This is a genomic window from Streptomyces sp. NBC_01717, assembly GCF_036248255.1.
Taxonomy (GTDB): Bacteria; Actinomycetota; Actinomycetes; order Streptomycetales; family Streptomycetaceae; genus Streptomyces.
The window spans coordinates 690,686-748,356 of sequence record NZ_CP109179.1; the positions used below are offsets into that span (position 1 = coordinate 690,686).

General features: G+C 67.1%; 25 protein-coding genes and 7 pseudogenes. 14 read left to right on the plus strand and 18 right to left on the minus strand.

Going from position 1 to position 57,671, the window contains the following annotated elements; translation table 11 throughout:
* Positions 1 to 168 precede the first annotated feature (168 nt).
* The 4 genes from OHB49_RS44895 to OHB49_RS44910 all read left to right on the plus strand — a co-directional run bounded on the left by OHB49_RS44895 (position 169) and on the right by OHB49_RS44910 (position 5,002).
* Positions 169 to 474, plus strand: a complete 306-nt coding sequence (locus OHB49_RS44895) for an LppU/SCO3897 family protein (protein WP_329167390.1) — start codon at positions 169 to 171, stop codon at positions 472 to 474.
* Between the two features lie 884 nt (positions 475 to 1,358).
* A complete protein-coding gene (locus tag OHB49_RS44900) occupies positions 1,359 to 1,520 on the plus strand; it encodes a hypothetical protein (protein ID WP_329167392.1) in 162 nt (53 codons plus the stop codon).
* Between the two features lie 1,250 nt (positions 1,521 to 2,770).
* Positions 2,771 to 3,664 (plus strand): PAS domain-containing protein, encoded by an 894-nt coding sequence (locus tag OHB49_RS44905; RefSeq protein WP_329167394.1) that lies wholly within the window; start codon positions 2,771 to 2,773, stop codon positions 3,662 to 3,664.
* Positions 3,665 to 3,682: 18 nt separating this feature from the next.
* On the plus strand, positions 3,683 to 5,002 hold the full coding sequence (locus tag OHB49_RS44910; RefSeq protein ID WP_443079738.1) for an IS256 family transposase: 1,320 nt from the start codon (positions 3,683 to 3,685) through the stop codon (positions 5,000 to 5,002).
* A gap of 140 nt (positions 5,003 to 5,142) precedes the next feature.
* On the opposite strand, the gene OHB49_RS44915 is transcribed toward OHB49_RS44910, so the two are convergent.
* Both OHB49_RS44915 and OHB49_RS44920 read right to left on the minus strand, forming a co-directional pair.
* On the minus strand, positions 5,143 to 5,547 hold the full coding sequence (locus tag OHB49_RS44915; protein ID WP_329167395.1) for a hypothetical protein: 405 nt from the start codon (positions 5,545 to 5,547) through the stop codon (positions 5,143 to 5,145).
* The gene (locus OHB49_RS44920; protein ID WP_329167397.1) at positions 5,544 to 6,392 is read right to left on the minus strand and encodes an IS5 family transposase; all 849 of its coding nucleotides are present in this window, start codon (positions 6,390 to 6,392) and stop codon (positions 5,544 to 5,546) included. The genes OHB49_RS44915 and OHB49_RS44920 overlap by 4 nt, the downstream gene beginning before the upstream one ends.
* Positions 6,393 to 6,507: 115 nt before the next feature.
* Here OHB49_RS44920 and OHB49_RS44925 point away from each other — a divergent pair, with 115 nt between their 5' ends.
* On the plus strand, positions 6,508 to 7,752 hold the full coding sequence (locus tag OHB49_RS44925; RefSeq protein ID WP_329167398.1) for an ATP-binding SpoIIE family protein phosphatase: 1,245 nt from the start codon (positions 6,508 to 6,510) through the stop codon (positions 7,750 to 7,752).
* 916 nt (positions 7,753 to 8,668) lie between these two features.
* On the opposite strand, the gene OHB49_RS44930 is transcribed toward OHB49_RS44925, so the two are convergent.
* The 5 genes and pseudogenes from OHB49_RS44930 to OHB49_RS44950 form a co-directional block, all read right to left on the minus strand.
* Positions 8,669 to 8,857 (minus strand): hypothetical protein, encoded by a 189-nt coding sequence (locus tag OHB49_RS44930; RefSeq protein ID WP_329167399.1) that lies wholly within the window; start codon positions 8,855 to 8,857, stop codon positions 8,669 to 8,671.
* 297 nt (positions 8,858 to 9,154) lie between these two features.
* A complete protein-coding gene (locus OHB49_RS44935; RefSeq protein WP_329167400.1) occupies positions 9,155 to 10,003 on the minus strand; it encodes a type VII secretion system-associated protein in 849 nt (282 codons plus the stop codon).
* Positions 10,004 to 10,130: 127 nt separating this feature from the next.
* Positions 10,131 to 34,769 (minus strand): lonely Cys domain-containing protein, encoded by a 24,639-nt coding sequence (locus tag OHB49_RS44940; protein WP_329167401.1) that lies wholly within the window; start codon positions 34,767 to 34,769, stop codon positions 10,131 to 10,133.
* Positions 34,735 to 37,515 (minus strand): hypothetical protein, encoded by a 2,781-nt coding sequence (locus OHB49_RS44945; RefSeq protein ID WP_329167403.1) that lies wholly within the window; start codon positions 37,513 to 37,515, stop codon positions 34,735 to 34,737. The genes OHB49_RS44940 and OHB49_RS44945 overlap by 35 nt, the downstream gene beginning before the upstream one ends.
* 761 nt (positions 37,516 to 38,276) lie before the next feature.
* Positions 38,277 to 38,480: pseudogene (locus OHB49_RS44950) on the minus strand (transposase); the annotation flags it as partial.
* A 239-nt stretch (positions 38,481 to 38,719) separates the two neighbouring features.
* Between OHB49_RS44950 and OHB49_RS44955 the strand changes: the two are divergent.
* Positions 38,720 to 38,985, plus strand: a pseudogene (locus OHB49_RS44955) (NF041680 family putative transposase); the annotation flags it as partial.
* A 137-nt stretch (positions 38,986 to 39,122) separates the two neighbouring features.
* On the opposite strand, the pseudogene OHB49_RS44960 reads toward OHB49_RS44955, so the two are convergent.
* From OHB49_RS44960 to OHB49_RS44975, 4 genes and pseudogenes are all read right to left on the minus strand, one after another.
* Positions 39,123 to 40,768, minus strand: a pseudogene (locus OHB49_RS44960) (IS1182 family transposase).
* 173 nt (positions 40,769 to 40,941) lie between these two features.
* The gene (locus OHB49_RS44965; protein WP_329167406.1) at positions 40,942 to 41,118 is read right to left on the minus strand and encodes a hypothetical protein; all 177 of its coding nucleotides are present in this window, start codon (positions 41,116 to 41,118) and stop codon (positions 40,942 to 40,944) included.
* 4 nt (positions 41,119 to 41,122) lie between these two features.
* Positions 41,123 to 41,338, minus strand: a complete 216-nt coding sequence (locus tag OHB49_RS44970; protein WP_329167408.1) for a hypothetical protein — start codon at positions 41,336 to 41,338, stop codon at positions 41,123 to 41,125.
* 41 nt (positions 41,339 to 41,379) lie between these two features.
* A complete protein-coding gene (locus OHB49_RS44975; RefSeq protein WP_329167410.1) occupies positions 41,380 to 41,787 on the minus strand; it encodes a DUF6221 family protein in 408 nt (135 codons plus the stop codon).
* A 1,106-nt stretch (positions 41,788 to 42,893) separates the two neighbouring features.
* On the opposite strand from OHB49_RS44975, the gene OHB49_RS44980 reads away from it, so the two are divergent.
* On the plus strand, positions 42,894 to 43,034 hold the full coding sequence (locus OHB49_RS44980; protein WP_329167412.1) for a hypothetical protein: 141 nt from the start codon (positions 42,894 to 42,896) through the stop codon (positions 43,032 to 43,034).
* A gap of 1,692 nt (positions 43,035 to 44,726) precedes the next feature.
* Positions 44,727 to 45,037: pseudogene (locus OHB49_RS44985) on the plus strand (lamin tail domain-containing protein); the annotation flags it as partial.
* Between the two features lie 55 nt (positions 45,038 to 45,092).
* On the opposite strand, the pseudogene OHB49_RS44990 reads toward OHB49_RS44985, so the two are convergent.
* Positions 45,093 to 45,305 (minus strand): annotated as a pseudogene (locus tag OHB49_RS44990) (nucleotidyltransferase domain-containing protein); the annotation flags it as partial.
* Between the two features lie 57 nt (positions 45,306 to 45,362).
* On the opposite strand from OHB49_RS44990, the pseudogene OHB49_RS44995 reads away from it, so the two are divergent.
* The 4 genes and pseudogenes from OHB49_RS44995 to OHB49_RS45015 all read left to right on the plus strand — a co-directional run.
* A pseudogene (locus tag OHB49_RS44995) lies at positions 45,363 to 45,892 on the plus strand (helix-turn-helix domain-containing protein); the annotation flags it as partial.
* 1,417 nt (positions 45,893 to 47,309) lie between these two features.
* On the plus strand, positions 47,310 to 47,918 hold the full coding sequence (locus tag OHB49_RS45005; protein WP_329167415.1) for a carbonic anhydrase: 609 nt from the start codon (positions 47,310 to 47,312) through the stop codon (positions 47,916 to 47,918).
* An 8-nt stretch (positions 47,919 to 47,926) separates the two neighbouring features.
* Entirely contained in the window at positions 47,927 to 49,396 is a 1,470-nt protein-coding gene (locus OHB49_RS45010; RefSeq protein WP_329167416.1) for a SulP family inorganic anion transporter, read from the plus strand.
* A 664-nt stretch (positions 49,397 to 50,060) separates the two neighbouring features.
* Positions 50,061 to 50,378 carry a YaaC family protein gene (locus OHB49_RS45015; protein ID WP_329167417.1) on the plus strand — a complete coding sequence of 106 codons (318 nt, stop codon included), beginning with the start codon at positions 50,061 to 50,063 and terminating at the stop codon, positions 50,376 to 50,378.
* Positions 50,379 to 50,421: 43 nt separating this feature from the next.
* Here the strand turns inward: OHB49_RS45015 and OHB49_RS45020 are convergent, their stop codons facing one another.
* Both OHB49_RS45020 and OHB49_RS46125 read right to left on the minus strand, forming a co-directional pair.
* Positions 50,422 to 51,669 carry a hypothetical protein gene (locus OHB49_RS45020; protein ID WP_329167419.1) on the minus strand — a complete coding sequence of 416 codons (1,248 nt, stop codon included), beginning with the start codon at positions 51,667 to 51,669 and terminating at the stop codon, positions 50,422 to 50,424.
* A 403-nt stretch (positions 51,670 to 52,072) separates the two neighbouring features.
* Positions 52,073 to 52,315, minus strand: a complete 243-nt coding sequence (locus OHB49_RS46125) for a DUF6233 domain-containing protein (RefSeq protein WP_443079739.1) — start codon at positions 52,313 to 52,315, stop codon at positions 52,073 to 52,075.
* A gap of 698 nt (positions 52,316 to 53,013) precedes the next feature.
* On the opposite strand from OHB49_RS46125, the gene OHB49_RS45025 reads away from it, so the two are divergent.
* Entirely contained in the window at positions 53,014 to 53,538 is a 525-nt protein-coding gene (locus OHB49_RS45025; RefSeq protein WP_329167421.1) for a hypothetical protein, read from the plus strand.
* A 109-nt stretch (positions 53,539 to 53,647) separates the two neighbouring features.
* Here OHB49_RS45025 and OHB49_RS45030 read toward each other — a convergent pair whose 3' ends face one another.
* From OHB49_RS45030 to OHB49_RS45040, 3 genes and pseudogenes are all read right to left on the minus strand, one after another.
* Positions 53,648 to 53,788 (minus strand): hypothetical protein, encoded by a 141-nt coding sequence (locus OHB49_RS45030; protein WP_329167422.1) that lies wholly within the window; start codon positions 53,786 to 53,788, stop codon positions 53,648 to 53,650.
* Positions 53,789 to 53,870: 82 nt separating this feature from the next.
* On the minus strand, positions 53,871 to 54,431 hold the full coding sequence (locus OHB49_RS45035) for a GNAT family N-acetyltransferase (protein WP_329167423.1): 561 nt from the start codon (positions 54,429 to 54,431) through the stop codon (positions 53,871 to 53,873).
* Between the two features lie 70 nt (positions 54,432 to 54,501).
* A pseudogene (locus OHB49_RS45040) lies at positions 54,502 to 54,824 on the minus strand (transposase); the annotation flags it as partial.
* 17 nt (positions 54,825 to 54,841) lie between these two features.
* Between OHB49_RS45040 and OHB49_RS45045 the strand changes: the two are divergent.
* The gene (locus OHB49_RS45045) at positions 54,842 to 55,528 is read left to right on the plus strand and encodes a hypothetical protein (protein ID WP_329167424.1); all 687 of its coding nucleotides are present in this window, start codon (positions 54,842 to 54,844) and stop codon (positions 55,526 to 55,528) included.
* Positions 55,529 to 56,144: 616 nt separating this feature from the next.
* On the opposite strand, the gene OHB49_RS45050 is transcribed toward OHB49_RS45045, so the two are convergent.
* Complete coding sequence (locus OHB49_RS45050; RefSeq protein WP_329167425.1) at positions 56,145 to 56,717, minus strand: hypothetical protein; 573 nt, start codon at positions 56,715 to 56,717, stop codon at positions 56,145 to 56,147.
* Positions 56,718 to 57,671 lie beyond the last annotated feature (954 nt).

Consider the following 57,671-nt stretch of genomic DNA (forward strand, 5'->3'; position numbering starts at 1 on the left):
GGTTCCACGGTGACTACTCCGCCGCCTGGCCGTGATCCGTACGGTCGGCCGTTCGACGCTTCCTACGGCCCTCAGGGCGGTAACCCGTATAGCGGTCCTGCCGGCGGTAGCCCGTACAGCGGTCCTGCTGGCCCGGTTCCGGGCCGGCGTTTGGGTCTGAAGGGGATTGTGAGGGGGGTTGTCGGTGTTGTCGTGGCCGGTGTTGTTGTCTTCGGTCTCTACGAGACGTGGTTTGCGGGTGCTGCGACCGCTGAGGCGGGTGATTGCCTGAACGCGGCGAACTGGACGGCTACCAGTGTGGTCAGTGTCGGTGATCCTGAGTTCGAGATCGTGGACTGCGGTGACGCCAGGGCCGAGTTCAAGGTGATGAGCAGGGAGTCCGGTACGGACGGATCCTGCGATACCCGGTACAGAAGATATACGCAGGGTGGTTCCGGCCGGGACTTCACGCTGTGCCTGGATCCCGTGAAGTGAGCGGTCGCATGGTGGGGTGAGGTTCGCGGCGTTCGATGGTTTGTTCGCTTCGTGCCGTGGTGACCGGAGTGCCCTGCCCTGATGGCCGACAGCGGGCCGAAGCGCTCGGGTGGGGCGATTGCGGCCGGAACGACGGGACCGGGCCGGGGAATCGGGGCTGGGTGCAGCAGTGCGCTGATGCCGTCATCGCGTCCGCCCGCATGCCGTCGGCGTCCGGGCGTCAGGTTCTTTGCGTGAGTGGCAGCGGGGCCGCCTCGTTGGTCACCGCGGCCCCGGCCGCCAGCAAGGCCGAGGTCGATTACTTGGAGTGACTGGAAGTCCGGCGGCTGCCGGAGCAGTTTGACCAGCACGAGGCCGCTGCCGCCTGAGCCCAGCGCCTTGTGACGCTCCGTCATGTATAAGTCGAAAGTGCGCGCCACCAGGAAGTCTATCGCAGGGCGAACGCCCTGCGGGACTTTGAGTGCGCCTGGTTCGAGTGCTCCCGGCGCGTGATAAGCGCCGGTTTAACTCGTAGTGCTCCGGAAAGTGATCAAGCTGGTGATGGCCACTGCGAGTAGTCGGAGTGCCGCTGTCGTATCGCCTTGTTCGTGCTCGGCGAAGTTTCTGGGAAGGAGCGCTCACGTGACACACACCATGGTCGTCGGCAGCGGGGGCTGTCCTGCGTGACACCACCTCTGACCGTGTCTTCGAGCGCTTCGGTGTCCAGGGGCTGTTCGCTGTGGGTGGGTGTCACACGTACGACGGCCGCTATTTCATTGAGCTGGTGAGGAGGCAATGGTCCGCGCGAGGGTCGCCGCGGTGGTGAACATAGCGAGCCCATGAACGGGCTCGGTTGCTTGCTCGACGTGAACAACGTCTCTTGTCGGTGGCGTCAGCGTGACTTGATGTCGTGGAAGGTCTCGGAGATCGGTCGTCTCACCGGTCACTGGGGCGTTCACCCCTGCGGTCTCGTGTCCAGGCTGCCGAGCGAGGCCGTCGCCGGGCTGGAACCCAGGCGGGTCGCCGTACCGCGCCGCGCCAAGGGCCTGCCCGGTCTGGCGGTCTGACGCGCAAGTGGCCCAGGCTCCTCGGACCCCGGGCCCATACAAAACCGCTGCTCGCTCCCCTCGCCCAAGGGCTGCGAGCGGTTTGACGAGCTGTGACGCCGGTGGGCTGCGTCCCATCACCTATGGCAGGGGCCGGTGCGGTCCTTGTCTTGGAACGGCGGAGCAGCCCAGCGCGGGAGGCCGAATCGCGCTCCGGCCGGGAGGTGCAGCGCACATTCAGGGGAAGGAAACGATCCGTTGTACCGGATGACCCACGCCAGGACCGGCCAGGCCCGGCCATTCCCCCTCAGAGATGCCCCGGTGAGAACGGGCCGACGCAACCCGCCGACGGTAGGGGTGCCCCGGTGAATATGAACGATCCGGCTGAGCGCGCGAAGGCGGGTGCCGGCGGTGCATGCCACCCGCGCGTTGATCTCGTCGCGGTTGGGCGTGTCCCGGATGGCAGAGGTCGCGAACGCGAACACTTCCCGCCCGCGCAGACACGGGTCAGCGGCGACGGCCTCGGCCCTACCCGTGCGCCGCTCTTCATGCTGGCCTTGTCCAGCCGTCCCTCGCGGTCGAGGTTCTCGTGCAGTGTCAGCCGCATCTTGCGGGAGAACACCGGCTCCAGCACAATCCCCGGGCGCCGTTGCACCACCGTCAGAAACGCACTGTGGCACCGGTATCGAGCACATCTGCCTGCCGCATCCCATCGTCCTCCCTGGTGCCGTGGGCTGCTCCAGGAGAACAGGGACAGGACTCTGATTTGGTGTTACTCAATTTGAGTGAATGGTTGTGGTGGGGAGAAGGGGGACTGAGCGGTCTTGGCTGTGGGTGGTGTCGAGGCGCCTGGGGGTGTCTGACCGGGGGCATGCGTGCGCCCTGGGCATGGTCGGTTCGGTTGCTCAAGGCGCATCGACGCTGCGCACTTTCGTGGGTCCGCCAGACCCGGGTGTTCGGCGGGTAAGCGGTCGTTGTCGGGTCTGTGCGGTGGGGTGGGGTGTGGGTGGTGGCCACCGCTGATGCCTGATCGGCGGTGTGGGGAACCGGTGCTGCTCTGCGGGTGCCGGCGGGGGCGCGGCGGTGGGAGTACCGGCTGCCTCGGTGGCCCGCGGTGGTACTGAAGGTTCGGGTAGCCGATGTGGCGTGGCGGTCCATCGGTAGCTGCGTCGGGCAGTCTGGGGGCGGAGGTGATCTTTGTGGTGGATGGGGACCCGGTGCGCCGGACGCTGGCGGGTGGGGAGACGGGGGACTGGATGGGAGGGGCGATCTTGGATGCCCTGTTCACTCAGTCGCCCGTTGGGCTGCATGTTCTGGATACGCAGCTGCGGGTCGTGCGGGTCAACACCGCCGCGTCGGGCATGCGCGGTGTGCCGGTCGAAGACGTGCTCGGGAAGCATTTCGCCGAGGCGTATGCCGACGTGTCCGCGCCCGATGAGGTGGAGGCGATGCTCCGTGGCGTGCTGGAGAGCGGCGTGCCCGTGCGCGAGTACCTGGTCCGCACGCGGCTGGCAGCCGAACAGGGGCGGGAAAAGATCCGGTCGGTGTCGGTGTTCCGCCTGCAGGACCCGCAGGGGGCGGTCCTGGGAGTGGCTGTCACGGTGGTCGACGTCACGGAACAGGAACAGGCGCGTGCACGGTTGGGTTTCCTGAACACCGTGCGCGAGCGTGTGGGACGGACCCTGGACGTGATCGCCACCTGCCAGGAGCTGGTGGAGGCCTTGGTGCCCGGCTTCGCCGATGCCGCCGTGGTGGACGTCGTGGACGCGGTGGTTCGCGGCGAGGAGTCCCCGACAGGGGAGCTGGCTCAGGACGTTGCTCTGCGCCGTGCCGCCATCCGCGCCCGCGACGGCCTGCAGGTACAGGCCCATCCGGTGCGCGACGTGCGGACCCTCAACTTGCTGCCCCCTTACGCGCAGGCCCTGAGCGATTTCCGTCCTCGTCTGGTGGCTCTGAGTCCCGACAGCCCATGGCTCGATGCCCCCAGGGTCAAGGCGGTGCGTGCAGCCGGGGCGCATACACTCATCGTGGCGCCGCTGGCTTTGCGCGGAACGGCTCTGGGAGTATTGAGCTTTTTCCGCACTGGCGGAGGGTGTTCACTTCTCTGTGTAAGGGGTGATCTTGCTGGGTTCCTGGTTGGGCCCCGTCTGACACCAGGAATGTGACACACAGTGAGTGACTTGATGAACGAGATCGTCCCGAGCGCCGTGCCCCGTGAGGGCCGGGATGCCGCCGCGCGGCGTGTGACGGGCGCGTTGTCGCCGGCCGCGATCGACAGGCTGCTGGCCGATGCCGAGGACGCCGGGGTCGGCATTGACGGCGAGGGAGGTCTGCTGCAGCAGATGATGAAGGCGGTCCTGGAGCGGGCCCTGCAGGTCGAAATGGCCGACCATCTCGGCTACGAGGCCGGTGACCCGGCGGGACGCGGCTCGGGCAACTCGCGCAACGGGCGGTATCCCAAGACCGTGACCACCACGGCGGGTCCGGTCACGGTGGACGTGCCCCGGGACCGCACGGGTGCCTTCGAGCCGGTCATCGTCCCCAAGGGCAAGCGGCGCCTGGCTCAGGTCGACGACATGATCCTGTCCTTGTACGCGCGGGGCATGACCACCCGCGACATCACCGCCCACCTGAAAGAGGTCTACGGCACCGACGCCTCACCGGCCCTGATCTCCCGGATCACCGACGTCGTCTCCGATGAGATAACTGCCTGGCAGAACAGGCCCGTTGACGAGGTCTACCCGATCCTCTACATCGACGCGTTGCGGGTGAAGGTCCGTGACGGCGGCATGGTCACCAGCAAGGCCGCTCACCTCGTGATCGGCGTCGATGTCGACGGCATCAAGAACGTTCTGGGCATCTGGCTGCAGGACAACGAGGGCGCGAAGTTCTGGCTGAACGTGCTCACCCAGCTGAAGAACCGGGGCCTCAAAGACGCCCTGATCGTGTGCTGTGACGGGCTGACGGGGCTGCCGGAGGCCATCAGCACGGTCTGGGACAAGGCCATCATCCAGACCTGTGTGACCCATCTGATCCGCTCGTCGATGAAGTACGTCACCTACACCGACCGCAAGAAGGTCGCTGCCGCCCTCAAGCCGATCTACGGTGCGGCCACCGAGTCCGAGGCGCTGAGCGCCCTGGACCAGCTCCGGGACGAGTACGGCAAGAACTACCCGGGTCTGATTGCCAGTTGGGAACGCGCGTGGGAGGAGTTCATCCCCTTCCTCGCCTTCGACCGCGAGATACGCCGGGTGATCTACACCACCAACGCGATCGAGTCCCTGAACTACCAGCTGAGGAAAATCACCAAGAATCGCGGCCACTTCCCCAGCGACGACGCCGCTATCAAGCTTCTCTACCTCGGCATCCGCCGCATCGAAGGCCGCCACATCGACGGCGACGGACCCATCCCCAAGGGCCGCACCCGCGGCACCGGCACCCTCGGCTGGAAACGCGCCATGAACCACTTCATGCTCGCCTTCCCCGACCGCCTCCCCCTCTGACCCCACAAGATCACCAAAAGTAACCACCAACGGCAGCCCGACCAGCAAACCCACACCACGACTTAGAGGGCGGTTCGTGAGGTGATGTCCGTTTCCCGGTGAGGTTGGTGCAGGGCTGCTGATCGTGGGGTTTCGGGTGGCTACTGCTTCCTGGTGAAGCTGCCGGCATCGGCCTCGGTGAGGACGTCGAGTTTGACGAGGCGTTTCAGCTTGGCGCGGGTGCCTTCGATGTTCTTCGGCAGTTGTTCGTGGCCGAGGGCTTCGCAGACTTCACGGGCCCGGAGGGGGCGGGTGGCCTCGTTGAAGACGGTGAGGATGCGGGGGTAGTCCGGGTGCTCGGGCCGGTCGGCCGTGGAGGTCTGGGCAGGGAGCCGGTCAGCGAGAGCGGTGACGGTCTTCCTGGTGATCGCGAGGTGTTCGAGATGAGTCTCGGCCTCCCGCAGCCGGCTCTGCAGTTCCTCGATTTGCGTGCGGAGGTCGTCGGCCAGGGTCCGGGCGGCGTCCTCTTGGACGTCGAGCGCTTCGAGCAGGGGCTGGATGCTCACGCACTCACTGCCTGCCGGCCGCGCCAGGTGGGAGTGTTCGCGCCGGTGAGGCGGCGGATCATGACGTGGGTCATCGCCCAGTAGACGCGGGAGGCGGACGAGGAGGGATGGTGCTCGTAGTCGCGGACCATGCGCCGGTGCAGTATCAGGATCCCGTAAGTCTGCTCGACCCTCCACCGCTTCGGCTGGGGCACGAAGCCCTTGTCCTGCGGGTTGCGTTCGACGATCTCGACATCGATGCCCAGGTCGGCGCCGTGCACGACGACCTGCTTCTTGAAGCCCTGGTCGACCAGTGCCTTCTCGACGGTTTCGCCGGCGTGCTCGGCAACCTGGTCCAGCAGGGCGATGCCCGCGGCGTTGTCGTGCGTGTTCGCGGCGAGGACGACCACCGCGATGACCAGGCCCAGGACGTCCACGGCCAGTCCGCGCTTGCGGCCGGGCACCCGCTTGGCCGGATCGAGGCCGGTCGTGGCGGCAGGGACCCCGGCGGCCGCATGGACACTCTGCGTGTCCAGCACCACCAGGGTCGGGTCCTCTAATCGGCGGGAGCGCTCACGGACCTGGCAGCGCAAAAGTTCGTGGATGACCTGGTCGGTCCCGTCGTCCCGCCAGACCGCGAAGTAGTAGTACGTCGCGCTCTTCTGCGGAAGGTCGTGCGGGAGATAGGCCCACTGACAGCCGGTCCGCCCCTGATAGAGGATTGCGTTCACGATCTCCCGCATGTCGTAGGCGCCCTGGTGGCCGCTGACCGAGCGGTGCCGGTCCTTCCACGCGGTGATAACCGGCTCGATCAACGACCACTGCTCGTCCGATAAGTCGCTCGGGTACGGCTTGCGTTCACTCACCCCGCCACCCCAACAGACCACGGGCAGCGGACCAGCAGATTCCGTCCTCGCTCACACCATCAGGCGACCACGGAACCACTCAAAGAGTCACGAACCGCCCTCTTACACAAAGGAATTGACAACCTCCACTGGCGGGTCCGATCCCTACAACGAGGACGATGTCGGCCTTGCTGCCGATCTGGCCTCCCACACCGCCCTGTGTATCGACAACGCCTGCCGATTCACCCGCGAGTACACCATCGCCGCGACGGTCCAGCGTCACCAGCTCCCCCGTCATCCCGCCTCGGACAGCACTGTCGAGACCGCCCATCTGTACGTGCCCGGCTTCGGTGGTGGGGGAGGCTGGTTCGACACGATCCCCTTGTCCGGCGCCCGCACGGCTCTGGTCGTCGGCGAGGTCGCCGGCCGCGGCATCCAAGCCGCCACCACCATGGGACAACTCCGCACCGTCATCCACTCCCTGGCCGCACTGGACCTACAACCCGACGAGCTCCTCGCGCGCCTCAACGACACCGCCGTCTTCCTGGCAGCAGAGCGCGCGGCTCTGCCCCCCGGCGACCCCCTGCACCGGCAACCGTTCTCGGCGAGCTGCGTCTACGCGGTCTACGACCCGGTCACCCGCACGTGCACCTTCGCACGGGCCGGACACACCGCCCCCGTGATCATCCGCCCCGACAGCAGCACCGAGGTCCCGGACGGCAACCCAGGGCCACTTTTGGGCAGCCCGGAAGGTCCGCCCTTCGCCGCCACCACCACCGACCTCCCCCACGGCAGCACCCTCGCCCTCTACACCCCCGCGACCCTGCCCACACCCCCCGCCGAATCCGACAGTGCCCCCGCACTCCTGCGCGACGCCCTTACCCAACCCTGCCGGTCCCTCAAGGACCTGTGCGACGACACCCTCCACACCCTCCGCAGCACGGACTGTCCCGGCGACACCGTGCTCCTCCTCGCCCGCACCCGGCCCTTCCCCGCCCACTGTCTGGCCACCTGGTTCCTCGACCACGACCCCACAGCAGCAGCCACCGCCCGCAAACACACCCGCCGGACACTCGCAGACTGGAACGTGGACGAAGACACCGCCTACGCAGCCGAACTGATCGTCAGCGAACTCATCACTAACGCGATCCGCTACGGCGCCCCGCCCATGCAACTACGCCTCATCAAGAACCGCACCCTCACCTGCGAAGTCCACGACGACAGTGCTACCTCCCCCCAACTGCGCCACGCCCGCACAGTCGACGAAGGGGGACGCGGCCTGTTCATCGTCGCTCAACTCGCCCAACGATGGGGCACCCGCTACACCACCGAAGGCAAGACCGTCTGGAGCGAACAGACTCTCCCTCACTCCGGAACGTGACCTGCACGGATCGCACGTCACCGGACCCCGGCGTGCGCCACGGCCTCCAAGACGTCGCCGGTCAGAGGGCTGGTGTGCCGGTCTGTCGGGGTGCTCACACCGGTCGCGGGCGGCGGTCTGCGCCGAAGATCGTCTGACGGAGCGGTCAGTACGCCGATTCCTGCTCGCTGCGGCCGGGCGAATTCTACGATCCTGTACGTGCTGGATCCCCGGTTGCTGAAACGGATCACCGTGCGGTGTGCCGAACTGGACAAACTCGAAGAACAGTTGGCCAAGCAGCTGGCGGAAATACGGGGTTGAGCGGGACGAGTTCGCCGTCGCCGAACCGGTCCTTGAGCGGGTGAGCGAGCAGATTGCCGACGAGTGCGCCTCGGCTGCGCCGGCAGCCAGGCAGACGTCTGGAAGGGCGGTGATGCTGATCCCGAACCGTGCGCCGGACGTGGAGGAAGTCAGGCTCTCGCCGGACTACCGCGCATCCTCGCCGTCGTGCGACAGGCTGCCGAACCGGTCATGTCCCGGGCAGGTCCACGAGCAACTGGGGGTGGATATCAGCGTGCGGGCCAAGCTGGAACCGCTACGCGGAAAGCTGGTGGCTTCCTCAAACTCACCACATAGTCCACTGTCTACGACGTGGCCGCGTGTCACCTGCGAGGTCCGATCAGCACGGGCCGATTGTTACTGAAGAGCGACGCGGTGTACTCGGTTCGGGACCTGTGCGGGCGGATACCCACTGGTCGCCGAACGCTTGAGCGAGACGCAGACGCTGACTCTCTTCCGTGCGTTGCCGGTTTCGTTCCAGGGCCGCTTTCAGGCGTGCGTGCAGTGAGGCATCGGAGGAGCGCTCAGCTGCCGGAAGCTGCGGCGAGGGAGCCCCGCCCGCTCATCACCTTCTCTGGCCTCACGGTCGTAGCCTTCTCTACATCAGCACTCTCGCCAGGACCAGCAAGAACCTCGGCCAGAACCTCCCAGCCATCACGAACCGCTCCCAGAACGGCTCCGCGTCACGCAACTCGGCAAGTACCCGGTCCGCCGCTTCCCGCAGCACCTCCACCCGCTGCCGAGCTCCTTGATCCGTCCCCACCAGCAGACCGACCACCGACGGCATCGCGCACCTCCACCACCGCAACGACATAACGTGTCCTGCATGCCACGCAACCCACGACACCATGCCTGACCAGCGGAAAGTCAGCGATCAAGTATGGAAAGACAACAGCTTCTTACCCGGAAACTCGTACGCGGGTTTGCAGCCGTGCGGAAGAGGACCCGTGCGGGGCAGGCACCTTGCTGGGCGGCCTACCCAGCCACCCGCTCGAAGCAGTGGCGCGGCATCGCCGCCCGCTACGACAAGAACCGGGACCGTCTACTTGGTCGGCACGAGACGCACTTGCTGACTACGCCCTTACTATTTCTGTGCCACCGAGGCATCTTGACGGGCCGCGACGAGGCGCTCGACTTCCAAGGTTACGGCCGCTGGCGACGACAGGCCGAGGTAGTGCAGTCGTTCCGCTTTGTCAGGCAGGAGCGCGAGGAGTTCCGTCACGGACATCACCTGGTGGTGCTGTACGTCCATGCGGATGTCCATGGCACCGTTCCTGAGGGTGGGGCTGAAGATGGCGAGTGCGGGGAGGCCTTCGGGCGTGGCCGCGATCCACGGTTCGCCGTCCTCGTCGAGCGCCACTGCCACATGCTCGGCCTCGGCGAGCGCACGGACCAGGTCCTCCTGAGGGCCATAGCCGGTGGCGGCTCGCTGGAGCGCGGCTTCCACGGCGTCGGCGGGGTCGGGCCAGCCAAGCGCCTCGGGGGAGGGCCGGTACTCGTCGTTGTCCTGCCACTCTACGATCTGGCCGTAGGCGTTGCTGCGCCAGCGGCCGAGTACGGCCCAGGTGGGGGGGATGCCCTCGCCCTCCCAGTTGGGGTCGGGTAGGTAGAGCCAGTTTCCTGGGGCCTGCCGCGCCGCGTCGAGCACCCACTGCGGTGGGACGGGCATGTCCTCCCCTCGTGAGATGGAGCGTCGCGGCTGGGTGATGCCGGGGTCCCAGATGCCGGTCGTGTACAGGTCGTCGTCCGCGTCTTGAACGTCCGTCCCTGCCACGGGGACGGGGAGGAGGAGGGGCGGTGGTTCTTCCGTCTCCGGAGGATCGGCGGCTTCGAGATTCTCGGCGTCGTCGGATTCGTATCTGTCGTCGGGTACGTCAGTGTCCATTGCCTGTTCGGTCTCTGTCGGCGTCGGGTCGAGGGGTTCGGTGGGCATGGGGTTCCTCGCCTGTCTGGATCATGACGTCCTCGTATGTCACGGGCGGGGAGGAGGGGCGGGCGACGTCTGTTACGTGTCCTCCTGAGGGTGAGCATCGCATCGGAGGCTTGACATGAGGTGTGGGTCAGAGCGGTGGCCGCAGTCTTACAGGGGTCTGGTACTCGCCCAGCCACATGGTCGGGCGCTCGCCTTCGGTGGCAGGGGTGTCGAAGTCCAGCAACGCGGCGGCCGCGGCGGGCAACCGCACGTTGTGCTCTCCGTCCCGATCGACGCGACGGAGAGTTACCGTGGTTGCCCTCGCGGCCAGTTCGGGCCGTTCCGCGATGAACGCGAGGGTCGCTTCCCACAGCAGGTCCCGTTGCGGATGCCCGTACAGTGCCCAGTCGGCCGACGTCAGGTGAAGGTCGCCGTCGCGGTTGTACAGGTCGCGTACCAGGGACTGGATGAACAGCTGTGCCGTGCGCAGCGTCTCGGGGCGTCCTGGCACAGGGGCGTCTTGCGGCGCGGGCGCCGGCTTGTCGAGCCAGGTCAGGGTGTTCCCGGCGATCACTCCGGGCAGGCTCGGGAAGTCCGCTGGGTCGATCCCGAGCCGTAGCGCCACGCTGTTGAGGACCGCGGGTCCGGTCCGCTCCATGACGGAGTTCCGGCGGACCATGCCCTCGGGAGTGGCGAGGTATCCGCTGTCCGCGGAGAGTATGTCCGGGGGCATCAGGTCGCGCTGGCTCTTGCTATAGCGCTTTTTGATCTCGTCGAGGTAGACCGCGGCGAAGGGATGGTTCATGGTCATCGCCAGCGTAGAGTTGCCTATGGTGCGGGTGTTTTTGTCGTGGTCGATGGCGTATCCCTCGCGGGAGTACAGCACCTCGGTCAGAGACGATGGATCCACAAACGCGTTGTCGCCGTCGAGGTATATGCCGCCGAAGCGGCGCGTGACCTCCAAACGGAGGATGTCGCTGGCCGCCGCGTATCCGGGGCCGGCCTGTTTCGCGCTCTCAGCCCTGTAGAACTCGTGTAGGAGCATGGGGGATTCCGCGTTGAATACCTCGTCGACGTTGACAACGACGATATTCCGCTGAGTCGCCCAGCGCAGCATGTCGCCCACGTCGGCGAGACCGGGGCTGTCCCAGGCTTGCTGAAATGCTTTGGCGCGGTCGAAGGCAGCGCGCGGCATGTCGGTCCACAGGACCAACTGCAGGTCCTTGTAGGTGTTGGCCGTCCACTCCAGACCCGCACGGAACATCTCCGTCTTCCCCGCTCCCTTCAGGGGGCCGCCCAGCCAGATGGAGTGCAGGAGGGCGGGGGTTTCCGCTGTGGCAGGCAGGGGCGGCAGGTCGTCGCTGCCCGCCCAGGCCCTCAGCTCGGGGCTAGACCTCTCGGTCGCCCACACCCTTTCGTCCTCCGGCAGCCTCGCCGGGGCCATCTCCGCGTGCGTCGGCGCCTCCAGCGCCACGTCCAGCCGCCGGAGGAACGTGATGGCCTGTCCCCCCGTCAGCGACGTGAAGTCGTGTCCGGCCAGGAAGCCGGGGGGCGGTGTTGGCCGGCGTGTGCCGAACAGGTCCGGGCCAAGGAGATAGGTGTCCTCTCCCGGCCGCCGCACACGGGTCGGAGTGATCACTGACGCGTGCAGGTCCGCCAGCAGCTCGTCCGCTCTCGCGTACGGGGCGACCTGGCCGCCCGCGACCCGGCTTCCCCCTCCTGCCGTGACATGAGGCGAGGGGAGGTGGCTCGCGTTACTCCGTGCCGCGCCGGGGTGGTCGATGGCGGGCGGGCTGTCGGCCTCCGATACGAGCCGCGACGCTTCCGAGAAAGCGGATGCGGACGTCAACGCAAAAACTGATTCCGGGGTCTGCGGTGCCCCGCCGCGCAGACCGGCCGGCCGGCCGGTGAGCAGGACCTGCGCGATCGCCTCACCACGTTGGCGAAGCGTGCCTGTCCGCAGGTGGGAAGGCAGCTCGTCGTGTAGCCGCTCCACCGTCCCGGCATCCACGGGGCCGTGGCCCGGGTCCAACGCCCGCATTTCTCGGGCCACCTCCGTGTGGAGCAGCGCGAGGTCCTGGGAGAGAGCCGACTCCGGTCGGGCCCCTTCGGACGACGTCGGCTCGAACCCCTGGGCGGACGGTGCATCGACCTCATCGACCTGTTCGGAAAGACCTGTTCCGCCTGTTCCGGGCCGTGGAGCGCGCGGTTGCGGGGCGACGTAGTGGTCCTCACCTTCATGGATGACGACGGCGAGCGGCAACTCGGGTTCCTCCCGTCGGGCGGCACCGGTGATCTGGCCATCACCTGTCGGCCTGTCACCGACGGCCTCGCCGGTTTCGTCGTCGCCGTCGTGGTCGCCGCCGATGAATTCGACTTCTTCGTTCGAATTCACCAGCGCTATCCGGACGCCCAGTTCTCGGGCTGCCACGGCGGACAGGACGCGGGCCGTCAGCTCCCTGACGGTCTCCTCTTCGCCGTCTGCGTACGTTGGGTCAAGGAGCAGGAGCCGGAACCGGTGGACGAGACTCAGGGCGACATCGGCGAGGGCTAACCTGCCGCCCCCCAGAGCACCCTGCACCAGCTGTCCCGGCGAGTGCGGCACACCGGCGCCGCGCAGCAAGTCCAGCGGCACCAGGGCCCCGCCGTCCAGGGGCGGCAGCGCGTGGCCGGGGACGTCGGCGTCGGTGACGCGAAGCGAAAGCCAGGCGGAGAACGCTTCGGCTGTGCCGGCATCAGCTGCCGCGAGGATCTCAAGCGCAGCAGGTGCCACGTGACGCAGAGCGAGCAGTAGCGAGCCGGTGAAGCCTTGATCTGTTTGCGGGGGCTCGCTTGGAGCCAACGTCAACGCCGCCCCGTCCAGTTCGGCAGAGTTTGGCCCAGTGCGGCGGTAGACGCCTCGTCGAGGCGACGCGGTGGCGGAATACGGCTCAGTCGATTCCTCGTCGCGGTTGGGGTACTGCTTGTCTGGCGAAGCCAACCGTAGGGCTGGTGCGGTGGTCTTGGCTTCGGAGTGCGGGGAGTCCGCGCTTTCGGGGAGGGGTGGGGGCGGTAGGAAGTGCGGGCGGTGCGGACACACCTCCCGCCACGTGTCGGGTGAGGCGGTCAGGTGGACCTGGGAGATGCCGTCGGCGTCGGGGTCGGACACGGGCAGACCATCGCGGCTGGTGTGGTGGAGTACGCGTCGGCCGGTTTGGTCCGCGATCGCGTGTGCCAGGGCCTCCCGCCCGGCGAGATCCCCCGAGACCTGGAGCATGATGGGGACGTCCAGGTCGGGGAGTTGCGGGTCTGCGGTCAGAAGCTCGGCGATCTGATCGAACGGCACCGGGTGCCGGGCCCCGTTCGGCTCGACCGCTTCAACGTGGCGGGGGCCGACCTCGGCGACCAGGAAATAATGCTCTGCCAGCTCCATGTCCAGGTCCAGTTTTTTGATCGGTCTGCTGGTGAAGTTGCGGCCTCGGATGCCGGTTTGGGTGCTTTGGGTGAGGGTGTCGGGGGAGAGGAGTTGGGTGGTGGTATGGAGGTGGTGGGCTGCCCAGGCGGCGGGTCCGGTTCCGGTGCGGCCTGCGGCGATCGCGTGCGCTATCAGAACCAGGACGGTGTCTTTGTGTTCCTGGGTGACTGGTTGGGTTATGTCCAGGTGGAGGATGTTTCGCGTGAGGTTGTCCGTGGGGCCGCCGTAGGCGTTGATGGCGACTTGGGCGCGTACCAGTGACCAGAAGGCCAGGGCGCGCTGGTCGCCGTCGGTGACTGGTCCGATCACGGGACCGTTCACCGGCTTGGCGAAGTCCACGTTGTCCAGGATGGCACGTGTGGCGTATTCGCTGTCGCGGGTCCATGCATCGTGGGGGGCTTGGACTGCGGGGAGGGGTAGGTGTGCGGTGAGCTGGAAGGGTCGCGAGGTGTCTTGGGCCCACTGCCGGGCGTGTGTGAGCAGTGCGCGGTGTGCGTCGGCGTCGGTGTCGGCGGTGGGTGTCGGTTGGTCGGTGGTTTGGTGGAGTTGTTGTGCGGCGTGTTGGAAGAAGGCGAGGGTGAAGGGGCCGGTTCCGATGAAGGCGGGGTCTGCTTGGCGGAGTCGTTCCAGGGCTCCGATGCCGGCCACGAGGTGTGGGTCGTGTTCGGCGGTGGGGCCGAAGACCTGTCGCAGGGCCCGCACCAGGCGGGCTGCCTGGCCGACAATGTGCTGTGGCAGCGGGCCTGGGCCGGCGGTCAGGCCCATGTCGCGTGCCAGCTGCTCCATCGCATCGCCTTCCGGATCCGGCCGGAACTCCTTCCACTCACCGAACCCGCCCCGACTGTCGGCCTCGATCCCCAGATCGTGGCTGTTTGCGTCTTGGCCCACGCCGTGGGTGGGTGCGTAGAGGGGGGCGCTGGTTTCGGTGGCCAGGATCTGGGCGGATTCGGCGGTGGTCAGCGGGTCCACGGCTCCTTGCGGCACGGTGGCCGCATAGCACGTTGAGACGAGGATGGGCACGGGGTGGCCTTGGGCTGTTTGGCGCAGTCTGTTCAGGCTGGGGCGTCGTTTGAGGTAGCCGCCCGCGGACCGCGGCGTCCCCCACAGCTTCCTGACTTCTCCGTTGATCCGTGCCCGCCACCAGAAGCGGCCGTGCCCGTCGCCGTGACCGTCGAAGACATACATCTGCAGGGCCGGGTCCGCGTCCGCCCACGGCGTGGGCGTTGTCCCCACCGGGACCAACTTCGGGTGAGCCGGATCTACGTGGTAGACGGACTGTGCGGATCGCAGCCGGGAATGGTAGTCGGCTGCCTCGGCGGTAGCCTGGTCGGCTTCGCTGATGGTGGAGCGGCCGATGGACTGGTGTGTTTCGGGGTCGATGAGGGCGTGGGTGATGAGGTCCCGGTCGGGCACCCAGTAGCGTTTGTTGCCCTTCCTGGTGTAGAGCCACTGGCCGCTGCTCGACGGTTCCGTCCCTGGCGGGGGCAGCAGTCCGGGCGGGCTGACCACCCACTGTCCCATCGGCTGCTCTCCCGGGTCTTCGTCGATCCGGACCGGGTAAGTCGTGCCAGTTTCCTCGTCGTTCCACGTTCCGGCGTGGCCGGTGGACGTCCACACGTTTTTGCCGGTGGTGTTGGCCACGGTCCGTGCCAGGTCGAGTGCCAGGTCGATTCTGTGCGGGGTGAGCAGGAGGATCGGGGCGCCGAACGGCCGGGCGGGATCGTTGGCGATCAGCTCGGCTAACACGTCCTCGGTGACCGGCCGGATGCCCTTTAGGGTCTGGATCCGGAACCGGCGCGATTGAAGTTCGCTCTCATCCTCATCCTTGACGGTGGTGTAGAGGAAGGTGTTGTCCGGCCAGGGGGCGTTGGTGAGACTGCCCTCGTCCAACTCGAAGTCGTCGTCGGTTGCCTTCAGCAGGCCGACGGTGCCGAGATTGAGGTTTTCTGGCGATTCGTCGTTCCAGTCGCGACCCTGGTTCTGGCCCTGGGGGGTCGTGACAAGCCATCTGTCGGAGAGGGCCCCCTCGGTCTGGAGGTGGTGGGCTTCCAGGGCTGCCAGGCTGTGGGCCCGTCCCTCACGCCGTGCCGCATTCACCGCCTGGACGGCCCGGCGGCGCCGGTCGGCCGGGTCTGTCACGTGTCGAAGGTGCAGCCTCTGGACGGCGAACCGGTCGAGGTCCGCCAGCGTCAAGGGAGCAAGGTCCGGGTTGTCAGGGAGAAGGCCGGCCAGGGTCTCGAGCGCCGTTTGTAGGTCGTCCTCCTCATCATCCATGACATCGCTGGTGTCGAGGTAGAGCGGGTTGAGTTCATCGGCCTGATTCGTGCTGCTCGTGCCGTCCACTGGGGCCGGGTCGCCGACCTCGCCGCTGTGAGTGGGCGTCGAGTTCCAGCCCTGGGTGGGGAAATGTTCCGCCCGCAGGCGGTCGGCGAGCTCCTGGCGACTGCCCGCACCCGGCTTGCCGCTGAGAGAGGGGAGAGTGAGTGGTTGGGTTTTGTCTCCGGGTGCGGGGGCGGGCCGGTCGGGGTGGATCGCGACGAGTCGGGCGTGGCCCTTCGCGAAGGTGCTCTCCCGGCCGAAGAACTGGTAGCCGGACTCGATGAGCTGGAGGATCTCGTGCCCCAGCAACGCCGGGGGGCCTCCCTCGTCGGGCGACTTGTTGCTGTCCCAGAGGGCGCCGTTGCCCAGGTTCTCGATCTCCTGCCAGAAGTTTCCCGCGTTCAGCTGCCCGCCGATCAGCATGCCTTCGATCCGCGGACCGAGACTGGTGACGATTTTGAACACGGCGCGCTCCGCGATGCCGCCGTCCACGAAGGCGTAGTTGGCGGTAACGGACCAGTTGGTGATGTTCAGCAGCCGGCCTATACGCGCGTCCTCGGACAGCTGGTCCCCGACCTGCCGCTTGCCCTGCTGGTACGCGGCCCACCGACTGGTGTCGCGGATGCGGCCGAGGACGAGCTTGCGCTTCGCACCGAGCGCCGCCGCCCGGTAGTTCGCCATCGTCTTCGACGCGGTGGCGGTCAGGTCGGCACGGATGCTCGACTCCAGGGCTGCCACCAGCTCGCCCCTGCCCCGCCCCTGGGGCGGACCCACCAGCTTATTCAGGTACTCGATGCTGTTGTTAGGCCCTCCGTTGAGTATGCCCCATTTCGAGCTTTTGTGATTCGCCTGCCAGGTGTCGTACTCGGCGAGGTACCTGTCGATTCCGCCCTCCGCCTTGGCGACCAGCCTGGGCACCTCACCATCGATCTTGCCCGGGTAGTGCAAGCGAGGATCGACGCCAGCGGTGAGGACCTGTTCGACCGCGTCAGACATGTGGCTGACCCCCTCGAACCGCTCCTGACCGCTGCTGCCCGAGCCCGGGGAAGAGGCAATGGCTGCGGAGCTGCCGCTGTTCCAGCCGTCGGACGGGAAGACGGCCGTCGTGTCAGGGGTGGTTCCGCGCGCGCCAAGCGGGGTGTTGCCGTTCCAGCCATCAACCCGGAACGGCGTGTCAGGCTGCAGTTCCTCGGAAAGCTCGCGCCATTCCCGCCAGTCCATGGCCTCGACGGGCATGCCGTCGGCTGAGGAATACTCCTGGATCGTCGGCACAACCGGAGTCGAGCCCGTCGGCTCGTCATCCGCAACGTCTGATTGTCCTGGCGTCGAGTTCCAGCCTCCGGTGGGGGATTGTGCTGCTGTCACAGGCGTGTGATCGGGTGTGTCCTGGTCCGTGGTCCCGGTTGGGGGCCGGCGTGTGGGAGAAGGGAGCGGGGTCGCCTCGTTGACGGTCACGTCCAGGTAAGCCGAACCCGCTGGGCCCTCGACGACGCGCCTGTCGACCACGGTGAATTTCATGCCCGGCGGGAAGAGGACCAGCTTCTTGTCCGGCCGGTCGGAGAAGGGGGTGACATCGCGGCCTGTGGAGTCGCGCACACGCAAGACGGCCAGATGCTGCGGCTCGTTGATGTCCGGTTCCGGCAGGAGTTCGAGCGCCTCCCTGGGATCCGTCGTGGCTTTGTGGACCGCATCGAAACTTGCGTCGCTCCCAGGCCAGAGAGTGCTCGCGTCGACGGTCCCTTCCATCCATCGAGGCAGGAAGACGTCCTTGTCTATGCCCGGCAGTACTTCCAACGCCTCTTTCACCGTGTACCCGTGGACGGGCAGGAAGCGCAGGGTGGCTTCGGCGATCTGGTCCAGGCGCCGTGTGACGGCACGGACGGAATGTCCGGGCCAGTCGGCTGTGTTTCGGGTGACGACCTGGTCCAGGTCCTCCGCGGTCTTTCTGAATTGCGGGTTCTGGACGAGAAGCCGTGGCAGCAGCTCGGCGTCGCCGCTGTACGGGCCCAGGGCACGCGCGTTCACCCGCGCAGCCGCAAGGTTCGTCCACACGTCGAGCCAGTTGGTGAGCAGGTGGCCGGTGGCGACGTTGAAGTGAGAGGTGAACTTCTTGAAAGCGTCTTCGGGCTGTTCGGTCGTGGCGTGCAGTTGCAGGGCGGCTATGTGCGCCTGTTGCAGGTGGACGGAGCCCTGCTGCCGGTGGTCGGCCTTCCACCGCTCGACGGCGGCAGCCACGCTGAGGGTCTGACTCGTCAGCGCGCCCGGCCACTGGTTGTCGGGGGATGCGAACACCTGCTGGAGGTCGTCAGGTGCGGGCGCTTGCGCCTCCCGCCTGGTCGCCTGGCTCATCAGCCTGTAGAAACGCAGGTGGGGCAGAGTCAGTCCCGCCCGGAGCTCTTCAGGGGCGGGCTCGGGTAGCACGGAGGCGACCGTCTCGTCGGCCCACTGGTACATGCCAAGCGCGTCGCCTGAGAGGATCTCGGCAAAATCCTCCAAGGGGTGCACCGCCTGCATGGCGTGGAACACCTCGATCATCGAGGCCGTACCGGTTTCCAGCGAGTGGCCCATCACCGCCAAAAAGAAGGGGCCCGGGATGCCGGCCACGCTCACCTGGTCGTACGCGGCCAGCAGCCACTTCTCGCTGTCGGCCGGTCCGGCCGACAGGGGGAATCCCCGCAGGGTCAGGCTCTGCCGCTGGTCGGCGGAGTAGGGCGAGTCGGCCGGCGGGCGTGCGGTGAGGCTGGCCGGCCTCAGTTCGGGCTTGCTCTCCCAGAGGTCGGCGAGGGTGTTCGGCTGTTCGTCGGTATTGGCGTAGGCGGCACGCCGGAACGCGTCCATCAGGTCGGTCAGGGTCGCCTCGCCGCTCTCGTCGAGCAGGTGGTCGAAGGCCTGCGCCACTTCGGCGGCGTTGCGCGGCTCGGCGTCCAGGAACACCCGGGATGCCGTTTCCACGCCGTAATGGCTCGCCAACAGCGCATGCAGATCGGAGACCGCCCGCCGGGCCTCTTCGATCACCGCGGGGCTGGCAGCAAGCGCCCGACCGACCATGTCTTCATACTGCAGACTCTGCGAGTTCCAGGCGGGATCGTCGTACGCCGCGTCGAAGGGCGACACCAACTCTTGCGATGCGGACCGCCAAGGGTCAGCGATTATCCGCTCGGCTTCCTCACGTATCTCCTTGGTGCGTGCGGTGACCTGGGCCCGCTTGTCCGCCCGTTCCTTGAGTAGCCGCTCGGCAACCTTCCGGCGGCTGCCCGCAGCGTCAGACAGGAATTCCACGAGCCTGTCGAACACCTTGTCGTCGGCTCTCTCCCAATAACTCATAGTGAGCTCTAGAATGACCCGGAAATACTTGACTTTCTCCCGCAGTACGTCGTCCTTGTCCGTCCTCGATGACGCCTGGAGTTCCGTGACTTCCTTCTGGAAGCGGGTCCAAAGCGGCTCCAGTCCGAGCGCCAGTTGGTCCGCTTTGCGGGTGGCCTTGGTCGCCACCATGGCCAGTGGGTCGATGGTGCCGTCGGGCAGATAGCGGCCGTCGCCGTCCGGGTTGTGCACGCCGATGGGCCGCGGCCATCCGGTCGGCTGCTGTGTGAGCCCGCGGTCGATCGGCAGCCCTGAGGCGAACTTCGCCTCCGGCCGGTACAAACGCGAGACCAGCTTGCCAAGACCCTCCTCGTCGAGGCCGAACGCATGCCGGGGGAAGTCCCCGCCGATCCGCGCCACCTCGCGCAGCACGGACAAGGCGATGCCCTCACGCACGTCCGCACCGTGGAAGACCTCCTCCTCGAAGGAGACCAGAACCCGCCGCCGGCCGGCCGGCGCATCCGGGTAGGTGTTCACCCACTGGGTGTGGAGGCCAACCACGAGCCGCGAGGAGCGAAGAGGCAGGTCACGGTCCGGCATTCGCAGCTCGCGCATGCTGGCCCGCTCCAGCGGGGCCCCCTGGTCGTGCAGGGACACCCAGCCGCCCAGCCGCTCCAGCTCCTCGATGCCGAAGACCAGCGTGGTGGGACCGTACCGGGTCTGCATCGGGGCGTCCCCGGACTCCACCCGGAAGAACGCGAAGTCCCCGTTGCCCAATAGCGCCGTGTCCATCGTGCTCATGCCCGAGGCGAGGAAGGCCTCTCCCTGCCGTTCCAGCGCCGACAGGGAGACCAGCACACCGCTGTTGGCGATGGCATGGAAGGCGGGCGTGGCGTGCTTGAGCCTCAGCGGAAGGCTCCGCAGCCGCTCATACAGGTCCTGCCACTGCCTGTCGCCCAGCAGGTCACCCACGTCCGACCGCAGCGCCGCGACGTTGCCGCGCGACAACTCCCGCACGAACTCCGCCCTATCCGCACGCGTCATCTTCTCGAGATCCGGCATGACGAGACGCCACAGGACCCCATCCGGGAGGCTGGCATATGCCTTGCGCCCGCGGTAGGCCCGCACATGTTCGGCGAGCACCTCCAACGTGCTCGGGGCCACAGGCCGCAAGCCGTCCAGGGTCAGGTCGCTGACACCGCCGCTCGCCGCCGCGCGCTGCACCGCGTCCGCCAGGTTCCGGGCCGCCGCCACCGTCGGCACAAAACTGTTCCTCAGGTAGTACTGGCCGCCGAAACGGGCAGCGTCCACCATGAAACCGTTCAACGCCTGCGCCACCACATCGGCGAAACGCCGCACCTCGCCCGCACGCTCGAGTACGCGGTGGACAGCGGCCCCTGAATCGCCACCTTTTCGATGGAGCATCCGGTTCCATCGGTGGACCAACCGGTCAATCGCGGTGAGGGCGTTGTAGGAGTCCCCGTCGCTCAGCAGTCGTTCCAGGCCGTCCAGTGACGCCTTCAGCTCCTGGAAGCGAGCTTGGACCTCCGCACCACTCCACAGGACCTGGCTGCCGTCCCCGCCGCCTGCGGCACGAACCGCACGGTCCAGACGGGAAGCGAAGTCCCGAACCTCGCGAGCCCACCTGGACTCGTCCAGCCCGGCGAACCGATCCACCAACTCGTGCAGCTCCCGCTGGGACAGAACCCTGGTATCGATCAGCGCACTCGTCCGAAGCCGCTCGTCGAAATCCAGAGCCCGCCACTCCCGCCAGGGCATGGCGCCCCGCGCGCGAGCATCGCGCAACGAGCTCAGGGAAGTCACCGCCTCGCCGTCGAACAGGAGGTAGAGCGGCTTGAGTTTCTTGGCTTGGCTCGCTGGCGAGTTCCAGCCGTCGGGCGGGAATTGCGTTGTCGTGTCGGGGGTGGCTGCGGATGTCATGTTGCCGTCCTCAGCCGCGGACGAGGCTCCGGGGTGGAAGGTGCGCCAGGCGGTGGCGTTGCCGTCGGCGTCGTATTTCAGGTTGACGCGTGGGGCTTCGCCTTCGGGCTGGCTGAAGTTCACCTCGCCGACGGGTGCGTTGACCGTCCACCCGGAAACGTCCGCGACGATCTGCGCGTCGCTCTGCGCGCGGTCCGGGGTCGTGGACTCCGCGCCTGCGGTGCAGGAGAACAGAGTGATCTGCTTGAAGCCGGACAGTTCCTTCTTACGCGCGCGCAGTTCCCGGCCGACCTCCTCCGCACTCCAGACCCGGCTGCGGCCGTCCGGCCCCACGACGTGGAACCCCTGCTCGTTATGGTGAAGCGCCAGGAAGAACGACTCCCCGAACTTGTGCGGAAGGTCCCGCCATTCACTGCCCGGGGTGTTCTGGTCGTCCAGACGCCACTGCAGATAACTCTTCTGCTCGGCGAGCTTGCCGTAAGCGTCCTTGCGCTTCCCGGCATCCTGGGCGTTGAAGGACATCACGCCGATACGCCGGTCGCTGGAGTCGGTGATCTCCTGCGCCACCGCATCAGGAGCCTGCCACCGGGACTCCGCCCGCTGGGAGAGCGTCTGTCCACCATCCCGGAACGGCGTGTCATGCTGCAGTTCCTCGGAAATCTCGCGCCATTCCCGCCAGTCCATGGCCTCGACGGGCATGCCGTCGGCTGAGGAATACTCTTGGATCCCGTTCTGGTGACTGTAGAGGTAAAGCGTCGGCACAACCGGAGTCGAGCCCGTCGGCTCGTTATCCATGACGTCTGATTGTCCTGGCGCCGAGTTCCAGCCTTCCTTGGGGAATTGTGCTTCCGTCAGAGGTGTCTGGTCGGGTGTGTTCTGGGTCGCGGTGCCGGTCGGGGGCTGCGGTGTGGGGGAGGGGAGCGGGGTCGCCTCGTCGACGGTCACTCGTAGGTAAGTCGGACCCGCTTTGCCCTTGACGAAGCGCTTGTCGACCACGGTGAATTTCGTGTCCGGCGGGAAGAGGACCCGGTTCGTGTCCGGCCGGTCGGAGAAGGGCGTGACATCGCGGCCCGTGGAGTTATGCACACGGAGGACGACCAGATACTGCGGCCCGTCGCTGTTCGGTTTGGGCAGGGGCTGGAGCGCCTCCTTTAGGACCGTCGTGGCTCTCTGGACCATCCCGACACGTATCCGGCCCCCAAGCAGGAGATCGTCGGCGGTCCCTTCCATCCATGTCGGCAGGAAGACTTCACTGCCCACAGGCGGCAGTGCTGTCAACGCCTCTTTCACCGTGTACGCGTGGACGGGCAGGAAGCGCAGCGCGGTTTCGGCGATCTTGTCCAGGCGCCGTGTGACGGCACGGACGGAATGTCCGGGCCAGTCGGCCGTGTTTCGGGTGACGACCTGGTCCAGCTCCTCCGCGGTCTTTCTGAATTGCGGGCTCTGGACGAGAAGCCGCGGCAGCAGCTCGGCGTCACCGCTGTACGAGCCCAGGGCACGCGCTTCCACCCGCGCAGCCGCAAGGTCCTTCCACACGTCGAGCCAGGTGGCGAGCAGTTTGCGGGTGGCGACGTCGAAACGAGAGGTGAACTTCTTAAAAGCGTCTTCGGGCTGTTCGGTCATGGCGTGCAATTGCAGGGCGGCTATGTGCGCCTGCTGCAGGTGCACGGAGCCCTGCTGCCGGTGATCGGCCTTCCACCGCTCGACGGCGATACCCACGCTTCTGGCCTGACTCGTCAGCGCGCCCGGCCACTGGTTATCGGGCGACGCGAACACCTGCTGGAGGTCATCGGGCCCCACCGACCAGGCCTCCCGGCTGACAGCCTGACTCATCAGCCTGTAGAAGCCCAAGTGAGGCAGAGCCAACGCCTCACGGAGCCCTTCAGGGGCGGGCTCGGGCAGCACGGCGGCGACCACGACCTCGAACGCCTGGTACATGCCCAGCGCGTCGCCTGAGATAATCTCGCCAATATCCCAGCCGGAATACGCCGCCTGTATGGCTTGGAGCACCTCGATCATCGAGGCCGTACCGGTTTCCAGCGAGTGGCTCATCACCGCCAGAGGGAAGGGGCTCGGGTTGCCGGCCACGCTCAACTGGTCATACGCGGCCAGCAGCCACTGCTCGCTGGTGGCCGGACCGGCCGACAGCGGGAATCCCCGCAGGCTCAGGCTCTGCCGCTCGTCGGCGGAGTAGGACAAGTCGGCCGGCGGGCGTGCGGGCAGACCCGCCGGCCTCAGCTCGGGCTTGCTCTCCCACAGGTCGGCGAGGGTGTTCGGCTGTTCCTCGGTATTGGCGTAGGCGGCACGCCGGAACGCGTCCATCAGGTCGGTCAGGGTCGCCTCGCCGCTCTCGTCGAGCAGGTGGTCGAAGGCCTGCACCACCTCAGCGGCGTTGCGCGGCTCGGCGTCCAGGAACACCCGGGATGCCGCCTCCGCACCGTAATGGCTCGCCAACAGCACATGCAGATCGGAGACCGCCCGCCGGGCCCCTTCGAACACCGCCGGGCTGGCAGCAAGCGCCCCGCCGACCGCGCCTTCATACAGCAGACTCTGCCAGGTCCAGGCAGGATCGTCGTACACCGCGTCGAAGGGCGACAGCCTCTCTCCCGAGCCGAACCCCGAACGGTCAGCGATTATCCGCTCGGCTTCCTCAAGTATCTCCTTGGTGCGTGCGGTGACCTGGGCCCGCTTGTACGCCCGCTCCTTGAGCAGCTGCTCAGCAACCTCCCGGCGACCGCCCTCAGCGTCAGACCGGAATTCCACGAGCCTGTCGAACACCTCCTTCTCGGCACTCTCGTAACCATGAAGTTTTCTCTCTAGAAGGGTCCGGAACTCCTCGGCCATTTCCTCCAATACTTGGGTACTGTCCACTCTTGAGGACATCTGGAGTTCGGCGACTTCCGTCTGGAAGTCGGCCCACTCCTCCTCCTGCTGGATCGCCCAGCCGTCCGCATCCTTGGCGGCCGTGCTCACCGCCATGCCCAGTGGGTCGATGGTGCCGTCGGGCAGATAGCGGCCGTCGCCGTCCGGGTTGTGCACCACGATGGGCCGCGGCCATCCGGTCGGCTGCTGTGTGAGCCCGAGGTCGATCGGCAGCCCTGAGGCGAACTTCGCCTCCGGCCGGTACAAACGCGAGACCAGCTTGCCAAGACCCTCCTCGTCGAGACCGAACGCATGCCGGGGGAAGTCCCCGCCGATCCGCGCCACCTCGCGCAGCACGGACAAAGCGATACCCTCACGCACGTCCGCACCGTAAAAGACCTCCTCCTCGAACGAGACCAGAACCGACCGCCGGCCGGCCGGCGCATCCGGGTAGGTGTTCACCCACTTAATGCGCTCCCCCTGGAAGTCGATGCCATCCAGGACCCTGGAGGAGCGCAGAGGCCTCCAGCGGCCCGGCATCCGCAGCTCGCGCATGCTGGCCCGGACCAGCGGGTCCGCCTGGTCGTGCAGGGAGACCCAGCCGCCCAGCCGCTCCAGCTCCTCAATGCCGAAGACCAGCGTGGTGGGACCGAACCGGGTCTGCATCGGGGCGTCCCCGGACTCCACCCGGAAGAACGCGAAGTCCCCGTTGCCCAATCGCGCTGTGTCATCTTCGCTCCAGCCCGAGGCGAGGAAGGCATCTCCCTGCCGTTCCAGAGCCGACAGGGAGAGCAGCACACCGCTGTTGGCGATGGCGTGAAAGGCGGGCGTGGCGTGCTTGAGCCTCAGCGGAAGATTCCGCAGCCGCTCATACAGGTCCCGCCACTGCCTGTCGCCCAGCAGGTCACCCACGTCCGACCGCAGCGCCGCGACGTTGCCGCGCGACAACTCCCGCACGAACTCCGCCCTATCCGCACGCGACATCTTCTCGAGATCCGGCACGACGCGGTCCCACTGCTCCCCCGTCGGGACACTGGCATACGCCTTGCGCCCGCGGTAGGCCCGCACATGTTCGGCCAGCGCCCCCAACGTGCTCGGGGCCACAGGCCGCAGACCATCACGCACCAGCTCGCGGGCATTACCGGCCGCCACCGCGCGCTGCACCGCGTCCGCCAGGTTCCGGGCCGCCGCCACCGTCGGCACAAAACTGTTCCTCAAGTGGTACTGACCGCCGAAACGGGCAGCGTCCACCATGAAACCGTTCAACGCCTGCGCCACCACATCGGCGAAACGCCGCACCTCGCCCGCACGCTCGCGCGCCACCGCCTCGTCGAACTCCACGCCGCTCCACAGCCCCTCCAGGCCGCCCAACGACGCCTTCAGCTCCTGGAAGCGAGCTTGGACCTCCTCACCGGTCCACAGAACCTGACTGCCGTCCCTCCAGGGCAGGACGCCCTGCGCGGGAGCATCACTCAACGAGTCCAGCGACATGACCTCCTGGTCATCGGCCAGAAGGTGGAGCGGGTTGAGTTCCTCGGCCTGGCCCGGTGATGAGTTCCAGCCTTCCTCGGGGAATTGTGCTTCCGTCAGAGGTGTCGGGTCGGGTGTGTTCTGGGTCGCGGCATCGGTCGGGGGTTGCGGCGTGGGGGAGGGGAGCGGGGTCGCCTCGTCGACGGTCACTTCTACGTAATCCGAACCCGCTGGGCCCTCGACGATACTGTTGCCGACCACGGTGAATTTCATGCCCGGCGGGAAGAGGACCAGCTTCGTGCCCGGCCGGTCGGAGAAGGGCGTGACATCGCGGCCCGTGGAGTTGCGCACACGGAGGACGACCAGATGCTGCGGCCCGTCGTTGTTCGGTTCGGGTAGGAGCTGGAGCGCCGTCTCTAGGTCCGTCGTGGCTCTCTGGGCCACCTCGAAACGTTTCTCGCGCCCAGGCGGGAGAGCGGCGACGGCTGGCATCCATGTCCGGGCGGTGTTGCCTTTCATCCATGTCGGCAGGAAGACTTCCTTGCCCACAGGCGGCAGTGCTGTCAACGCCTCTTTCACCATGTACGCGTGGACGGGCAAGAAGCGCAGGGTGGTTTCGGCGATCTTGTCCAGACGCCGTGTGACGGCACGGACGGAATGTCCGGGCCAGTCGGCTGTGTTTCGGGTGACGACCTGGTCCAGCTCCTCCGCGGTCTTTCTGAATTGCGGGTTCTGGACGAGAAGCCGTGGCAGCAGCTCGGCGTCGCCGCTGTATGGGCTTAGGGTGCGCGCGTTCACCCGCGCAGCCGCAAGGTCCTTCCACACGTCGAGCCAGGTGGCGAGCAGTTTGCGGGTGGCGTCGTCGAAGCGAGAGGTGAACTTCTTGAAAGCGTCTGCGGGCTGTTCGGTCGTGGCGTGCAGTTGCAGGGCGGCTATGTGCGCCTGCTGCAGGTGGACTGAGCCCTGCTGCCGGTGATCGGCCTTCCACCGCTCGACGGCGGCAGCCACGCTGAGGGTCTGACTCGTCAGCGCGCCCGGCCACTGGTTGTCGGGCGACGCGAACACCTGCTGGAGGTCATCGGGCCCCACCGACCAGGCCTCCCGGCTGACAGCCTGACTCATCAGCCTGTAGAAGCCCAAGTGAGGAAGAGCCAACGCCTCACGGAGCCCTTCAGGGGCGGGCTCGGGCAGCACGGCGGCGACCACGACCTCGAACTTCTGGTACATGCCCAGCGCGTCGCCTGAGATAATCTCGCCAATATGCCAGCCGGAATACGCCGCCTGTATGGCTTGGAGCACCTCGATCATCGAGGCTGTACCGGTTTCCAGTGAGTGGCTCATCACCGCCAGAGGGAAGGGGCTCGGGTTGCCGGCCACGCTCAACTGGTCGTACGCGGCCAGCAGCCACTGCTCGCTGGTGGCCGGACCGGCCGACAGGGGGAATCCCCGCTTGCTCAGGCTCTGCCGATGGTCGGCGGAGTAGGGCAAGTCGGCCGGCGGGCGTGCGGTTAGGCTGGCCGGCCTCAGTTCGGGCTTGCTCTCCCAGAGGTCGGCGAGGGTGTTCGGCTGTTCGTCGGTATTGGCGTAGGCGGCACGCCGGAACGCGTCCATCAGGTCGGTCAGGGTCGCCTGGCCGCTCTCGTCGAGCAGTTGGTCGAAGGCCTGCGCCGCCTCGGCGGCGTTGCGCGGCTCGGCGTCCAGGAACACCCGGGATGCCGCTTCCACGCCGTAGTGGCTCGCCAACAGCGCATGCAGCGCGGAGACCGCCCGCCGGGCCTCTTCGATCACCGCGGGGCTGGCAGCGAGCGCCCGGCCGACCGCGCCTTCATACAGCACGCTCTGCGAGTTCCAGGCAGGATCGTCGTACACCGCGTCGAAGGGCGACAGCCTCTCTCCCGAGCCGAACCCCGAACGGTCAGCGATTTTCCGCTTGACTTCCTCAAGTACCTTCTTGAAGCGTGCGGTGACCTGGGCCTTCTTGTCCGCCCGCTCCTTGAGCAGTCGCTCAGCAACCTCCCGGCGACCGCCCTCAGCGTCAGACCGGAATTCGACGAGCCTGTCGAACACCTCCTTCTCGGCACTCTCGTAAAGTGGAAGATTTTTCACTATCCTGAACCAGAACGTGTTGGCTTTGTCCCGCAGTACGTCGTCCTTGTCCGCCCTCGACGACGCGTGGAGTTCCGCGACCTCCATCTCGAATCGGGTCTTAAGGAATTCCAAGTGGACCGCACGTTCGTCCGCATCCTTTGCGGCCTTGCTCACCGCCATGCCCAGTGGGTCGATGGTGCCGTTGGGCAGATAGCGGCCGTCGCCGTCCGGGTTGTGCACGACGATGGGCCGGGGCCATCCGGTCGGCTGCTGTGTGAGCCCGCGGTCGATCGGCAGCCCTGAGGCGAACTTCGCCTCCGGCCGGTACAAACGCGAGACCAGCTTGCCAAGACCCTCCTCGTCGAGGCCGAACGCATGCCGGGGGAAGTCCCCGCCGATCCGCGCCACCTCGCGCAGCACGGACAAGGCGATGCCCTCACGCACGTCCGCTCCGTGGAAGACCTCCTCCTCGAAGGAGACCAGAACCCGCCGCTGTCCGGCCGGCGCATCCGGGTAGGTGTTCACCCACTGAATGCGCTCCCCGGGGAAGTCGATGCCATCCAGGACCCTGGAGGAGCGCAGAGGCCTCTCACGGTCCGGCATCCGCAGCTCGCGCATGCTGGCCCGGACCAGCGGGTCCGCCTGGTCGTGCAGGGACACCCAGCCGCCGAGCCGTTCCAGCTCCTCGATGCCGAAGACCAGCGTGGTGGGACCGTACCGGGTCTGCACCGGGGCGTCCCCGGACTCCACCCGGAAGAACGCGAAGTCCCCGTTACCCAACGGCTCCACGTCATCCTCGCTCCAGCCCGAGGCGAGGAAGGTATCGCCCTGCCGTTCCAGAGCCGACTGGGAAACCAGCACACCGCTGTTGGCGATGGCATGGAAGGCGGGCGTGGCGTGCTTGAGCCTCAGCGGAAGATTCCGCAGCCGCTCATACAGGTCCCGCCACTGCCTGTCGCCCAGCAGGTCAGCCACGTCCGACCGCAGTGCCGCGACGTTGCCGCGCGACAACTCCTGCACGAACTCCGCCCTATCCGCGCGCGACATCTTCTCAAGATCCGGCACGACGCGGTCCCACTGCTTCCCTTCCGGGACGCTGGCATACGCCTTGCGCCCGCGGTAGGCCCGCACAAGTTCGGCCAGCGCCCCCAACGTGCTCGGGGCCACAGGCCGCAAACCATCCCGCACCAGCTCGCGGGCACTGCCGGCGGCCGCGGCGCGCTGCACCGCGTTCGTCAGGTTCCGGGCGGCCGCCACCGTCGGCACAAAACTGTCCCTCAAGTGGTACTGGCCGCCGAAACGGGCAGCGTCCACCATGAAACCGTTCAACGCCTGCGCCACCACATCAGCGGAACGCCGCACCTCGCCCGCACGCTCGCGCGCCACCACCTCGTCGAACTCCCCGTCGCTCAGCAGTCGTTCCAGGCCGCCCAGCGACACCTGAAGCTTCTGGAAGCGAGCTTGGACCTCCGCACCACTCCACAGGACCTGGCTGCCGTCCCCGCCGCCGGCGGCGCGGGCCGCCCGGTCCAGACGGGAAGCGAAGTCCCCAACCTCGCGAGCCCACCTGGACTCGTCCAGCCCCGCGAGCTGATCCACCAACTCGTGCAGCTCCCGCTGCGACAGAACCCCCGTGTCAATCAGCACCCCCGTCCTACGCCGTATGTGGGGAGCCAGGGCCCGCCACTCCCGCCAGGGCAGGACGCCCTGCGCGGGAGCATCGCTCAACGAGCCCAGCGACATGACCCACTGGCCAACGACCAGAAGGTGGAGCGGGTTGAGTTCCTCGGCCTGGTTTGTTGGCGAGTTCCAGCCGTTGGGCGGGTATTTCGTCGTGGTGTCGGGGGCGGTCCTGCCCGCCGCGTTCCGGAGGCCCCCGGACCCGTCACCAGTCCCGGATGAGCCCTGAGGGTGGAAGGTGCGCCAGGCGGTGGCGTTGCCGTCGGCGTCGTATTTCAGGTTGACACGCGCATCCTGGCCCCACTCGGTGAACGCCACCTCGCCGACGGGTGCGTTGACCGTCCACCCGGAAACGTCCGCGACGATCTGCGCATCGGCCTGGGTGCGGTCCGTGGTCGTGGACTCCGCGCCCGCGGTGCAGGACAGCAAAGTGATCTGCTTGAAGCCGGACAGCTCCTTCTTACGCGCGCGCAGTTCCCGGCCGACCTCCTCCGCACTCCAGACCCGGCTGCGCCCGTCCGGCCCCACGACATGGAACCCCTGCTCGTTATGGTGAAGCGCCAGGAAGAACGACTCCCCGAACCCTCGCGGAAGGTCCCGCCACTCACCGACCTTCCCCTTGACCGCGTCCTTCCGCCACTGCACATAACGCCTCTGCCCACCAAGCTTGCCGTACACGTCCTTACGCGCCGCGCCTTCCTTGGCGTCGAAGGACATCACCCCGATACGCCGGCCGCTGGAATCAGTGATCTCCCGCGCCACCACCTCAGGAGCCTGCCACCGCGACCCAGCCCGCCCACCCATGGACGGCATACGGTCACCAGCGGAAGCGAAGACGCCAGAGAAAGACCGACCCGCCGACGCAGCCGCGGCCCGGGACTGCCCAAAACGCCCACCGGGTACGCCGTCGCGCCCCGCACCGCGTTCGCGGACCTCATCACCGGTCCACTGGATACGGCGACCGGTCCAGTCACCGGCCGCACGCGCCGCACGGTCCACCTCGGACGCGAACCGGGCAACCCGCTCAGCCCAGTCCGCGCTGATGCGGGCGAAGTGATCGACCACTGCGGCCAAGTCCAGCTGAGAGTAAGCCTCTCCATCCACCCGGAACGGCGTCTTAGACTGCAGCTCTACCGTCAGGTTACGCCATTCCCGCCAGTCCATGGCCTCGACGGGCATGCCGTCGGCTGAGGAATACTCCTGGATCCCACCCTGGTGACTGTAGAGGTAAAGCGTCGGCATAACGGGATCCGAGCTCGTCAGCTCGTCATCCATCACGTCCGATTGCCCTGGAGTCGAGTTCCAGCCTTCCTTGGGGAATTGTGCTTCCGCCAGAGGCGTCTGGTCGGGTGTGTCCTGGGTCGCAGCCTCGGTCGGGGGCCGCGGCGTGGGGGAAGGGAGCCGGGTCGCCTCGGAGGCGATCACCAGGCAAGCCGGACCAGCTGGGCCCTGGACGAAGCGCTTGTCGACCACGGTGAATTTCATGCCCGGCGGGAACAGGACCCGGTTCGTGTCCGGCCGGTCGGAGAAGGGCGTGACATCGCGGCCCGTGGAGGCGAGCACACGGAAGACGGCCCGAAACTGCGGCCGGTCGATGTTCAGTTTGGGCAGGGGCTGGAGCGCCTTCTCTAGGTCCATCGTGGCTCTCTGGACCACCTCGAAATGTATCTCGCGCCCAGGCCAGAGAACGTCGTCGACGGTCCCTTCCATCCATGTCGGCAGGAAGACTTCCTTGCCCACAGGCGGCAGTGCTGTCAACGCCTCTTTCACCATGTACGCGTGGACGGGCAGGAAGCTCAGCGCGGTTTCGGCGATCTGATCGAGACGCCGCGTGACGGCACGGACGGAATGTCCGGGCCAGTCGGCTGTGTTTCGGGTGACGACCTGGTCCAGCTCCTCCGCGGTCTTTCTGAATTGCGGGTTCTGGACGAGAAGCCGCGGCAGCAGCTCGGCGTCGCCACTGTACGAGCCCCGGGCACGCGCTTTCACCCGCGCAGCCGCAAGATCCTTCCACACGTCGAGCCAGGTGGCGAGCAGTTTGCGGGTGGCGTCGTCGAAGCGAGAGGTGAACTTCTTGAAAGCGTCTGCGGGCTGTTCGGTCGTGGCGTGCAGTTGCAGGGCGGCTATGTGCGCCTGCTGCAGGTGGACTGAGCCCTGCTGCCGGTGATCGGCCTTCCACCGCTCGACGGCGATACCCACGCTGAGGGTCTGACTCGTCAGCGCGCCCGGCCACTGGTTGTCGGGCGACGCGAACACCTGCTGGAGGTCATCGGGCCCCACCGACCAGGCCTCCCGGCTGACAGCCTGACTCATCAGCCTGTAGAAGCCCAAGTGAGGAAGAGTCAACGCCTCACGGAGCCCTTCAGGGGCGGGCTCGGGCAGCACGGCGGCGACCGTCTCGTCGGCCCATTGGTACATGCCAAGCGCGTCGCCTGAGAGGATCTCGGCACGCTTATTCGTGGGGTGCACCGCCTGCATGGCTTGGAGCACCTCGATCATCGAGGCCGTGCCGGTTTCCAGCGAGTGGCTCATCACCGCCCGAGCGAAGGGGCCCGGGATGCTGGCCCCGCTGACCTGGTGGTAAGCGGCCAGCAGCCACTGCTCGCTGGTGGCCGGTCCGGCCGACAGCGGGAATCCCCGCAGGGTCAGGCTCTGCCGTTGGTCGGCGGAGTAGGGCAAGTCGGCCGGCGGGCGTGCGGGCAGGCCGGCTGGCCTCAGTTCGGGCTTGCTCTCCCAGAGGTCGGCGAGGGTGTTCGGCCGTTCCTCGGTATTGGCGTAGGCGGCACGCCGGAACGCGTCCATCAGGTCGGTCAGGGTCGCCTCGCCGCTCTCGTCGAGCAGTTGGTCGAAGGCCTGCGCCACCTCAGCGGCGTTGCGCGGCTCGGCGTCCAGGAACACCCGGGATGCCGCCTCCGCACCGTAATGGCTCGCCAACAGCGCATGCAGCGCGGAGACCGCCCGCCAGGCCTCTTCGATCACTGCGGGGCTGGCAGCGAGCGCCCGGCCGACCATGTCTTCATACTGCAGACTCTGCGAGTTCCAGGCGGGATCGTCGTACGCCGCGTCGAAGGGCGACAGCCTCTCTCCCGAGCCGAACCCCGAACGGTCAGCAATTATCCGCTCAACTTCCTCAAACATCTCCTTGGCGCGCGCGGTGACCTGGGCCCGCTTGTCCGCTCGCTCCTTGAGCAGCCGCTCGGCAACCTCCCGGCGGCCGCCCTCAGCGTCAGACCGGAATACGAAGAGCCTGTCGGACACCTTGCGCTCGGCGCTCCGGTAATCATCAAGAATTTCCTCTAGCCTGGTCCGGAACCTCTCGGCTTTATACTGCAATACATATACATAGGTATTGTCCTCTCTTGACAATGCGTGGAGTTCCGCGGCTTCCATCTGGAAGCCGGTCCAAAGCGGCTCCAGTCCGAGCGCCAGTTGGTCCGCTTTACGGGTGGCCGTGCTCGCTGCCATGGCCAGTGGGTCGATGGTGCCGTCGGGCAGATAGCGGCCGTCGCCGTCCGGGTTGTGCACGACGATGGGCCGGGGCCATCCGGTCGGCTGCTGTGTGAGTCCGAGGTCGATCGGCAGCCCTGAGGCGAACTTCGCCTCCGGCCGGTACAAACGCGAGACCAGCTTGCCAAGACCCTCCTCGTCGAGGCGGAACGCGTGCTGGGGGAAGTCCCCGCCGATCCGCGCCACCTCGCGCAGCACGGACAAGGCGATGCCCTCACGCACGTCCGCACCGTGGAAGACCTCCTCCTCGAAGGAGACCAGAACCCGCCGCCGGCCGGCCGGCGCATCCGGGTAGGTGTTCACCCACTGGATGTGGCTGCCATCCAGGAGCCTGGAGGAGCGCAGCGGTCGGTCACGGTCCGGCATCCGCAGCTCGCGCATGCCGTCCCGCTCCAGCGGGGCCCCCTGGTCGTGCAGGGACACCCAGCCGCCGAGCCGTTCCAGCTCCTCGATGCCGAAGACCAGCGTGGTGGGACCGAACCGGGTCTGCATCGGGGCGTCCCCGGACTCCACCCGGAAGAACGCGAAGTCCCCGTTACCCAACGGCTCCACGTCATCCTCGCTCATGCCCGAGGCGAGGAAGGCCTCTCCCTGCCGTTCCAGAGCCGACAGGGAGACCAGCACACCGCTGTTGGCGATGGCATGGAAGGCAGGGGTCGCATGCTTGAGCCTCAGCGGAAGGCTCCGCAGCCGCTCATACAGGTCCTGCCACTTCCTGTCGCCCAGCAGGTCACCCACATCCGACCGCAGCGCCGCGACGTTGCCGCGCGACAACTCCCGCACGAACTCCGCCCTATCCGCACGCGACATCTTCTCAAGATCCGGCACGACGGGGCCCCACTGCTCCCCTTCCGGGACGCTGGCATACGCCTTGCGCCCGCGGTAGGCCCGCACAAGTTCGGCGAACGCCCCCAACGTGCGCGGAGCCACAGGCCGCAAACCATCCCGCACCAGCTCGCGGGCATTACCGGCCGCCGCCGCGCGCTGCACCGCGTTCGTCAGGTTCCGGGCGGCCGCCACCGTCGGCACAAAACTGTTCCTCAGGTAGTACTGGCCGCCGAAACGGGCAGCGTCCACCATGAAACCGTTCAACGCCTGCGCCACCACATCGGCGAAACGCCGCACCTCGCCCGCACGCTCGCGCGCCACCGCCTCGTCGAACTCCACGCCGCTCCACAGCCCCTCCAGGCCGCCCAACGACGCCTTCAGCTCCTGGAAGCGAGCTTGGACCTCCGCACCACTCCACAGGACCTGGCTGCCGTCCCCACCGCCGGCGGCACGAGCCGCCCGGTCCAGACGGGAAGCGAAGTCCCCAACCTCGCGAGCCCACCTGGACCCATCCAGCCCCGCCAGCTGATCCACCAACTCGTGCAGCTCCCGCTGCGACAGAACCCCGGTGTCAATCAGCACCCTCGTCCTACGCCGTATGTGGGGATCCAGGGCCCGCCACTCCCGCCAGGGCAAGACGCCCCGCGCGGGAGCATCACTCAACGAGCCCAGCGACGTGACCTCCTTGCCATCGACCAGAAGGTGGAGCGGGTTGAGTTCCTCGGCCTGGTTTGTTGGCGAGTTCCAGCCGTGGAGCGGGAATTGCATCGCGGTGTCGGGGGCGGTCCTGCCCGCCGCGTTCCGGAGGCCCCCGGACCCGTCCCCAGTCCCGGACGAGCCCTGAGGATGGAAGGTGCGCCAGGCGGTGGCGTTGCCGTCGGCGTCGTATTTCAGGTTGACGCGTGGGGCTTCGCCTTCGGGCTGGCTGAAGTTCACCTCGCCGACGGGTGCGTTGACCGTCCACCCAGAAACGTCCGCAACGATCTGCGCATCGGCCTGGGTGCGGTCCGGGGTCGGGGACTCCGCGCCCGCGGTGCAGGACAGCAAAGTGATCTGCTTGAAGCCGGACAGCTCCTTCTTACGCGCGCGCAGTTCCCGGCCGACCTCCTCCGCACTCCAGACCCGGCTGCGCCCGTCCGGCCCCACGACATGGAACCCCTGCTCGTTATGGTGAAGCGCCAGGAAGAACGACTCCCCGAACCCTTGCGGAAGGTCCCGCCACTCACCGACCTTCCCCTTGACCGCGTCCTTCCGCCACTGCACATAACGCCTCTGCCCACCAAGCTTGCCGTACACGTCCTTACGCGCCGCGCCTTCCTTGGCGTCGAAGGACATCACCCCGATACGCCGAGCCGCTGGAATCAGTGATCTCCCGCGCCACCACCTCAGGAGCCTGCCACCGCGACCCAGCCCGCCCACCCATGGACGGCATACGGTCACCAGCGGAAGCGAAGACGCCAGAGAAAGACCGACCCGCCGACGCAGCCGCGGCCCGGGACTGCCCAAAACGCCCACCGGGTACGCCGTCGCGCCCCGCACCGCGCTGCCCTTGCGCGGGCAGCACACCCCCCTGCGTGACACCCGCAACCGGCTCCACCACAATCCGCGGAACCGTGCTCTCCACAGACGGCCTGACCACACCCGGCACGGACTGCCAGCCCGGTCGACCACCACTCGTACCCATCACCCCTGCGCCAGTGGCGGCCGGGGCGCCGGCGGTCCTGGGGTCCCCGCTCGTCGTGGGCGTCCGGGTGCCGGAGATCGTGGCAGCAGAAGATGCGGGCGTGGCGGACGACGTCGGCATCCCCGTCGCTGTGGCTGTGGCTGTGGTCGCGGTGCCGGACGTGCTGTCCTGCCAGACCCCGGTCCCCGTCCCGGACCCGGCTGCGGCTGCGGTCGGCGAGGGAGCCGAAGCGATGACCTCGCTGTCACCCGCAGGGCTTTGACCCGCAGGGCTTTGACCCGCAACGGTCGGCACGGTCGGCGAGGGAGCCGAAGCGATGACCTCGCTGTCACCCGCAGGGCTCTGACCCACAGGGCTTTGACCCGCAACGGTCGGCACGCCCGCAGCGGAGACGGCGGGGCGGACCGGGCTGGTCGGGCCGCTGAGCGCCGGCATGGATTCGACCTCGCCCGCGCCACCGTCTTCCCGCTCCTGGGACACCTCCGTGTCCGCGACCGCGTCAACGCCTTGGCTGTCCTGCCGGCTTATCCGCGGTTCGCTGGTCTGGTGACCCGGCGCGGAGATCGAGCTGCCGGCGCGAGACGAATGAGCAGAACCAGCGCCTGCCGAAGTGCCAGGCGTTTCGTCCTGGCCGGCTCCGTGCGCTGTCTCCAACACGAGCCCGGTCTCGTCCTGCGACTGCACACCCTCGAGCGTGCCGTCCTCGGCCCGAGCCCCGCTCCCCGACGCCGGACCACGCACCTCCCCGCCGGCCCCCGAGGAACCCGCACCGCGCACCTGCGCACCGGCCCCGGCAGAACCCTCCAAACCCGCCCCGCCCCGCCCCGCCCGCAGCTCACCGCTCGCGTCCGCAGCCTCGGGCAAGCCAGACCTGCTGAACACCCCGGTCGCACCAACAGCCCCATCGGCCCTCACCCCAGGCGCTCCCGCACCCTTCACAAGCCCCAAACCGGTATCCATACCGGTGTCCATACCGGTGTCCGAGACGGACACGGAGTCGTCCTCGACATCGGTGAACGACGACGCATCGCTGACATCGCTGAAAACCGACGCCCCGTCACTGAAATCACTGACCTCACTCAGGTCACTGACACCGCTCAGGTCACTGACAACGCTGAGGTTGCCGGGGAACCGTGGAGCATCCGTCAAGTCAGGGACGTCCGCACCCGGCAGGGATCCCGAAGCAGCAACCGCACCGAGTCCGACCTCCGCACCCGGAACTCCGGGGCCGTTCGGCGGAAGCAGGAGCGGGGGCAGAGAGGACAACGTAACGGCAGGCCGCACCATATCCGGCACGCCAAGACCGACACGTCCCTCGACGCCGAGCGCTTCCGGCGGCACCGTGAACCGTGCGCCCTCCCAGTCCCCGACCGCCAACGGGTGAGCGCTGTTGACCCGCACCGCATCCGGCGAGTCCAGCACACCCGGCTTGTCGACGAAAGAGTTGTCGTTCAGCGAAGGCCTCAGGAAAAACTGGTGATGCAGCCCCAGACCCGCCGCACCCACCACAATCTCCGCACTGGTGGTCAACGCACCACTGACACCAGCCATCCAAAAATCTTGCCAACTGAGCCCGGGCTTCCCGTCAAATACCCACCTTTGAAGCCCCATGGCAAACGTCTCAGCCTGACCCTCGTTCACAAAAGCGAACGGAACCTCCGAGCCCTCTTTCAGCCAGCGGTTGTCCTTGAAATGCTTCGTGACAAACTTCCCGTACACCTCGGCCAACGCACCGCCGAACAACCCGGCGAAGAACCCCACGAACGCCGACCTGCCGACGTCGACCCAGTCGAAGCCCTTCCGCTGCCGATCCGGATTATCCGGCACCGTCATCGACAAGAACTGCGCGAAGAACGACGTGAACGCCTCCTCAAGCGCCTCCAGCACAGCCGTGAACGGCGTCGGCACAGCACGCCCCATCCGCTGCATGATCAAAATGATCTGCAAAGCAGTCCGCGCCCGCACCGCCATCGCCTCAAGCAGCGACGTCCCACCCGTGAACACCGACAACAACGCGATCAACGCCAACTCAAGATTCATGAACGAGAACTCGATCAGAATCTCGTACTTGGCCTCGGCCAGCTTCCGCGAACGATCGACCTGCCGATCGCCCGTCTTCTCCAGCTCATCCGACATCCGGTACAGATAATTCACACCATGGTCATCGACGAACAGCTTCATCGCCCCGACGAACTGCTCCGCCACCGCCGGCGGCATCGAAATCCCCACCTGCGAGATCGCACCCTGCATCGCAGTCGACAACCCCCGCAGGTCATCCGCCAGCTTCTGATACGGCAACCGGCTGTCATAGCCCAGATCCTCATTCCCCGACGCCACACTGGCGCCCACCCAAACCTCAAGAAACCGCCTGAGGCTCGGAGAGAACTCAATCGCCATAACCGTCTTTCCCTAACAAAGGACCTGCTGCTGAAATCAACTCAACCCGCGCGCCAGGAGTACAGGCGGCGAGGCGTCGCTGCCCGGTTTCTCCCGGCCCAAGTTCTCCGGTGGCGGCACGGATCGCCCGGACGTTGAACCCCTGCCGACAGCCATGCCCCGCCACCACGTCATCGACGGCCTGCCCCACCGTCCGCAAGCTTCCTTGAAGTGACCTCATCGCGGCGGCTCCATGAAAGAGACCCTGCATGCGTGCTCGCCTCGGGTGCGTAGCCGGCAGCGAAACCCGGCACAGACACGACAACGCAGGCACCGCACAGCCATGCCCGCTCGCCACGCCCCTCCCCATGCGGACACAGAACCGCGCTGAGTGAACACCACGATCCCCCGTCAACGATCCCCCGTGCCCACTTCCGAGCTTCTGCGATAACTCTACGCGGCGCGGCCCAAACCCAGCCCGGCACAAGGTTGTTTACACGGGCGAGGCACCCCGCGAACAGACAATCCGCTGCAAAGATCACGTTCGCTCGTGCCGGATCCGGCACCGGCATCACCACAGGTCACCACGGAAGCCCACTGACTTGCCGGACCAACGACTGCCCGGAACACACCACACCAAGCCCACTGTCCGAACGGGTCTGTAAATCGAGCGGTGTAACAAGGGTCACGTCCGCTTGGTGATCCGTTTTCAGGCTGAGCGGTGGGTTCGGTGGGCAGGGCCCGATCGACATTTCTCCGTAGATCGGGTGGAGACTTGCCGTGGCGAGGAGTTCGCGACTTATGTAGCAGCGCGCTTCTGTCCATTCGCCGTTCTGCTCGACCAGCACGGCGCCGGCCAGGCGGATCACGGCCGCGCGGTCGGGGAAGATCCCGACGACGTCGGTGCGACGGCGGATCTCCTTGTTCACGCGTTCTTGCGCGTTGTTCGCCCAGATCTCGCGCGGGAAGGCGGCGAATGCCAGCAGATGGCGATCTCGCCCTCTGCTCATGCCACCCGTGATGGCGTCGGCCACGCTGGAGCCCGGCGACATCAGCACGATGTCCCGGGACCGGGACATCGTTACGCCTACTGGCCTACTGGCCTGCTGGTGCTGCCTGAGCCGGTGGTGTGTGTGAACGGGACCGGATCGCAGTGCGGCATCCGTGCCTACGGTCGGCAGTTCATCACCCGGCACCAGGTGCTGCCCACCGCGCAGCACGAGGGCGTCCGCGGGCAGCCGATCTCCGACGACCGTGGGAGAGACCGAGGCCGCCGGACAGGCTCACTCCGGCCCGCGTCCGCCGTACCTTCCGGCACACCCGCCGGAAGACCGCCTGCCCGGCCCAGGCACCGAAACCCTCCCACCCCGGGGCCCCGGACGGCCACTGGGCCGCAAGACCACCCGGCCCACCCCACGCCACGACGTGCACACAGTCCGCAAAACAGTCACCACGAAAGCGAGAACCAAGAGGTCCGCGACACCACGACCCGCCGCACAGTTTCAAGATCAAGCTAGGCGTTGCGTGATGAGAGGGGCATCGTGGGGCATCCGGGGTGGTTCATGGGCGGGAATACCGAAGGCCCCGACCGTGGTAGACGCTGTTGGTTAATTCCGCCCCGCTGGATCTCATTCAGTGGGGCGGAGTGCTGCGAAGGGCGAAACGCGGGTTCGAGCGAGTGGTCTGCCCGTGAGCCAGGCGTCGAGACGCGCGAGGTTGATAGCAGCGCCGGTGAGCTGATGTTGTAGCTGGGTTTTGGCGAGGCCGCGGTAGCGGGATCTGCGCAGGCCGAAGGCGTGGACGGCTTGGGAGATGGTGCCCTCGACGCAAGCGCGGTGGCCGTATCGACGTTGCCACTGGTCGGTCTCCTGTTGGGGCCGAGACTGCTGGAGGATTTCGTGTTCGACGCGGGGCCGCAAGGTGAGATTGCGGCCGGTCTTGGCGTCAGTGCAGGAGGTCCGCAGCTCGCAGGGCCCGCAGTCACGGGCGGCGAAGCGGACCCGTGTGACCGGGGTGCCCCGGTGGCTTTGGGCCGCTCGCCAGGAGACGCTGACCTTGTTGCCGGGGCAGGAAGCCGTGTGCTGGTCCCAGTCGATGGTGAAGCGGGTGTTGTCGAAGAAGTCTCCCGACACCTGCTGGCGAACGTTGGTGGCCGCGACCGGCCCCACCAGTTCCATCCTGTGATCGCGCCGGGCATGGTGGATCTGTTCGGCGTCGACGTATCCGGCGTCCACGAGGTGCTCGCCGGGCACAAACCTCGCCCGGCCAGAGCAGTGTGGATGTCCTCCAGGACAACGACATCGTTGACCGGTGCCGGGGTGGTGTGAACGTGAGTGATCAGGTGCGGGGCGTCGGGGTCGCACGTCTCGCTCAGGTGGACCTTGTAGCCGGACCAGCCGAGATCCCGCTTGGAACCTGTGCGGGCCTCGGGCTCGTAGGGGGTGCATAAGCGCGCCAGGCCGGGTGGGCGGTCCTTCGGGTCACGCCAGCGCACGACACCGTCAACGTGGTGGAACTGCTGCACCCATGCCTGGCGCAGAAACTCAACAGTGGGCAACTTCCTCAGACCCGAAGGGGCTTGTGCCTCCCAGAGGGCATGCAGGAGCACCATGACATCGGCTCCGGTCTGGTCCGCGTGCTCGACCTTGGCTGCCCACCGGGAAGCGAAGCGGGTGTCTTCCGGCCGGCTGGAGTACCGGTCGTACCACTCCGGCGCTGCCACCGCCGCCAGCCAGTCCCCGGCCGTCTCGGCGAGCTGGTTCAGCGCCGCCCTCAGCGTCTCGACCACGAACTCCAGCCGGTTCAGGTCCCTGGTCGCGGCCAGCACATGAGTGGCATCCGTGCGCTGCCACGTACGCGGCTTGACCAGCCCGGCTTCCCCGGCAGCCCGCAGCACCGCGTCGAACACCACCCGGTCGGCGTCGCCGTCTACGAGCCGGGCACGGAACTCGCTGAGCACCGAGAAGTCGAATCCTGTACCGGCCAGCTCGAGAGAGAGGGCGTACTTCCAGTCCACACGTGAACGGACCGCATCCGCGGCCTGCCGGTCGGTCAACCCCTCCGCCAACTGCAACACCGACACCAGCGCCAGCCGGGCCGGCGACAGCGCCGGACACCCCCTGACCGGGAACAGCCCTTCGAACTCGACATCCGCGAAAACCGGCCCGAGCACGTCCCGCACCCGCGTCGCCAGACAGCCCTTCGGAAACACCGCCCGCGCCACACGCACGGTCTCCTCCGGGATCTCCGTCAAATCCACCCCACGCAACGACACCGAACCCCACCCCTGAACACGACGACGGCCTGACAACCCCAACGGGGTCGTACAGGCCGACGTCACGCAGGCCCCTGGATTAACCAACAGCGTCCGTGTAGGCGGGGCCGTCATGTCCGCATGTCTGGGCAGACGGGGGTTCAGGGTCGGTGTGACACGGTCTCGTTGATCGTTCAGGCGGACTGCTTGGTGACGTGGATCCGCTCGGTCTCGTCGAGGTCGACGATGGCTCTGCCGTAGTAGTCGTGGCCGTGGCGGGTCAGTTTGCCGTGTGGGAGCCACTTGCGCATGGTGGCGGGTTTGACGTTCATGCCGAGCTGGGCTGTTGCGGTGTCAGCGAGTCTGCTCACAAGTTCAGGGTGCCGCTTTCTGTGCGTGGCGTGCTCCGCCGAGGCGGATCGCCAGGCAGATGGTGTCCTCGTCGGGGGCGGTGATGTTGCCCAGTTGTCCAGCCAGGCCAGTGAGGGCTTGCAGGATCTCGGTGAGCGCGGGGTCGGCTCGGTCGATGAGTCGGCCCGCCGGTTTGAGGTTCTCGGGGTCCAAGAGGTGACCGGGTATGTTCTCGTACATGCCGATCTCCTGTGAGGTCCGTGGCGGGACTGGCAACGGGGTTACGGCCGCCAGTCGTCGCGGTAGCCGGGGTGGTCGGCATAGGGCAGGGCGAGCATCTTGATCACGACGGCTCCGGCACCCTCGACGCGGAGGTACTCCTCACGGCGTGCCGTCTCAGCGAAGCGGCGCAGCTTCTCGTAGTGGCCGATGGCGGTCCGCTTCGCTTCGACCACGGCCAGGATGCGGGCCGGGTCATGGCGGACGATGTGCAGCGCGTCGGCCGTCGACTCGAATACCGAAGCCTCACCGCCCCAGCATCCATGACAGAGCACCGCAGACTGGTCGGCCCCGTAGACCAGTTTGGCGTAGTCCCCGTTGTCGACCGACCACGGGCCTTCGGACGCAGCGCCCGACATCTTTTCGTCTTCGTCGAGGCGATCGCGGAGGAACTCCATCAGGTCGTCCACGGGGGCATCCTCTCGTCAGTGGCGGAGCGGGGGGTCGTGGTCTGTCTATGGGTGGGGATCCTTCGGGGGAATGGTGGCCCCGTCTCCGGGTGCCTTTTCAGCGGCAGGGCCACCTCGGGCCGCGGGACTGGGGCGCGGCATAGACGTATGCGCGCCCCAACGGCCCGGCCTCGTCTCCGGTCGGGGCCACCGTCAGTTCGTCCTCGATGGGGAGAGGACGAACTGATTCAGGCGGGCGACCGGAGGAAGTTGGCCACCCTTTTTCCTGTCGTCCCCACGGAGTCAGGAGCCTTCATGCTTAATACGGCGGCTGTCTGTGCCGAGTTCAGGCCTGTGAGGTGTGATTCCGGTGCCTCGTGCTGGATTGAGACCGTGGCAGCCCTGAAGTGCTGTCAGTGGCTGAGGGGCGGGTAGGGCGGCAGGGACGGTCGTGGCTTCGGTCTGGCCAGAGGCTACCCACTCTGAAATGGGGCGGCTCTGCCTCTGCGAGACGTGTCAGAGGCAGGGCCGCCAAGGGCCAGCACCGAGTGGCCCTTGGCCTCGGCGGGGAGCGCGAGGCCAACTGCATTTCACCCTCTATGCGTAGGGAGGGTGAACTCAGGCGGGCGGCCGGTGAGATTCGGCCGCTTTCCTGTCGCCGCCCAAGGTGACAGGGCCTACATCGCCTAATACGGCGGCTGCCCGTGCCGGGTTCACGCCTATAAGGATTATTTTCGCGGCCCTGGCGGCGACCCGCGGGCGGCAGCTCGGCAGTGCTGTCAGTGGCTGTGTCTGGCGGGTACCACCAGCCGCAGATCTCGCAGAGGAAGTCGTAGCCGAGGGTGCGGATGAGGGCATGGATGTGGTATCGCATTGGGGCTCCATTGGTGGTCTACAGCCCGGTCTACGGGCGGTCTACGGCCCCTTCTCCGCCTGGCTGACCTGCGTCTACACCTCGGAAGGGGTGCCTACGGGTGCTAGGGAGAGGAGGGCGTCGAGGTCGGTGCCTTTGATGCCGCTGCGGCCGGTGGTCTCGCCGATGCGCAGGCTCTTGGTGATGGGCACCTAGCACCGGTTGAGGAGTGCGCGAAGCCGGGTGTCGTCGAGGTGCGGGCGGCAAGTCGGGCTTGGAATTCGTCGTACAGCTGTCGGAGGTGGATGCCGGGCCCGTCGCCGATGAGGTGCTGGATGCCGAGGAGGAACCGGCGATTCAGCTCGACCTCGGTGAGGGGAACGGGCGGCCGGCCCGCCAGGCGCTGATGGCGTAGACGCCGGCCGCGAAAGCGAGGAGGCGGGGCTCCTCGTTCGCGGTGCGCCACAGCATGAGCGCGCCGAGGCCGGTGGTGCGGGCCGTGACGGTGCGGCCGAGTGTGGGGTGGCCCCCGGTGATGGGTTAGGCGCCGAGCCGGGCCCATTGCTTGAGGTGGCCGCAGGCGAACCGGCGGGGGTGGATGCGTTGGGCGGACCACCAGGGCCTCCCGGTCCCGAACTCGGGGACGGGAGGCAGCTCGAGGGTGTCGGCCTCGGACTCGGTGGCCGTGCTCAGGCGTTGCTGGCGAAGGTAGCTATCATCTGGGCGAAAGTGCCGAAGAGTTGGCCGACCATGCCGCCGATCTGGCTGCGGACAGGGAGAGTCCGAGGCAGACGAAGCCGGGCATGACGTGGACCCGCGCACAGCGTCAGCCGGATCCGTCACGACTACCGGGCGTGGCAGGAGAAGGCCGAGGCGTACGTGCGCGAGCGTCGCGGCGATCAGCTGATCGAGATCGCCCTGGACAACGGTGCGCATTTCCTCGACGGGGCGGCCGCTGCAACCATGCGGCCGGCTGCCGCATGGAGTTGATCGTGCTGGGCGTACGAGCTGCCGACAGCCGTCTGGGCATCGCGGCCCGGTGCGCCGAGGTGGCCCGCATGGGCGGCACACCGCGGTTCACCTCGACCACCGCCCACGAGGTGCCCTTCCGCGTTCTCGCCGATGTAGTCCGCGCGGCCGAGGACGAGCTGGGCATAGTCGACTCTGTCTCTGTCATCCGCGGGGACCTGACGGCTGTATACCGCAACGAGCGCACCCCGGGGCGGCGCCTGGGTGCAGCCTCCCCAGGGCGGGCACGCGGTGAAGGTGGAACAGCAGCGCCGGGTACGCCCCGGCCGAAGTCGGCGCAGTTGCTGGCCACACTGCAGCAGGTGCAGGGTGAGCTGCCGCAGTATCGGTCGGATCTGGTCGAGATCGCCGCGCTGGCCTGGCCTCTTATGCTCGTCCACCTGCAGCCGCGTGCCCTCGCCTCCACGGTCTCTACGGCGGCGCTGCCCGTCCTCCGTCATCGCCAAGGGCGCACATGCTCCGGCGAACCTGTGTCAGGTGGTGGCGAAACTTCACGGGTTCGAGGACGCCCTCTCGCTCCTGCTGGTGATTCGGTCCGGGGCGAGGATCACCTGCTGCTGAGACCAGCAGTCGGACTGGCGGGTCGCCACTTCGGCCCCCACACTGCTCGCACACGAGGTTGGGACCGTCAAGCCCGTCGAGTCGACAGCATCCGGCGAGGCGCCCCGTGGCGGTATGTAGCGTTGTGCCCTGGACATCGTCGGGATGAAGTGCGAACCCGCCTATCTCGGTGCTGACGGCGAAACGTTCCGCGGGGCATTCGGGGTGGGAGGAGGAAGCGGTCTCCGCGCTTGTCCTGGGTGACCCGGTGGCGGCAGGGTACCGGTCAGCCTGACCTGCCCGGCACCCGCCTCCACACCCGGCCGAAAACCGCATCACAGAAAGGGCGAGGCAACACGAGGAACAGCCCTCCGGAGCACGGAGTCAGATCGGCCACACGACTCACCGTACCAGGGTCAGCAATGTCCCGGACAAGAGGCTTGCAGTTGTAACCAGAGGCTCGTCATTTTCCATGCGCTTCTGCTGCTCATCTCCATGATCGAGGGGGACTTTGTTTTGCGCGCCCATGCCGTAATGGCTGTCGTTCTCTCGGCCGGGCACGCTCGCTGCTCTGACCGCGCTCCCGGCCCAGGGGGCCGAATACCTCTGTACTGAAGGTCCGCGGCAGCCAGTACGACGCACCCGGCCCGGACTTCAACAAGGGTTCCTTAGGAGTACCTGACGGTCAAGAACTACTCGTCCGCCACGACCGTCAACCTCAAGGGCTACGTCAAACTCCGTGGCGGCAACGGCGCCGACTCCGACGCCAAGAACGTCGTCTACCGCGACAACTGCAACTCCATGTGGAACGACGACAAGCACACGATTTACCGCCACAAGCCCTCCGGCAGGGCTTCCGGCATGGTTTGGTCGGCGAGATGAGCGATCTCACTGCGGACAGCTTCGGCATATGGGTCAGGCTCTCCACGAAACCCGCCGCGAGAGGGCCACCGGCACAGCGGCTTTCTGGTCCTGGCGGTGCATCAAGTCCAGGTCCCGATAGTCTCGGGTCTGTTCGTCGATCAGAGCGTCGATTCCCCATCCCCCACCGATCCACACATCCACCTTCGTCCTTCCGTAACAGAGCCAGGACGAACAACACGTCATCAGCTGTCATCACTCGACGCAGGCCGAAGCGTGTTGCAGAAGGCTTTGAGCCGGGCATTCCCCTCGCATGGGTGCGGTATTGAGTGCTGAGCCGTTAAGGGTCGAGACGTTCACCGGTCTGCGGATGCGGCAGTTCGACGGGCTGCTGAAAGCTGTCCAGGAACGAGGTGGTGATGGTCCGCGGATCGGTCGTCCGCGGTGCCCGCCGCTGGCGGAACGGGTGCTGACAGTAGCTGTCTATACCGCACGAACCTCACCATGCGGCAGCTCGCACCGCTGTTCGGGATCTCGCCGGCGACCGTGTGCCGGGTGATCCGGCGACTCGGTCCTCTCCTGGCCATCGAACCGGTCCGACGCCCGACCGATGCCACGGACCGGTTGTGGATCGTGGACGGCACACTAATCCCGGTGCGTGACCGGCAGGTCGGTGTCTCCAGCTGCGACCGACGGTTCTCGGCGAATGTGCAGGTCATCATCGACGCGGCCACGAAACTGGTCATCGCCACCGCTCGTCCCGCGCCCGGCAACCGAGCAGACGCCCGGGTATGGAGAGAATCCGGCCTGACCGAACACTGCCAGGACGTAACCGTGCACGCTTTCAGGCCTGTCCCGTAATCCCTGGCGGGCCCACGACGACAGCTACGGCACCTCGCCGCGTTGTCGGAACGCCCGAATACGCCCAGTATGAGGACGCACCTCCGCCTTGCGGTGCACCGCATCCGACGCCGCGCGCCGATCCACCAGGGATTACGGACAGCCCTCAGAAGCGCCCACCCCGGGCAGCGAACGATTCCCCTCGGGTGGGACAGGACAGGCGAGGCGGGCCAGCTGTGGGGCAAGCCTGCAAGTAATGGTTTCCTGGCGCCTGTAAAGAGGGTGTGGTGGTGTCGCTTTTGGCCCCAGACGTCGACGCTTAAACGGGTAGCTTCCGATTATGGCGATTGGCCCGGACTCAGAACGGCTGGCCCAGCCTGAGATGTCTCTGCCGCATCCCGAGATCACGTATATAGGGTGTGCTCGGTGCGGGACTCAGATCGCTGGTCTCGATGGCCGGTACGCGTGTGCGGGTTGCGGCTGGGTCAACGACTGGTCCGAAGGCCACAGTCCGCTCCCCGAGACCGGGCGCCAGGCGTGAACTTTCCTCTCGCTGCGGGGCTCTGCCGGTCTGGAGCCGAGGTGGGAAGCATGGCGGCCGGCTGCCCGTGGCACGGGAGACCGGACCAACAAATCCGCGGTTTCGTCGACCCCTCAACTCATTCCACCACCCACTTAACCTAGCGGTATTGAATCAGAAACGACCTGCCGCATGTCGAACCGAGGAACCGCAGAGCAGCGGAATCGCCAAGGGAATGTGGCATCCGTGGCGGGATTGCTTCGGTCGAGTCGGTTTGGGATGCGTGAATTCAACAGCCATGCGGACGTGGCCCGTAAGGGCAGTATCGGTGCACTTTTGTGCACAGAGGCTGTACGTCAAATAGACCTTCGGCCATCGAGACGCACTTGTTAACGTCCCGTTTACTTAAAGCGTTCGCAAAGCGAGGCTAGTGTCTGTGTAAAGTATGGGGGCGACCTCATCCGAACGAGGCAACTGCCAAAGGTGATAGGGGAGTAGAGCATGCCGCTACGAGCGTGGCGCTGCTGCCCTGCCTGTTGTCGACCCTCAACTGCATCTGCCGAAACTGTTTCTGGAAGGTGCGGAAAGCGTGCGGAGTGCCGTCGCCGACTCCAGAGCATCACACAAACGTCGGGGACACATGCTTTGCCGACCGCCAAGGAACTCTGCTTAAGGGGGCAGATTTCACCGCTTTGGCAGCGTCTGTCTCTGGCGCCTCTCTCCACTGTCCAGGCATCCCTCAAGTCTTCCGACGCCCGGCGCGAGTGCTGTACGCCTGCGTGACGACAGGTGGTTACTGACACCGACTTCTTTTTTCCTTCTTCTCGCATCAGAAAAGCTCGACTACATACGCCCCCCGTCTGCGACGGCAGGCGCCGGGGCGCAATGGAGGACACCCACATGAAGACCTTCATCGACCACGCCCGCGACTTCCGAACCCGGATCGCCGAACGGTACGAGGAGCGCGAGCGGTTCGCGCGACTCGCGCACGGCCAGGCACCGCAGGCGCTGTTCATCACCTGCTCCGACTCCAGGGTCATCCCCTCCCTGATCACCGGCGCCCAGCCGGGCGAACTCTTCGAGCTGCGCACCGCAGGCAACGCTGTACCGGCATACGGCGACGGGCAGGGCCGCCCCGCCAGCGCCGAGGCCGCCACGATCGAATACGCGGTCTGCGTGCTCGGCGTCGCCGACATCGTCGTGTGCGGGCACTCGCACTGCGGCGCGGTCGGCGCCAAGGCGCGTGGCGACGACCTCGCCGCCGTCCCCGCCGTACGCGAGTGGCTGACCGAGCAACTGTCCGACGGACTCCCCGCCGACGACGGCCCGGACGTCGCGGCGGCCGTGCAGCGGCACGTACGGGCGCAACTGGCACGGCTGCGCGGCTATCCATGCGTGGCCGAGCGGATCGCGGCCGGGCAGCTGGGCCTGCACGGCTGGTTCTACGAGGTCCACACCGGGCTCGTGCTCGCGCACGACCCGTCCGTCGACGCCTACCTCCCCCTGTGAGCCGCGGCATGCGACCTCTCCATCAAGCGGGCCGGCTGCGCGCGGACTTCACGGCCTCCCTCGTGGTCTTCCTGGTCGCCCTGCCGTTGTGCGTAGGTGTGGCCGTCGCCTCCGGCGTGCCGGCCGAGCTGGGGCTGATCACCGGCATCGTCGGCGGTCTGGTGACCGGATCCTTACCGGGCAGCAGCCTGCAGGTGTCCGGCCCGGCGGCCGGGCTGACGGTTCTGGTCTACGAGGCGGTCCACGAGTTCGGGCTCCCGGCGCTCGGCGTGCTGGTACTGGCCGCGGGCGTGCTACAGCTGGCCATGGGCGCGCTGCGGCTCGGCCGCTGGTTCCGGGCGATCTCCGTGGCCGTCGTGCAGGGCATGCTCGCAGGCATCGGACTCGTACTGATCGCCGGGCAGGTGTACGCACTGGCCGACGCCAAGGCGCCCGCCAGCGGCTCGGCCAAGATCGCCGGAATGCCGGGTCTGGTCACCGCCACCGCCGGGTCGGGGACCGCCCTGACCGCGCTCGCCATCGGCGGCGGGACAGTCGCCGTGCTCGTGCTCTGGCCAAGGATTCCCGGCGCCGCCCGGCTGCTGCCGGGCCCTCTGGCGGCGGTCGCGCTGGCCACCGGGGCGGCCGTCCTGTTCGGCCTGCCAGTCGCCCGTGTCGAGGTCAAGGGCCTGCTGGAGGCCGTACAGGCGCCGGGCGGCCCGCCGTTCGCGCAGCTGGCGAGTCTGCCGGTGATCGGCACGGTGCTGGCCTTCACGCTGATCGCCTCCGCCGAGAGCCTGTTCAGTGCGGCCGCAGTTGACCGGCTGCACGACGGGCCACGTACGGACTACGACAAGGAGCTGATGGCCCAGGGCGCGGGCAACGCCGTCTGCGGGGCGCTCGGGGCCCTACCGATGACCGCAGTGATCGTGCGGAGCGCCGCCAACGTCCAGGCCGGGGCCCACACGAAGTGGTCGCGGGTGCTGCACGGCATGTGGCTGCTGCTATTCGCTGCGCTGCTGCCTGGCGCGCTCGGGGTAATCCCGGTAGCGACGCTGGCAGGGGTGCTGGTGCACGCGGGGTGGAAGCTCGTCCCGGTCAAGGATCTGGTGACGCTATGGCGCGAGCACCGGGGCGAGGCGGTCGTCCTCGTGGTGACGGCGGTGGCGATCGTGGCCGCCAACATGTTCGAGGGCGTGCTGATCGGTCTGCTGATGGCAGTGATCAAGACAGCGTGGGAAACCTCGCACACGCATGTCGAGATCGACGACAAGGACGGAGGCCCCATCGTCGTGCACATCCTCGGCAACGCCACCTTCCTGCGGCTGCCGAAGTTGCTGGACCAGCTGGAGTCGCTGCCGCGCGACCGCGCCATGGAGCTGGACCTGCGGCGCTTGCGGCATCTGGACCAGGCCTGCGGCATGGCACTTGTCGGCTGGGCCGAGCGGCACAACGCGGAGGGAGTGACGCCGGTGAGAGTACAGCGAATGCCAGCCTGACCTGTTGCGGCATGTAAGTTCCTGAGGCGGCCCGGCCCCGGCCCTAACACCGGTTCCGGGCCTGCTCAAGGTCATGTGATCCTGCGTCCGCCTCTGCCGACTGCAGGGTGCAGGTCCTTGCGGTGGGCGAGGCGGGTCGGCGAGCTCCCTCGCGCGGCGGGGGCTGGACAGCGCGCGGGACTACGCCGCCCCGAAGCTGATCTGCGCGTGGCCGTCGCCGTCGGCGATGTACACCACGGCCTCGCCGTCCAGGATCACGCCGGGCGGGAGACTCATGGCGTCCAGGGCGAGATCCATCCAGCGCTGACGTCACGGCCGCTCCGACTGCAGTCGGACGTTATCCCGGTGCGCCACAGCACAGTCCGGTGGGCTTCGACCTTGATCTCATACGCCCACGGCCCGATCGGCAGCTGCGGCACGGGCCGCGCTGAGGGACCGGGCCCTGCAGTGAAATTCACCCTGCGCCGTCAACTCGCCAGCGGGCAGCGTCCCGGGCTATGCACATCGATCTCGACACCGCTCAGGCGTGGGAGCGGCTGCGAGCCGGCCGCTGGAATCCACCGGGCAGAGCCGACGCCGGCTCCCGCCGCAAGCTACGCGGCAGACCTCGAACAGGCGGAGCAGACGTTCCGGGCCGCCGCCGCTAGGAACCGCGACCCGTCCCATGCAGGTCTTCTACGGCCTCACCCAGGCCGGCCGCGCCATTGCGGCCGCCGCGGTGACCCTCAAGGGCCAAGACTGGAACCTCGCCTCCCACGGTATCAAGGCCACAGGGTTCCACCTGCCCTTCCCCGACATCGAGATCCGCACCGACCAGCCCGGCACCCAGGACAGTTTCGTGAAGGTCAGCGAAGTCCTCGACTCCCCGGTGTGGCAGAGGGACCCGGTGCGCTCGGAGGACGTGTGGGCCTCTTGCCCCCGAACCACCGCTACCCCCTCACCGCCAGAGATCGGCTCACTCCGCTGTACGCGGACGAAATGAGTCTGGGCACGCACGAGCGCTCTCTGCTGAGCGTCCACGTGTGCTACTTCCCCAACCGGTCATCGACGCCGGCACCCGCGGTGTGCTCGGAGACCAGGGCTGCGATGGCCAGGTGGGTCTCATCGTGGCATTCACGGCGGGCGAGGGACCGCTGGAAGGGCAGCCACTGCTGGTGCTCTGCGTTCGAGTGCTCGACGCAGATTCGCTCGGAGGACTGCTGCTTGCGGGCATCCTTCCAGGCGGTGATCTCCTTGGCCGGGGCGTCTTTCTGCTGTACAGGGGTGGTGGGCTGGCTCTCGGCGTTGTGGGCAGGGACAGGCGGGTCCAGAAGCGCCCGGGCACGCTTGGAGCTGAGACTGAGGCGCTGCAGGGCTTGAGCCCGGCCCAGGCCGAGACGAGTGAGGAATTCGATTTCATAACGCAGTAGTTCAGGTGTCCATACCCGGGTTTGTCTGTGTGTGCGAGTGCCGGACGGGAATTCGGCGGGATGGTCGATGGTGTGCTCTTCCCAGGCCAGTGGTGGCGCCCAGCCCTTGTCTGCAGCGCGCCTGCGCCCTGTGACGGAGGGGCCGGGGCGATGGGACAGTTCGCTCCAGGCTGCCAGGACCGAGCTCCGTTGAATCGAGGTAGATCTCTGGGTGCGGAGCAGATCGCACAGGGACCTGGGTGTGGTGCCCCCGGCCCGGCCGATGGATGCCAGGGTCCAGCCGAGAGCGCACAGGGCCTGGACACGTCGTATCAAGCCGGTGGTGGTGACGCCTGCGTGGCGAGGGAAGGCTGGTGCCGGCAGATCGGTCACTGCCAGCACTCGTGCCGCGATGTTGCGGTTGATACCGCGCGCGGGGTCTTGGGCGTGGTCGGCGAGAGCGGCGGCAAGGGTGGAAGGATTGACGCCTGCGGTCCGGGCGATGAGCGCGAGGCCAGCACCGTCGTAACGCAGTTGGAGATGGCGTACATGGGTGGCGACGGGTGCGGCATCGACAGTGTCACAGCGCCGCGCTTGTCCTTCGGGGAGAGGAGCGCCGCTGCCAAGGGCGAGGAGCCGATCGGCGGCCGAGGCCTGGATGCGGCGGGAGCGCCCGGCCTCCACGTCTTTGAGCGCCGCTGCCAGCGTGCTCGGTGTCATCCCCGCTGCCCGCGCCAGCACGGACATCGACAAGCCAGGGTGGGACGTCATCAGGTGGCGGATGTGCCGCATTGCGGGAGCAGCGTCGGTGGACCGGCCACCGTATCCGCATCCGGGCTGCGGCAGATCGGCCACCCCGACCGCCAGCAGCCTGTCCGCCAGCACGCGCGAGACCGCCCGACCTTCACCACCACCGCGAGCCGCATCATGCAACAGCGACTTCACCGTCGAAGCGGCCACGCCAGCACACCGCGCGACCGCCGCCACCGACACGTCCGGACGCTGCTCCAGCAGACCCTGGACATGAACGAACACCGGCCGCGCGCTGACGCGACCGTTACCCGAGGCAGGGATGGAAGCCAAAGAGTTAACCAGTTCGTGGGACACGGGAGCAGCCAGGCATGGGCGCGGGCACTCTTCGCCCGCCGCGCGGCACTCACCGGCCCGACTTTACACAGCGGATCCGCCGACTGCGGCGGGGATACCACCCGTTCAGCGGCGATGTACTCCTGCCGTCGCTGATAGAGGGCGGGGATTGTGATCGGGCGGGTGCGTGGTGGGTTGTGCGTCATCGAGGCAGGACAGGCGCGATCGGTACGGGTTGGCCTCGTGCCGCCTCAAGGAGACGGGGCTCGTCTCCACTAGCCAGGGACCCCGCTGCGTCGCATTCTTTGCATGCTGTTGTGCGAGGCTGGCCAAGCCCGGTGAGGGCCTGTTCCCGGTTCAGCCTCTGTCCGCCGGGTGCGCAGCCGATGACGTGGACGAGCGTGGCGCCTGGATGGCCAGGTCGATGTGGCAGATGGTGAACCATCCAGGCCGGCTCCACATTCCTGGTCAGGACGCTGGCTGCCGAGGACAGGCGATAGTGGGTACCTGCCCGAAGGAGACACCCAGAACAGGCGTGCTTGCGCGGGACTTATCCAGGCCCGATGCTCGACCGGTTCCACACCATCGCTCGCGCTGCCCGGCCACATCATGACGCCGATGTGATATCGCCAGCCGTCCCGCACCTGCCGACGGGCATGAAGCCGCGCTCGTAGCTCCTGGCTATCTGGCAGCACGACAACAATGGGCGGCGGCTGAGGGCTCTCGTCCTGGTTCACACGGTCACACCGCCGTCAACGATGACCAGGGCCCCTGATGGGCAGCTGATCTCTCCGAGCCTGAAGATCTCTTCCATGGCGCGCGAGTCTACGATCGCCCCTCCGGCCGCCAGCATGCGCATCAGGACGATCCCGAGACATGAATGCCCGGGCTTGAGTGAGACGCATCGGCTCTCAGTGTCTCAGCCGAGTCCGGGCACTGCAGGTCAGGGCCCTGTCACGCCCGAACTTATCTGAGACAGGACACCTGCGCTTTGCTGGACACCTACTACTCATCTGCGCGTCGCACCGAGTGATTCATGCCTGATGCAGCAACAACTCTGCTATGCACCGGCGAGGGTCTCTGGCGCCGCTTGTTGCCGCAGCTAGGCTCGGTGACATCAAGCGTTGGATCACGATCAGGTTGGTGCAGTTGAGCATGGCCGACGTTCGCGACGCATCCTCAGAAGACCTGGGGGCCTACCTGACAACCGCCGAGTGCGCGGAGGCTCGCATCGCCTCCGAGATCCTCGGACCGATCCTGCAGCGCCAGTTCAGTAGACGGCTCAGCTACCTGCGCCGGCACTTTGACGACCGTCCTCGGAAGGCCCGCGAGATGCGTGCCTGGCTTCCGGCGCTTGATCCTTGTCGGCTACGCCGCTTCGCTGAACTGTCCGCCTTCGAGGCCGCAGCGCCGCACATCAACCCAGACACCGACTTCAGTGACTGGCAGTTTGGATGGAACCTCCTTCGCGTCTACCCCGGAGAACCTCCCCAGCAGTACCGGCCTGTTGCTGACCAACTGCGGACTCTCGGCCTGGTTGCCCGCCGCCGCAGCGCCTCCGGCGACCTGCCATCGCCAGTCCCCGCACAGCATCCGCCATCGCCTCGAATCGGCCGAGCCCGACGTGTGGCTTCCCGGCCGACAACCACCCTGGCCTCAAGCGATTGAGATGAAGCCGGGGGAGCGGACGACACACCGACAGCGACGGTCCTTGGCGTTGGTTGAGGACACCACGACTCGCTGAGCGGTGCTGCTGCGCAGTATTCGCACGACGTTGTCAGTCGTCGCCGTAGAGGGTGCGGATCACCTCGTTCCACTGCTCGGGCCGGGTCGCCTCGCAGCCAGGGCAGCACCGTCGGCTGATCTGCTCCCGCTGAACGAAGGGGGACTGGGAGGAGCGGACTTGGTACACGCCCACGAGCAGGAGCAATAGTCAAGAGTTGTGTGGATCACCTGGGAACCATGAGGAACGGAGCCGAAGGTTCCGGTACAGGTGACGGTTACCGACGCTGCTCCCAGTTGGCCCGAACGAGGTCGTACTCGACCTCGCCATGCTCGGATCCTGCGATTGCCTCCGGCCAGTCCCCGGTGAAGTGCCGGAGGCATGACAGGCCCGCCTTCTCCATCACACGCCGGGATCGCGTATTGACCGCCATGGTGTTGGCGGTGACCCGCTCTACGCCGAGGTCGGTGAACCCTTTGCTGATCAGGGCCCGAGATCCCTGCGTGGCGTAGCCCTTGCCCCAGGCGGCCTTGTTCAGCCGGTAGCCGAGCTCGACCACGACGGGGTTGTGGTCGTCAAGGGGGCGGAACTCGAACCAGCCCAGGAAGGTCCAGGTGGCCTTTTCCTCCGCGGCCCAGTAGCCACGGGTACCGAAGCACGGATAGTCGTGGAGGAGCCGTGGCAGGGTCTGCGTATGGATCGCCTCGCGGCTTGTTGGCCGGCCGCCGTTGATGAAGCGCATGACGTCGGGATCGTTGTCCAGTGCGAACAGGTCGTCAGCGTCGGTGTCGGTGAATGGGCGCAGCACGAGCTGTTCGGTTTCCAGGAAGACATGCATGCCGCGATCTTCACTACACGCGGCCGTGTCCGCCACCGGATAATGAAGGAAGGCCGGTGAGGGGGACCGCTCACGCAGCGAGGGTTTCGCAGCGTTCGACGAGGTGCCCGCGTTCGAAGCGGGCTCCGGCGCGAACCAGCGCGACAAGGTGGAGTGCGTTCACGGCCCGCCAGCGGGCCTGGGCGGACTCAATGAGCGAAGACCATGGCGTGGGCTGCAACCCTGCTGCCAGCGCCCTTGGTGACCTTCGTGCGCACGAGCCGGACCGTGGGGGAACGTCGACTCGATCGGATTCGTCGTCCGCAGATGGATCCAGTGTTTGCCGGGGAAGTCGTAGAACGCCAGCAGTTCGACATCGTCATTGACGAACTTCTTGACGGCCTTGGGGAACTTCCGCCACCGCGGTCCTCGTGGCCGCCACGGTGTTCTATACCGGATGGGATCTACTCGACGCCCGAGGACTCAAGCCCGAGCACCGCATCAATTCCAAGACTCTGTTCGACCTGGTGAAGCTGTCCACCAGCGTGGTCGCCGGGGCCCTGGTCGTGGCCTACCGGCGCCAGCGGATCGACGAGGGCGGCGCCTTGCGCGAGGACACCCGTCTACACACCGAACGCTTCACCGCCGCCGTCTCTCAGCTCGGCGATGACTCCGCCGCGATCCGCCTGGGCGGTGTACACACGCTGGCCGGCCTCGCCGACGACGCTCCCACCCGCGACATACGCCAGACGTGCATCGACGTCGTGTGCGCCTACCTCCGACTGCCCTACACCGCCGAGACCGGGCTATCAGCGAGCGATGCGGACCTGCGGGAGGTCCGGCACACTGTCATCCGCCTCATCCGCGACCACCTCCGCCTGCCCGCTAAACATCCACACTCCTGGCAGGGCCACGATTTCGACTTCACCGACGCCACGTTCGACGGCGGAGACTTCTCCAGGGCGACATTTTCCAGCAGCAGGGTCGACTTCGAGGGGCGAACGGCGACGTACCATCCAATCTGGTACCGCCGAACGGAGCACCGCGCCCAGGGTTGCACCTGCCCCCAACTTGGAGGACCAGCCGACTGCGACGCCAGAATCCCTGCGGACCGCTGAGCGGCTGGCAGGGAGGTCTTCCCTCTTGTCTGTCGTACCTCTCCGAAGGGTGTGATCCGAGCCAGGCGAGCAGACAGAGCGTGGAGAAACCGCGGGCGAACAGCCGCCGCCACAGCAGCAGTTCGCCCGGCGCGGCCGTCAGCGGCAGAGCGGGGCGCTCCGCGGCCGCGGGCGATGCCGCGCGGACCAGTGCAGCCTCGGGGACATCGACCGGTAACAGCGCCCGCAGTATCGGGCTGATGGACCGCAAGCTTGTCCTGCCCATGGACGAGATGTGGCAGGCCATAGCGGAGATGTATCTCGACAGTGCTCCGTGGATTTCGGTGGGAACGGGCGCCGTTTCGGCGAGTTCGGCAACCATTGATCGGGCGACCTGCCGGTCGGGGCGAAGTTTACGGGGATGCCGCCGCGGGAGCGTCGAGAGCTGTTGCGTGCGGGCCTGGGGCTGCCTGCCTGACAAGGTGCGGCCAGGGTTTCACACCCGGCTATGCCCTGGGGCGGATGCCGTAGAGCTGTCCGATGCGAGGCCGGGACAGCCAGTGCTGGTGTCGGCGTCGCACCGGATTCGCGGAAGCTGGTGCTGTATCGGCGGACACTGCCCTTCTCGGGCAGAGCATCAGCGGTGCCACTCGCGAGCCGTGGCCGCCTGCCCTTGGCCGACCGTCGACTGTCCGTGACGCTCAACAGCGGGTATCACGGGGGCGCCCATGCGCCTGGTGGCGCTCGCGGGCGGGTAACTGGGCGCGGTACCGACGGAGGAATCCGATCCCGAGGTTGTCCGAATGCCGGGTGTCGCAGTGGGGATCTGCTCGACGAGCCTGGCCGGGCCAGGGGTCGGCGTCGGAGCCTCTTGCACGTCCACGATCTGGTCCATACGGATCACGATGTTTCGCCGGTTGGGGTCGTGTCCCTCGAAGTCCCAGTCCGTGCTCCACAGTTCCTGACTGCGGCCACCACCGGCGCACGCGGAGACGGGACCAGGGGTGACCCGGATGTTGGGCCGCCATCCCCTGCCCCAGTGGTTGTGCTCCAGCGACAGGCTCCACGTGCGCTCGTCGATGACGCGGGAGGCCCCCTCGTTGCCAGGAATGATCACAGTTCCCATGGCGGTCCTGACAACCACCCGCTGGTCGAACATGGCGGACTTGGTGACGACCCTAATCTGCCAAGGGCCATGGAAGGTGATCACAGGATCCTCCTGAGGCAACTTGTCTGGACGATGGAAAGGGACATCAGGTCCGGCTGCTGACTGGCTCACCCGGATAAACGGTCACGGCCGGCCCACGGTTCACCGGTCTGCCTTTGCTGAGACTCAGGGTCCCCTGAGGCGTGCCCGTGCTTGCAGCGGATTGGCGCCGATCTTCGTCGGATGGGAATCCGAGCCCGGCAACCCTCGAGGAAGTCGGCGAACACTGGGCCCGGGAGCTGTGGCAGCAAGTCCACCGCTGAGTGTGCTTGTGAGCAGCGTTCGGCCGTCACCGGTCATCAGGTCTGCCGGCCGCCACAGCGCTGGCACGAGGTCAGTACGGTCACACCGCGCTGCTCGGCTTCCTGTAGGAGGCGGGCAACGGTGTTGCCGGGCACCTCGGAGACTTGCCATGAGCCGCTGCTGACCACGACTCTGCCGTGCTCCGGGACCACCGGGCACTGCGACGCGCGGACGCTGAGGCCCCCTGGCGTCCGGTGAAGCGTGTGAGTTCCGCGAGCAGGAACAGCCCCTCCGGTACAGTCAGGGAAAAGCGGGGCGGTGGTGTTGGAGAACACCACCGCAGCCTTATCGGGCGCAGCAGCGCTCGCCGGTCAACCTTGGCGTCAGGTAGCTGGCCGCCGATCTCGACGTCCCGAAAGTACAGGTATTGCTCGAGAGCGAGATGTCGGATGTCCATGCCCGCCCGGACGCGCGGCACAAGCGCGTTCCGTCCCCGGGCCGCCAGTCTGACCGGCCGGTGCGTCAGATGCCCGCGGTCAACCAAGAAGCCATAGAGGTCGTCCAGGACGAACGATTCCTTGCCCCACGTCGATGCGCCGACCGGCTTCCTCTGCCAGAGAGTCCGCTGGTTGCGCTAGGCGACGACGTCCGACTCGGTCGTTGACAGCACGTCACTGTCCGAGCTGGCCAGGTAGCCGTCTGCTCGGCCGACGA

What these genes read in the sequence shown, in the direction of transcription:
- OHB49_RS45035 (WP_329167423.1), bottom strand. Translation starts at nt 54,431, where the DNA reads ATGCATGTCTTCCTGGAAACCGAACAGCTCGTGCTGCGCCCATTCACC.
- OHB49_RS45015 (WP_329167417.1), top strand. Translation starts at nt 50,061, where the DNA reads ATGCAGGTCTTCTACGGCCTCACCCAGGCCGGCCGCGCCATTGCGGCC.
- OHB49_RS44935 (WP_329167400.1), bottom strand. Translation starts at nt 10,003, where the DNA reads ATGCCCACCGAACCCCTCGACCCGACGCCGACAGAGACCGAACAGGCA.
- OHB49_RS45010 (WP_329167416.1), top strand. Translation starts at nt 47,927, where the DNA reads ATGCGACCTCTCCATCAAGCGGGCCGGCTGCGCGCGGACTTCACGGCC.
- OHB49_RS44940 (WP_329167401.1), bottom strand. Translation starts at nt 34,769, where the DNA reads ATGTCCTTCGACGCCAAGGAAGGCGCGGCGCGTAAGGACGTGTACGGC.
- OHB49_RS46125 (WP_443079739.1), bottom strand. Translation starts at nt 52,315, where the DNA reads ATGGTTCACCATCTGCCACATCGACCTGGCCATCCAGGCGCCACGCTC.
- OHB49_RS44970 (WP_329167408.1), bottom strand. Translation starts at nt 41,338, where the DNA reads ATGTACGAGAACATACCCGGTCACCTCTTGGACCCCGAGAACCTCAAA.
- OHB49_RS45005 (WP_329167415.1), top strand. Translation starts at nt 47,310, where the DNA reads ATGAAGACCTTCATCGACCACGCCCGCGACTTCCGAACCCGGATCGCC.
- OHB49_RS44945 (WP_329167403.1), bottom strand. Translation starts at nt 37,515, where the DNA reads ATGGCGATTGAGTTCTCTCCGAGCCTCAGGCGGTTTCTTGAGGTTTGG.
- OHB49_RS44930 (WP_329167399.1), bottom strand. Translation starts at nt 8,857, where the DNA reads ATGCCGTCGGTGGTCGGTCTGCTGGTGGGGACGGATCAAGGAGCTCGG.
- OHB49_RS44900 (WP_329167392.1), top strand. Translation starts at nt 1,359, where the DNA reads ATGTCGTGGAAGGTCTCGGAGATCGGTCGTCTCACCGGTCACTGGGGC.
- OHB49_RS44910 (WP_443079738.1), top strand. Translation starts at nt 3,683, where the DNA reads ATGAACGAGATCGTCCCGAGCGCCGTGCCCCGTGAGGGCCGGGATGCC.